The organism is Mesorhizobium sp. ES1-1 (assembly GCF_020164785.1).
Lineage (GTDB): Bacteria > Pseudomonadota > Alphaproteobacteria > Rhizobiales > Rhizobiaceae > Mesorhizobium.
In genome coordinates, this window is the sequence record NZ_JAIUGX010000005.1 from 285,671 (window position 1) to 338,997 (window position 53,327).

Sequence of the window (53,327 nt, forward strand, 5' to 3'; positions counted from 1 at the left end):
GTGCCGTTTGGCGGCTACAAGATGAGCGGCTACGGCCGCGAGGGCGGCGCCGAGCATCTCGACGAATATCTCAACACCAAGGGCGTTTGGATCCGCACGGATTGATTGCACTGTCCTATTCCGTCATCGTATGGTTGTGGCTACATTCGCATGCTCGCGATGGCCGCAAAACTGGCCGCCATCGTTAGGAGTCAGCCAATGCGAGGGGGTGGGAAATGGCTATAAAACGTACCGTGTTCCTGATCGGTGGAGGCACCGGCGGAGACGAGGAGGCCGTATTTACTCTGCACGCCGACGATACCGTCTGCAGCCTGACATGCAGCTATCGAGGCAAGATGATCAAGGCCGAAGAAGAGGATTTTTTTGAAGCCTTGTTTCAGATCCGCCAGGATTTGGAGGTCGATGGTTTGCTGCCATTTTGCTACGGAGCGAGTGCGTATGTGTTTCCCGAAAATACAGTGATCACCGAGAGCCGCGGATTGATGGCCGTGAAGGTCAAGATGGGGGAACATCCTCAAAGGGGCGATGTGATCGACATATTCGACGAAGGCCCCGACGTCGTTCCGGTTTTTGTCCACATGCAGCAACAATTCTGGGAAGCCTGGCTGGCGTCACTTCCTTCATAGCACATGGCGCTCACTCGATGCCGCCGGTGACCGTGTAGGCGCCGGCGGTGCGGCCATCGGCCAGCCTCACCACGGCGATGACGATCGAGCCGTAGGAGCCGCGCCAGGTGCTGTGCAGAGGCCGGTGTTCGGCGGCGGGGACGAGCACCCGGCCGGTGAAGCGGACGCCGCTTCGGCTCAGCGCGACGGTCTCGTCGTTCACATGCACCTGGACGCCGGCCCGTTCGATTTCGATGGCGTCGCCAGAGAGGTCGACGGTGACGGCAATCTCGTCCTGATCGCCGGATGGGCGCGTTTCGGCGGCAAGGGTGATGCGAGGCGCCGGCCTGTCGCGGTTCCCGGCAGGCGCTGGACGGTTGGAGAAGAAATCGCCGGGCTGCGGCGGCGTGCGCGGCGGCGCGGTGCGGCGTTGCGTGGCGCGTTCATAGTCGCCGGCCATGCGCAGCAACCTTTCGTCATCATAGGCCTTGCCGGCGAAGGTCAGGCCGACCGGCATGCCGATGTCTGTCATCGTCCCCATCGGCACGGTGACGGTCGGGATGCCGAAATGGCGCCAGACGAGATTGCCGTTGGCGACCCAGGTGCCATTGCGCCAGGCAAGTGCTGCGGACGTCTCGTTGATGTCGGCGTCGGCGGGACCGACATCGGCCACGGCGGGCAGCACCACGGCGTCGATGCCTCGCGCGTCCAGCCAGTCCTCGAAATCGATCCGCCTTGTCGCCTCCAGCCCTTGCAGGCCGGCTTCCAGCGCCGGAATATCGGCCAAGGGCGTCACGCCGCGCCTGGCGTGCTCGACATATTCCGCCAGGTCGAAGCCACCCTCATAGCGATCGGGCAGCGCGCCCGGCGGCTGGGGGAAAATCTTCGGACCATCGACCGAGGCAAGGTCGGGCAGAGCCGGGTCGGCATTGGCGCGCAGGAAGTCATCCCAGCCCCAGACGCAAAGGTCCCAGATCTCGCGCTCGGCGAATTCTGCCGGCACCAAGCCGCGCTCAACCATGGTGCGCGCGCCGGGGCGGTCGCGCTCATAGTTGGAGACGACGGGGAAATCGACTTCCACCACCTCGGCGCCAAGCATGGCCAGATCCGCCGCCCCCTGTTCCCAAAGGGCAAGCACCGAAGCGCGGGTTTCGATCGGCTTGTCGGCCCCGCCGTCGCGTCCGATATACATGGTCGGCACGCCGAGGCGCATGCCTTTCAGCGAGCCGGCCAGCGCCAGATCGGTGTAGCGCGGCGGCCGCAGTTGCGAACTCTTCGGCAGCTTGACCCAGGGCTGGGCGCGCCAGAAATCGCCCCGCGTCTGGGGGTCGTCGGCGACGATGACATCGAGCAGTTCAAGCATGTCGGGCACGCTGCGCGTGTGCGGCACCACCACATCCATGGTCGGCACGAGGGGCCAGTTGCCGCGCACCGAGATGACGCCGCGCGAGGGCGTGTAGGCGACCAGCGCATTGTTGGAGGCCGGCGCGCGGCCGGACGACCAGGTTTCCTCGCCGAGCCCGAAGGCGGCGAAGCTGGCCGCGGTGGCGGTGCCGGAACCATTGGACGAACCGGACGCGAAGGCAGCGGTCAGAAAGTCGCCATTATAGGGGCTCTCGGCGCGGCCATAGACGCCGCGCTGCATGCCGCCATTGGCCATTGGCGGCATGTTGGTGAGGCCGATCAGCACCGCGCCTCCGGCCCTGAGCCGGGAGATGGTGAAGGCATCCTCGTTGGCGACGAGATGCTCGAAGGCGGGCGAACCGGCGGCGACCGTCAGGCCTGAGACTTTGTAGCTGTCCTTGGCCGTGTAGGGGATGCCGTCCAATGGTCCGAGCACGGCGCCGTCGCGGCGCCGCCGGTCCGAGGCGGCGGCCTCCTCGAACATAAGCGGGTTGAGCACGGGAATGGAATTCAGCGTGATGCCATGCCGATCGTAACGGGCGATGCGCCTGAGATAGGCCCCGACCAACTCGACGCTGGTCACCGTGCCTTCCTCGAGCGCATGGCGCAATTGCTCGATCGTCGCTTCGACGATGTGAAGGCTGGCGTCGGTCATCATGGCTCCCGAGTTGCGGTCGATTCAAGGGATGAGCGAGGATGCCGTCTTCGGCAAGAGCCAATCGAGCCTGCGGGTGAACATGGGCTGTTGCCGTTCGTCCGACAGGTCCGCGAAACCATATGGAGGGAACTTTTGTCCGGCGGGCGGTTTTGCATATATTGTGCGATTCCGGATGCCAGAAAGGTGCTGCAATGAAGACAAACCGCCTCGCGATCCTCACCATCGCTCTTGCCCTCGGCGCTTGTGCCTCGGCCCTTGCCGGAGACAGGCATCAGCATCACAAGGTCCAGCCGGAACGCTACGTTCCCGCCGACAACGACCTCATCAACTTCCTGTTCGGTGGCCCGCGCTATTACGACCAGCAGATGTTCACCACTGGAGCCGGACCCTGCTCCTACGATCGCGTCGGCCCGGACGCCAACGCACTCAACAAGATCAACGATCACCACTGCGGCAAGTAGCAGGCCTGACGTCTGGATTGCTGCTCCGGATCAGCCGAGCAGGCCGTTGATTGTCGCGGCGACGGCTTCCGGGGCATAGGGCTTGGGCAGGAAAACGCCGCCGCTGGGCATCGCCTCCCGCGCCGGCTGCCGCTTGCCCGAGGTGATGATGATCTTCACCGGCGGCCAGCGGTCGCGCACGGCGACCGACAGGCGCAGCCCATCCATCGAACCGGGCATGTCGATGTCGGTGAAAAGGATGGCGATATCCTGCCGGCGCTCCAGCACCGCGATCGCCTGGTCGGCATTGCTGGCTTCCAGCACCTCGAAGCCCATCTCCCGCAGCTCGTCGGCGATCGCGAACAACAGGAACGCTTCGTCTTCGACGACAAGGACAGTGGTGGAGGGCTGCATGGTCATGTTACGCTCTATCTAGTCGGTAGCGGCTGTGAAGTCAGTAGGGACCGGTCGGCAACTGGGGTGCCGGTGCGTTCAACTCGCATTCAACGCCGTCGGGATGGTAATCGATCCGTACCGACCCTCCGAAATCGGTGCCCAGCACGCGTTCGATCAGGAAGCGGCCGAAGCCGCGACGGCTGGGCGGGACAACCGGTGGGCCGCCCTGTTCGCGCCAGCGCCAGACCAGCCGTGCCTGTCCGTCCATTTCGGCCGACGGTTGCAGCGACCATTCGATCGATACCTGGCCTTCGGGTACCGACAGCGCGCCATATTTCAGCGCGTTGGTGGCAAGCTCATTGACGGCCAGGGCCAAGGTCAGCGCCATCTTCGGGTTGATTGGCAGCGCGGGGCCCGAAATGAGGATCTGCTCGGCCGGGAAGGAGGCAATGGTGTTGTCGACCACCTCGCGGATCGAGGCGCTGGTCCAGCGTGTCTTGTTGAGGATGTCATGCGCATTGGCCAGCGCGCGCAGCCGTTCGTTGAAGATAGCGCTGGCGGTGACGATGTCGGTGTTGCGCAAGGTCTGCGAGGCGATGGCCGCGACCATCGCCAAAATGTTCTTGATGCGATGCTCCAGTTCGTGGGTGAGCAGTTCCTGCCTCGCCTGAGCCTCGCGCCGGTCGGTGACGTCCTGCATGACGCCAAACATCTTGATCGGCTTGCCGGTCTCGTCATGGACGAAGTCGACATGGCGCGAAAGCCAGCGCAGCGCGCCATTGTCGGGCCGCCGGATGCGGTATTCGACATGCGGCGCCGCCGATCCCTGCTCGCGGCTCTCTTGGTTGGAGCGGACGTCCTTGTCCTCGGGGATGACGATGTTCTCAAGCACGCTGATATGCACGCTGTCGCGCGGCGACAGTCCCCAGAGGTCCCAGAAACCTTCGGAACCGACGACGATCCCGCTGGCGATGTCGAGTTCGAGTGACGCTATGCCGGCGGCGTTCTGCGACAGCTGCAGGCGGCGCTCGCTCTGCAGCAGGGCCTGCGCCGCCTGCTTCTGGTCGTCAATGTCGGTGTTGGTGCCGATCCAGCGCAGGATAACGCCATCGGTGTCGCGGATCGGAACGGCGCGCGAAATGAACCAGCGATAGACTCCGTCACTCCGCCGCAGCCGGAACTCGGTCTCATAGAAGACGGCCTCGGCGAGCGCCTGCCGCCATTTTTCGCCGGCCGGCTCAAGATCGTCGGGGTGGACGATGGTGGACCAGCCCTGACCGTCGAGGTCTCCGACTGCTGCTCCGGAATACTCGTAGACGCGCGGGTTGAACCAGTCGAGCAGGCCCTCGGGCGTCGCCGTCCAGACATGGTTCGGCATGGATTCGGCGAAGGTGCGGAACTGCGTCTCGCTGCGGCGCAGGGCCTGTTCGGCCGCAAGCCGGTCGGTCACGTCGACGCCCTGCACGAAGATGCCGATCACTTCGCCGGAAGGCGCGCGCACCGGCTGGTAGACCAGGTCGATGAAACGGTCTTCCTCGGGCGCATCGGGGCTTTGCCGCAGCTCCGCTTTCATGGCATGGCCGATGAAGGCCTCGCCGCTGGTGAAAACATGATCCAGCAGTTCCACGAAGCCCTGACCCGCCACCTCCGGCAAGGCCTCGCGCAAGGGTTTGCCGATAACGTCGCGGTGGCCGACCAGCTGCCTGTAGGCGGCGTTCGTCAGCTCGAAGACATGGTCGGGCCCCGACAGCATGGCCATGAAACCGGGCGCTTGTTCGAACATCTGGCGTTGACGGTCGCGCTCGCTCGCCCGCCAGCGTTCCGCCGCGACCTTTGCGGTCGTCTCGATGACGATGGCGATGACGCCGGCCGGTTCGCCGCTCTCGTCGAGCACCGGCGAATAGTCGAGGTCGAGCCAGACCTGCTCGGGTTCGCCCGTGCGGTTGAGCGTCAGCATCTGGTCGCGATAGGCAAGCGTGCCGCCGGCCAGGCAGACCTTCATGATATTGTCGTTGAAGTCGGCCACTTCCGGCCAGCCTTCGCGCACCCTGGAGCCGAGCAGTCGCGGATGGCGCCCGCCGGCAAAGACCGAATAGGCATCGTTGTAGATCATGACGCCGTCTTCGCCCCACAGCATGACGATCGGCACCTTGGAGCGCAAAATGAGCGATGTCGCCGTCCTCAGGCTCTGCGGCCAGCCGCTGATCGGACCGATCGATGTCGAGGCCCAGTCGAAAGCAGCGATCAGGTTACCGAGCTGGCCACCGCCGGCGAGGAAGGCATGGCCGCGGTCGCTCGCGGTGTTGATGTCAACTGCTGGCATGCTGTCTCGTGGTCAGGTCGGGACGATTGTCGAGATGGTAGTCGTGGCCAAAAGGGCCTCTTGTCAAGTCTACCGGCGACTAGCCGGCCCGAACGGGCTTCATGCTCGGTGGCGGTGAGGCCACGGCCTTGTCATGTGCGTCCGTGGGCGCCTTCACATGAAGTCTGCATATCCATGAACCCCGAACGCCCAAACACGGAGAGGGTGCATTCGGTTCCGGCCGGACGGCGATTTTCCCAGCGTGGCGTCCGGCTCCTCGACCAATTCTTTGTCGGCCATTCGATCCATTTTCTTTGCAAGTCGTTAATTCGGCCATGCGTAAGTCAGGATCTGCTAATGGATGGGCGTGCCTGGAGGATGGAATGACCAAGAATCTCGGCAACGCGCGCTACGTCCCGCCGAAGGAGACAAAAGTCTCATTGTTCAGCAAGGCAGCGCCCTTGCTGTTCCCGCTGGTCGTCACGGCGCTTGGACTGCTGATCGGTCGCCTGTTCTTCGGCTTTTAGGATACGCTCGGGTGCCGCTCAGCCGCCGCGCTGTCGGCGTCCCGTGGCTGGTCCCGTGGGAGAGACGGAAGCGTCGGCCGGCGGCGGCTCCCAGCCGAAGACGGAGCGGCCGCCCAATTCGTGCGACTGGTCGAGCTCGCCGGCGACGATCTCCTTGAGGCTCGGACCGGTGACGTAGCGCTCCAGGCGGCGCGCCTGTCCGTCCAGCCGCTGCAAGGCGCCAAGCTCTTCCTCGTTGCCGAGTTTCGCCTTGCGGACCGCCGACTTCATCACCGCTATGGTCTCGTCATAGACCTTGAGCGGTACCGGAAACGGATGCCGGTCCTTGCCGCCATGGGCGAGCGAGAACCGCGCCGGATCGGAGAAGCGGCAGGGCGCGCCGTGCACGACCTCCGCCACCATGGCCAGCGCCCGCACGGTACGGGCGCCGACGCCCGGAACCAGCAGCAATTCGGGGAAATCCGCCGGGCCGCTTTCGATCGCCGCCGAGATATTGCCGTGCAGGCGGCGCATGACGATGTCGCTTTCGCGGACATCATGGTGGGCGGGCATGATCAGATTGGGCAGCATGGGCTGCGCGGCGGGCGGAGCCTTCGACGGTTCGATTTCGGCGAATTCGCGCACGATGCGATCGGGGCCGAGTTGGCGCAGCAGGTCGAGCTGGGCGCCACGCGACCGCTCGGCGCGGCGGTCGGTGAGGTTGACGATCTCGCCTTGCCGCTTGCCCTCGATCGCCGCATGCGGCTCGTCGACGAAGCTGCCGAGGCCCTCCGACAGCCAGTGGTAGCGGCGCGCCAGTTTGCTGTCGCCGTTCATGCCTTGCTGGACAACCACCCAGCGGCTGTCGTCGGTGACGATGAAGCCGTGCAGGTAGAGGTCGAAACCGTCCTGGACGGCGGCGCTGTCGACTTTGGCGACCAGCCGGCTTGCCGTGGCCAGGGCCCCGCCGTCGATACCGACGCGCTCGCCGATCCGTTCGAGTTCATGCGGCGTCTTGCGCGAATGCGCGCCGCGGCCGCCGCAGACATGGATGCCGAGTTCACCCGACAGCGGCGTCAGCCCGCGCTTCAATGCGCCGATGACGCTGGTGGTGATGCCGGAGGAGTGCCAGTCCATGCCCATCACCGCGCCGAAGGACTGGAACCAGAAGGGATGCGCCAGCCGGCGCAGCAACTCGTCGCGGCCGTAATGATGGATGATGGCCTCGCACAGCACCGCGCCAAGGCGCGTCATGCGATCGCCGAGCCATTTCGGGACCCGCCCGCCATGCAGCGGCAGGTCGGCGCTGCCGCTTCGCTGCGTCAAAAGTCCAACGTCTCCGGCCGGTGAGTCGGGCACCGGTTGCCCGGACTAGAAATGGCACCCGAAGGGCGATTTGCAAGCCCGGCGACGGCGCGCTCCCGCTCCTAGCGCTGCCGAGACGTCGGCGCCGTGATGTTCGCTTGCTGGACGAAGGCCGGCTCCTGGCATCGGACATCATCGCATCGGACATCATCGCCCGACTGGAGCAATTGCTGGCGCATGGCTGCCTGTCCCGATCAAAACCGGGATCGGCGTTGAGCGGCAGTCACTGCACAGATCAGCCAAAATCGGCCGCGGTCAGCACATACACGCTCTTGCGGGTGCGATCGTAGGCCCTGGCCGCGACGTCGCGGATGGCGCTGCTCTGCGTGTCGAACGTGGCCAGATAGCCGGCTTCATTGGCTGCTGCCGCCGGCTGCATCTTCGCCATCGCATCGGCGGCGACGGAAAAGGAGATCTGGAACATGCCGTCATGCCCCACGAACCGGATGCGCTTGCCGGCCTCGTCATAGCTGCGGCTGCGATTGGGGAAGGTCAGGCTCACGTCTTGGCCTCTGTCGCCGCGGCGGCCTTCTTGGTCACCCGCTTCTTTTTCGGCGTCGGGTTCAGGGCCTCCGCGGCGCGGTCGGCCTCTTCCTTGGCGAGCCGCAAGGATCGGAGCTTCGCGGTCTTGATCTCGCGGGCCTTGGCCTCGGACATGTACTCGGCGGTAGCCTTGTTGCGCTCGGCCGTCTTTTTCTGCTTGTCGACAAAGCGGGCTTCAGCTTTTTCCATGATCGTCTGATTGCCTTCAGCCATCGAAGAAATCTCCCTTGTCCCTGAAATCGTGAAAGTGAACTCGTCCGATAAATAGGCGTTGAATCGGCAAAATTCAATCTTTTGAAATATTTGGCCCCGGACGCATATCACGAAAAGGCCGGCCAAAATAATACTTTGAATATTTAATCGGGTCAGCGAATAATTTTTGGCACTCCTATCTATCGAGTGCCAAAGCGCCTATATGGGAGACGCGGCCGCCTATGCCGGCCCCAGAAAGTAGTTCTCATGAAGTTTCGGCCACTCCACGATCGCGTCGTCATCCGGCGCGCCGAAGGCGATATCAAATCCAAGGGCGGCATCATCATTCCCGACAATGCCAAGGAGAAGCCCCAGGAAGGGCAAGTCATCGCCGTCGGGCCCGGCGCACGCGACGAAAATGGCGCGCTCGTGCCGCTCGACGTCAAGGCCGGCGATTTCATACTGTTCGGCAAATGGTCGGGCACCGAAGTCAAGATCGACGGCGAAGAGCTTCTGATCATGAAGGAAACCGACATTATGGGTGTCATCGACAAGGGCATCGAAGCCAAGCAGGCCGCCTGACGATCGCCGCGTATCCTTCGGGACGCGCAGGCAGCACTTCAGGACTTCAAGAAAGCAGGTCGCTCTACGAGGCGACTGCTCCCCTCCAGATTCGAACGGAATAAACAATGTCTGCCAAGGAAATCAAATTCTCCACTGAAGCGCGCGATCGCATGCTGCGCGGCGTCGAGATCCTCACCAATGCGGTGAAGGTCACGCTCGGCCCGAAGGGCCGCAACGTCATCATCGACAAGGCCTATGGCGCGCCGCGCATCACCAAGGACGGCGTCTCCGTCGCCAAGGAAATCGAGCTTGCCGACAAGTTCGAGAACATGGGCGCACAGATGGTGCGCGAAGTGGCCTCGAAGACCAATGATCTCGCCGGTGACGGCACCACCACCGCCACGGTGCTGGCCGCCTCGATCCTGCGCGAAGGCGCCAAGCTGGTCGCTGCCGGCATGAACCCGATGGATTTGAAGCGCGGCATCGACCAGGCGGTCGCCGCCGTCGTTGTCGAGATCAAGGCGAAGGCCACGAAGGTCAAGTCGTCGTCCGAGATCGCCCAGGTCGGCACCATCGCCGCCAATGGCGATGCCAGCGTCGGCGAGATGATCGCCAAGGCGATGGACAAGGTCGGCAATGACGGCGTCATCACCGTCGAGGAAGCCAAGACCGCCGAGACCGAGCTCGACGTCGTCGAGGGCATGCAGTTCGACCGCGGCTATCTCTCGCCCTATTTCGTCACCAATGCCGACAAGATGCGGGTCGAGCTGGAAGAGCCCTACATCCTCATCCACGAGAAGAAGCTCGGCAATCTTCAGGCTATGCTGCCGATCCTGGAGGCAGTGGTGCAGGGCGGCAGACCGCTCCTGATCATCTCAGAGGACGTCGAGGGCGAGGCCCTGGCCACGCTGGTCGTCAACAAGCTGCGCGGCGGCCTCAAGGTCGCGGCCGTCAAGGCACCGGGCTTCGGCGATCGCCGCAAGGCGATGCTTGAAGACATCGCGGTGCTGACGGCAGGGCAGATGATCTCCGAGGATCTCGGCATCAAGCTCGAAAACGTCACCATCGACATGCTCGGCCGCGCCAAGCGCGTGCTGATCGAGAAGGACACCACCACGATCATCGACGGCGCCGGCACCAAGGACACCATCCAGGCGCGCGTCGGCCAGATCAAGGGTCAGATCGAGGAGACGACCTCCGACTACGACAAGGAAAAGCTGCAGGAGCGGCTGGCCAAGCTGTCGGGCGGCGTTGCCGTCATCCGCGTCGGCGGCGTCACCGAATCGGAAGTGAAGGAAAAGAAGGACCGGATCGACGACGCGCTGAACGCAACGCGCGCGGCCGTCGAGGAAGGCATCGTGCCCGGCGGCGGCGTCGCCCTGCTGCGCGCACGCTCCGTGCTTGCCGGCCTCAACGGCGCCAATGCCGATGTCACTGCGGGAATTTCCATCGTGCTTCGCGCGCTTGAAGCGCCGATCCGCCAGATCGCCGAGAATTCCGGCGTCGAAGGCTCGATCGTCGTCGGCAAGCTCACCGACAGCACGGACCACAATCAGGGCTTCGACGCCCAGAACGAGGTCTATGTCGACATGATCGAGGCCGGCATCGTCGACCCGGCCAAAGTGGTGCGCACCGCACTGCAGGACGCCGGCTCGATCGCCGCGCTTTTGATCACCGCGGAAGCGATGATCACCGACATGCCGGCCAAGGACGCCGCACCCGCGGGCGGCGGCGGCATGGGCGGCATGGGCGGCTACTAACGATCGGTTCGGGCTGTCGCCAGGCTTCTGCGAGGCATCTCAGGCCCGACCGAGCGCGATCAAACATCCCGGCTCCTTAGGGGAGCCGGGTTACCACCGGGAGCATCCCTCCCGGTGAAGGCCTCTAGCCCAGGAGACGGATCCATGATCACGTTCGCGCGGAAGCCACAGACGGTCGTCTCGACCGAAGCCACCGCGGAAAGCCGCTTCGATCGCATCCGCAGGATCGCGGCCGACAAGCACAAGAAATCAGACTCCGATTTGGCAACGCCGCAAAAGGGTGAGCCCAAGCGCCCGATGTAGGACGGCGTTCCTTGGCGGCAAACGTCCGGGCAGCCCTCCACACCGCGCGCCGGCGGCATGCCGGGCCTGGCGACTATCGCCGGGGAGGTGATTGACCTAATGTGGTGGCGCGGTGCTTGGCTTGCGCCGGGCGCAACGAGACTTTCGCCAGGGAGATACAGTCATGTTCGTGGCCAAGGCCATCCAGACGTCGGATAAGGCGGCCTTCTACCGCGACCTCGCCGCGCAGTTGAAGGGCCTGCTGGAAGGCGAAAGCGATCCGATTGCCAATGCCGCCAACACCGCCGCGCTGATCTTCCAGATGGTGCCGGACCTCAACTGGGCCGGGTTCTATTTCCTCGCATCCGACGAGGAACTGGTGCTCGGGCCGTTCCAGGGCAAGCCGGCCTGCGTGCGCATCGCCGTCGGCAAGGGCGTGTGCGGAACGGCGGTCGAGCTTGGCATGTCGATGCTGATCGAGGACGTGCACGACTTTCCCGGCCACATCGCCTGCGATGCCGACTCGCGCTCGGAACTGGTGGTGCTGCTGGAGGACAATGATGGTGTCTTCGGCGTGCTGGACCTCGACAGCCCGACCCCCGGCCGCTTCGACAGCGCCGACCAGGCCGGCATCGAGACGCTGGCGGCAATCTACGCGGCGGCAAGTTCGTTCGAGGACTGACGGAGGGGGCACAGGGGTTGGGGTCGAGCCCTACGGCGCCCCCCTCTGTCCTGCCGGACATCTCCCCCACACGGGGGGAGATCGGCTGTCATCTCGGACTTCGCCAGTCTCCAACTTCGCAGGGATGCGCGGGGCGCCAAAGGGGCCAATCTCCCCACCCGTGGGGAGATGTCCGGCAGGACTGAGGGTGGCGCCGTAGAGCTCTACCTTGCAAGCTGCCCTTGCAAGCCACCGTCCCCGCTTGCAATCCCCGATTGGAGCCATCCCCTCAGGGGGGCTTGACAGATACATAGCTCGTTGGTTATACGTCAATCAATAACCAACGAGTTATCGATTGGCATGACCACCGCCCAAGACCTGCTGTTCAAGACGCTTTCCGATCCGACGCGGCGGGCGATCTTCGAGCGTTTGTGCCGGGACGGCGAGCAGACGGTTGGTGCGCTGACGGCGCAGTCGGGGGTGTCGCAACCGGCGGTGTCGAAGCATCTGGGTGTCCTGAGGCTTGCCGGCCTGGTGCGCGACCGCCAGGCGGGGCGGCAGACGCATTACAGCGCCCAGCTCGACGCGCTGGCGCCGCTGACCGACTGGGCCACACAGATGAAGGCGTTCTGGGAAGCGCGCTTCGACGATCTCGAGGATCTGCTGCGGAGAATGGACCAATGACCGGAGCCGCGGCCGAAACGCGCTCCGTCATCGTCGAGCGCGACATGCCTTATCCGCCGGAGAAGATCTGGCGGGCGCTGACCCAGCCGCATCTGATCGAGGAATGGCTGATGAAGAATGATTTCAGCCCGGTGGCGGGTCATCGTTTCACCCTGCGCAACACGCCGCGGCCCGACATCAGCATCGTCATCGACTGCCGCGTCACCGCCATCGAGCCGAACAGGACCCTGTCCTACACATGGGACGCGCTTGGCCTGGAAAGCGTCGTCACCTGGACCCTGACGCCAACCGGCACGGGAACGCGCCTGCGCATGGAGCAGAGAGGCTTCCGGCCGGACCAGGAGCAGGCCTACCGGGGCGCCACCAGCGGCTGGCGGCGTTTCGTTACCCAATTGGAGCAGGTGCTGGAGCGCATCGATTGAGATGAAGGAGGAATGGCGATGAAGATCAAGCTGACCAAGATCTATGTGGACGATCAGGAGAAGGCGCTGCGCTTCTACAGCGATGTGCTGGGCCTGGCCAAGAAGGCCGACTTCTCGAACGGGTCATATCGCTGGCTGGCCGTGGCCTCGGCGGACGAGCCCGACGGGACCGAGCTGCAGCTGGAGCTCAACGACAATCCGGCCGCCAGGGCCTATCAGGAAGCCATGTTCACGCAGGCCCAGCCCGCCATCATGTTCTTCGCCGACGACCTCAAGGGAGACCATGAGCGCATCAGGGCCAGGGGTGCGATGTTCACCATGCCGCTGACGGAGACGACGGGTTCGACCATCGCGCAGCTCGACGATGGCTGCGGCAACCTCGTGCAGATCACCCAACTGGCGCGTTGGTGAGGCCGATGAGCCCATCGCAGCAGATCGACGCCCTGATCGCAGGCCTGACGGATTGGCGCGGCACGACGCTGGCCGGCGTCCGCAAGGCCATACTGGACGCCGATGACGGGATCGTCGAGGAGTGGAAATGGATGGGAAGCCCGGTGTGGTCGCTGGACGGCATCATCGCCGTCGGCAACGCTCACAAGGACAAGGTCAAGCTCACCTTTTCCCATGGCGCCAGCCTGCCGGACCCGCAAGGCCTGTTCAACAATGGCTTCGGCGGCAAGGTCTGGCGGGCGATCGATCTGTTCGAGGACGACAAGATCAATGAGGAGGGGCTCAAGGATTTGGTCCGTGCCGCCATCGCCCACAACCGGGCCAAGCGGAAAAAAGCTCCGGCGCGTCGGGCAAAGCCGGCTGAATAAGATCGCTTGCGTCAGCCGAGCTGGGCTTCGATGGCTGCCTTGTCGATCACCGACCAGACGTGCCTGATCCGGTCGTCGAGATATTCATAGAAGACATTCTCGCTGAAGGAGACTTTCCGGCCGTTGATGGGCAGGTTGAAGAAGGTGCCCTTCGGCGTGCAGTTGAATTGCAGGCGGCTGGCGATGAAGGGCGGGTCGGAGACCAGCAGCTGGATGTCGAAATAGAGGTCCGGGATTTCTCGGAAATCGCGTTCCAGCATTTTCTGGTAGCCCGACAGCCCGACGCGGTCGCCATTATAATGCACCTCGTCATGGACGAAGCGGTGCAGGCGAGCCCAGTCCTGATTGTTGAGGCAGTCTATATAGGCTCGATAGAGGTCGGTCTCGGTCATGGCGATGGCTCCGGTGCGGTCGGCACGGCGCAAAAGATAGAACGATCGGGACGACAGTCCAGACGTTCCGGCGCCGCCGCGACCGGCGAGAGGCCGCGTCGAGTGGCTGCGGACGGGATCCCGGCAAAGGCGCGGGGTCGGCAGCGCGATCTTGCCAATTGTCTCGCGGACCCCACATGCCGGATGTAGCATCGGACCGTGACAAGGGTCGATGGTCGAGCCCATAGTCGCGCGGCGAGCCCGGCATTCGAGAAGGACAAGACATGGATATCAAGCGAAGCGGTTCCCAGGCTTCCGGCAAGGGTCCGGCGGACTGGTTCACCGGCACGGTGCGCATCGATCCGCTCTTTGCGGCGATCGCGCCGGCTCGTGCCGCCGGCAATGCCGTCACCTTCGAGCCCGGCGCGCGCACCGCCTGGCACACCCATCCGCTCGGGCAGGTGCTGATCGTCACCGCCGGTTGCGGACGCGCGCAGCGCGAGGGCGGACCCGTGGAGGAAATCCGGCCCGGGGACGTGGTCCGCTTCGAGCCGGGCGAAAAGCACTGGCATGGCGCGGCTTCGACCACCGCCATGACCCACATCGCCATCCAGGAAGCGCTCGACGGCAAGGCCGTCGACTGGATGGAGCATGTCAGCGACGCGCAGTACCAGGGCTGAGCAAAGGGGACGATGATGCAGAAGCGCACACTGGGAACAAAAGGCCTCGAAGTCTCGGCCATCGGCCTGGGCTGCATGGGGCTTAGCTCTGGCTATGGCCCGGCAACCGACAGGACGCAGGCCGTCGACCTGATCCGCGCGGCGGTGGATGACGGCGTCACGCTGTTCGACACCGCGGAGGCCTATGGCCCGTTCGTCAACGAGGAATTGCTGGGCGAGGCGCTGGCGCCGGTGCGCGACAAGGTGGTCATCGCGACGAAATTCGGCTTTCCGGGCGGCCAGCCGTCGCGCGGCCTGGACAGCCGCCCCGAAAACATCCGTGCTGTCGCCGAGGCGGCGCTGAAGCGGCTGAGGACGGACCGCATCGACCTTTTCTACCAGCATCGCGTCGACCCCGACGTGCCGATCGAGGATGTCGCCGGCACGGTCAAGGACTTGATCGCGCAGGGCAAGGTCGGCCATTTCGGCCTGTCGGAAGCAGGTGCGGGCACCATCCGCCGCGCCCATGCGGTTCAAAAGGTGACGGCGCTGCAGAGTGAGTATTCGCTGTGGTGGCGCGAGCCTGAGATGGAGATTCTGCCGACACTCGAAGAGCTCGGCATCGGCTTCGTGCCGTTCAGCCCGCTCGGCAGGGGATTCCTGACCGGCGCGATCAGCGGGACCACCACCTTCGCCAGCGATGATTTCCGCAACGGCTTGCCGCGCTTCTCGGCCGAGGCGCGCACGGCCAACCAGGGACTGGTCGAAGCGCTCGGAGCCATCGCCGCCGCCAGAAACGCGACGCCGGCCCAGATCGCGCTCGCCTGGCTGCTGGCGCGCAAACCCTGGATCGTGCCGATCCCCGGCACCACTAGGCTCGGCCGGCTTAAGGAAAACATCGGCGCGGCCAGCCTCGTGCTCGACGTCGGCGATCTCGCCGGCATCGAGACGGCATTGTCGGCCATCACAGTGCAGGGCGACCGTTATCCAGCCCATCTTCAGGCGCGCATCAACCGATAGAGTTCGTTTCCAGCCCCGCCCGTGACAACAGCCGGCGGGGTTTTCCATGCCTGGAGCTTATTCATGACCAAGAATTCTTCCATCCGGTTTCGGCCGGCCGAGGCGGCGGATGCCGCCGCGATCCGCGATATCGTCCGCGCCGCCTATGCCAAATGGGTGCCGCTGATCGGCCGCGAGCCGCTGCCGATGCGCGCCGATTACGACAGGGCCGTCGCCGAACATCCGTTCGATCTCGCCATCGAGGAGGGCCGCATAGTCGGCCTGATTGAAACCATGCTCGCCGACGACCATGTCTGGATCGAGAATCTCTGCGTCCTGCCGCAGGCGCAGGGCAGGGGGATCGGCCGCTTGTTGCTGGAGCGGGCCGAAAACAAGGCGCTCGAAGCGGGGCGATCCGAGTTGCGCCTGCTGACCAATGGCGCCTTCGAGGCCAATGTGTTGCTGTATAAACGGTTGGGCTATGGGATCGATCGGGAGGAGCCGTTCATGGGCGGGATGACGGTTTATATGAGCAAGACATTGGCGGGGTGAGGCGGACGGGTTCGATTTGCCCCCTGGATAGGGACAAACTCGCGCTCTACGGCGCCCCCCTCTGTCCTGCCGGACATCTCCCCCACGGGTGGGGAGATCAGCTCTCATCACCGTTTTCGCCAATCTCCAACGGTGCAGGATGAAAGCCGGCGCCAAATCTGCCAATCTCCCCACCCGTGGGGGAGATGTCCGGCAGGACAGAGGGGGCGCCGTAGAGCGCGGCTTTGGTTGGCGGCCGCTCTTGAAGTGGTCGGTTGAACGTCGGTTCTTGCCATTTGGCAAACACATGCTATATCTCTGCCAATAGCAGAGGTGAGCAGTGCAGCTTCAATCCATCGTCACCACACCCGTCACCGTCGGTCCGGCCATATCGGATGAAGAGGCCGGCGCGCTGGCGCGCACCACGGTCAATATGTTCAAGGCGTGGAACCTTACCGATAGCGAGGCCTGCATCCTGCTCGGCGGCATGTCGGCGCGCACCTGGGCACGTTGGAAGACGGGGGCACGGTGGCAGGAAGGCGGCATCGGGCGGATCGACCGCGACCTGCGCACCCGCATGGCGCATCTGATGGGCATCCACAAAGGCCTGCGCTATCTCTTCACCGAGCCGGCGCGCGGCTATGCCTGGATCCGCAAGCCCAATGCGACATTCGGCGGCCAATCCGCGCTCGACCTGATGCTGCGCGGCGAGATCTCCGACCTTGCCACGATGCGCGAATGGCTGGATGCGGAGCGAGGCGCGTGGTGAGTGGGCTCGCGGTCCGGCGCCGCGTCCACTGGCACCAGACCTTCCGCATCATTCGTTCCATCCATCCGCCGATCGACCTGTTCGAAGACATTGCCGATCCGCGCGACTGGGACGCGCTGGCTTCGGTCGAAGAGAAGACCAACCCGCGCATCCGGCTCGAGATCGGCGACCTCGGCAAGGTGCCGGCCGCAAGGCGGGTGTCCGGCCCCGGCGCCAGCTTCGTCATGGCGCCCTTCGTGCATTGTTCGACCTTGCGGCCCGGCCGCTTTTCGGATGGCAGCTACGGTCTCTATTATGCCGGCGACAGGGAGGATGTGGCGCTGGCCGAGACCATCCATCACCACCAGAATTTCATGCGCGCCACCGCTGAGGAACCAGGCTGGACGGCGGACTTCCGCGTGCTGATCGGCAGCGTCGACTGCGATCTCGATGACGTCAACGCCGTGCCCGGCGTGCTCGACCCCGGCGATTACACCGCCTCGCAGGCGGAGGGGCGGGCGCTGCGGGCGCAAGGCAGCGACGGGCTGGTGTGGAACAGCGTGCGCATGCCCGGCGGCCAATGCATCGGCATCTTCTGGCCCGACGTCATCACCATCCCCGTGCAGGGCCGGCACTACAGCTACCATTGGGATGGCCGGCGCGTGGATTTCGTGCGCCAGCACGACACCGGCAAGGTGCTGGCGGTGACGTGACGGCGAGCCTGCGCCCCTTCACAGGCACAGCCGAACGCCGGTCATGAAACCCTGCTACGCGCCGCTCTTTTGGGGGATGCTCCTTGGCCTCGGGGGGGGGGTGATCGAAACATACCGGAGGCTGGCGGGCCAGCGCCCCCCTCTGTTCTGCCGGACATCTCCCCCACAAGGAGGGAGATTGGCTGCCATCCGCGCTTTCGTCAATCTGCAGCGTGGGAATACGGTCTGCGCGCCGAAGCTGCCGATCTCCCCACAAGTGGGGGAGATGTCCGGCAGGACAGAGGGGGCGCCGTAGGGCGCTGCTTTGGAGATAGCTCGCGGCCCTACGGGAAACGCATTCTCCGATAGCGGCCAAGAATAGCACCGAGTTTCTGGATATCGCCTCTGCCCGATCTATATATCGGGTGAGATCGATGCAGGGTTAGCATGGACCGAGACATCATACTAAAGGCGCTGGCGCACCCGTTTCGGCGCGATGTGCTGGCCTGGTTGAAGGAGCCCGAACGGCACTTTGCCGCGCAGGCGCACCCGCTCGAGATGGGCGTCTGCGCCAGCCAGTTCGACAATCGCGGCCTGGCGCAATCCAGCGTCTCGGCGCATCTGGCGACGCTGGCGTCGGCCGACCTCGTCACCACGCGGCGCGTTGGCCAATGGGTGTTCTACAAGCGCAATGAAGAAACCATCGCGGCCTTCCAGGCCGCCCTGTCCGATCTCTGACGACCCTCCCAATCCCCCGTGAAAGGCTTTCCAATGACCACACTCTTTGATCCGCTGCAGGCGGGTGACCTCGCGCTTGCGAACCGCATCGTGATGGCGCCGCTGACGCGTAATCGTTCGCCCAATGCAGTCCCCGGCGATCTCTCAGTCACCTATTATTCGCAGCGCGCCACGGCCGGTCTGATCGTGACAGAAGCCACCGCCATCAGCCATCAGGGCCAGGGCTATGCGAACGTGCCGGGCCTTTACGGCGCGGACCAGCTTGCCGGCTGGAAGCGCGTCACCGACGCCGTTCACAAGGGTGGCGGCAAGATCGTGGTGCAGCTCTGGCATGTCGGACGCATCTCCCACAACTCACTGCAGCCCGGCGGCGGCAAGCCTGTGGCGCCCTCGGCGATCACGGCAAAGTCCAAGACGTTCCTGGTCAAGCCGGATGGCAGCGGCGAGTTCGCCGAGACCTCCGAGCCGCGCGCGCTGGACGCGTCCGAGATCCCCGGCATCGTCGATGATTACCGCCGCGCCGCCAAGGCGGCGATCGAGGTGGCGGGGTTCGACGGCGTCGAGATCCACGGCGCCAATGGCTATCTCGTCGACCAGTTCCTGCGCTCGGGCACCAACCACCGCACCGACAACTATGGCGGCTCGATCGAGAACCGCACGCGCTTCCTGTTCGAGGTGGTCGACGCGGTCGCGGGCGCGGTTGGCCCCGGCCGGACCGGAATCAGGCTGTCGCCGGTCACGCCCGCCAATGACGCTTCGGATACCGATCCGCAGCCGCTGTTCAACCATGTGGTGGAGGGTCTCGGCCGTCGCGGCCTTGCCTATGTCCATATCGTCGAGGGCGCGACCGGCGGGGATCGGAACTTCAGCCAGGGCGGCAAGCCTTTCGACTATTCGGAACTCAAGGCCACCTACCGCAATGCCGGCGGCAGCGGCGCCTGGCTGGCGAACAATGGCTACGACAAGGAACTGGCCGAAAAGGCCGTTGCCGAGGGCAGGGCCGACCTTGTCGCGTTCGGCAAGCTGTTCATCGCCAATCCGGACCTTGTCGACCGGCTGAAGCGCAACGCCGGCCTCAACACGCCTGACAAGGCGACGTTCTATGGCGGCGGCGCCAAGGGCTATATCGACTATCCGACGGCGGCCTGAGCGAGACGACTTGCTCGTCTGCTGAGCGGAGGGCAGGACAGTGAAGGGGAGCGCCGAGAGGCGCTCCCGACAATTCAATGCCTCAAGATCTTGCTCAGGAAGGCGCGGCTGCGGTCGGTCCTGGGGTGTGAGAAGAACTCGTCCGGGGTGCCGCTCTCGACGATGGCGCCGGCGTCCATGAAAACCACGCGCTGGGCGACCTTGCGGGCGAAGCCCATCTCATGCGTCACCACCATCATGGTCATGCCTTCCTCGGCGACCGCCACCATGACGTCCAGCACTTCGGAGATCATCTCGGGGTCGAGCGCCGAAGTCGGCTCGTCGAACAGCATGATCTTGGGCCGCATGCCGAGGCAGCGGGCGATCGCCACGCGCTGCTGCTGGCCGCCGGAGAGCTGCGCCGGGTAGGCGCCGACCTTGTCGGCGAGGCCGACCTTGGCCAGCAACTCGCGTCCGGCCTGCTCGGCCTCGGCGCGCGGGATCTTGCGGACATGGATCGGCGCCAGGGTAACGTTCTCCAGCGCGGTCTTGTGCGGATAGAGGTTGAACGACTGGAAGACGAAGCCGATCTCGGTGCGCAGCCGCGTCATGTTGGTGGCGGGGTCGCCCAGGCGCTGGCCGTCGACGATGAGATCGCCGTCCTTGATCGTCTCCAGCCCGTTGATGCAGCGGATCAGCGTGCTCTTGCCCGAGCCGCTCGGGCCGCAGACGACAACCACTTCGCGCGGCTGCACGCTCAGCGTGATGTCCTTGAGCACGTTGAGCGGGCCGAACCATTTGTTGACGCCGCGAAAGTCGATCATGCCTGTCGTGGTCATGCTTGCCGGACCTTTGGGGTTCGATGTCATAGCTGCACCTCGCCATGGGCCGCGCCCAGGCGGCTTTCGAGCCGGCGGGCGAGCAGGATCAGCGGATAGCAGACGATGAAATAGCCGACGCCGACGAGGAAGAACACCAGCAGGCCATTGGGCACGCGCTGCACCACCAGCCAGCCGACGCGAGTGAGGTCGGTCAGCCCGATGGCCGAGACGACCGAGGAATCCTTGATCAGCAGCACATATTGCCCGACCAGCGGCGGCAGCACTATGCGCATCGCCTGCGGCAGCACCACCTGGCGCATGCGCTGCAAGCGCGACAGGCCGGACGCCAGCGCTGCCTCAACCTGGCCAGTCGGCACGGAGCGGATGCCGGCGGCGACAATCTCGCAGATGAAGCAGGCGGCGAGATTGGTCAGCGCGATGATGCCGGCGGTAAAGGCGTCGAGCTCGATGCCGAATTCCGGCAGGATGAAGAAGATCAGGAAGATCTGCACCAGGAAGGGCGTGCCGCGGATCAGGTCGACCCAGGCGCCGATGACGCCCGCCATCAGCCGGTTGCCGCCGGTGCGCACTATGCCGAGGGCGAAGCCGATCAGGGTGCCCAGCACCAGGCTGATCACTGACAGCATCACGGTCATGCCCAGCCCGCGTAGGGCGAGGGGATAGGAGCCGGCAAGGCTGACGAATTGCTGCCAGATCATAGGCGCGCCCCGGCCGTGCCGAGCCAGCGGGCGGAGAGCGCGGCCAGCCCCTTGAGGCAATAATAGAGCAGGAGGTAGAAGGCCGCGATGGTGAGGAAGCCTTCTGCCGGCATGAAGCGGTCGGAAGCGAGAAGCTGGCCGGCGCGCGTCAGCTCGGCAACCGAGATCAGCGACAGCAGCGCCGAATCCTTGACCAGCACGATCGCCTGGCCGAGCAGCGGCGGGATGGTCACCTTGAAGGCCTGCGGCAGGATGACGAGGCGCATGCGCTGGACATAGGTCATGCCGGAGGCGACGCTCGCCTCGACCTGGCCACGCGCAATCGACAGGATGCCGGCGCGAATGATTTCAGCGACATAGGCGCCGCTGTTGAGCGACAGCGCAAGGATGCCGACGACCAGTTCGGGCAGAACCAGGCCGAGCCGCGGCAGGCCGAAATAGAGAAAATAGAGCTGCGCCAGAAGCGGCGTGGCGCGCACGGCGTCGATATAGGCCTTGGCGGGGACACGAAACAGCCAGCCGCGCTGCAAATTCATGGCGCACAGCACGATGCCCACCGCAAGCGCGCCGAGAAAGGACAGAGCCGACAGCCACACGGTCGTGACCAGGCCTTGCCCGAACAGCGGCAGATATTCGACGATGGTGCGGAAGCTGAAGTTTTCGAGCATGAGCGCCGGAGGAGTGAGTAGTGAGTACGGGAGTTGGGAAGTAGAGAGCTGCTGAAGCGGGCCGTACCCGCCACCCAGCGCCCTCTACTTCCTACTCCCTAATTCCTACTTCCTAATTTCCTCAGTGATCCTTCTTCCAGGCGTCGGAATTCACCCAGTAGTCCAGGTTCTTCTGCAGGCGGCCGTCTATGGTCACCTGGTTGAGGAACAGGTTCATCCAGATCAAGAGATCGGGCTCGTCATAGCGCGTGGCGAAGGCGAGCGGCTCCTTGGACAGGAGGTCGGGCATGATGGTGAAGGTGCCGGCCGGATAGGCCGTCGACTGGCCCTTGACCGCGGAGACGTCGTTGACGCCGCAATCGGCCTGGCCGTTGTTGACGGCGTCGAGCAGCAGCGGACCGCCGCCCTTGTAGCTCTTGATGTCGGCGTCCGGGAAGGCGTTCTTGGCTTCCTTTTCGCCGGTGGCGCCGAGCAGCACGGCGATCTTGGTGCCCTTGGCCTTGCAGTCCTCGGTGGTCTTGAACTTGCTGTCGGCCTTGGTGAAGACGGTGCTGCCGGTGTACATGTATGGCGTCGTGAACGCGACCTTCATGCCGCGCGCCAGCGTCGGCGTCATGTCGGCGACCAGCAGGTCGGCCTTGCCCGAGAGCAGCGCCGGGATCAGCCCGTCCCAATCGAAGTCGAGAAACTTGATCTTGACGCCCATCTCCTTGGCCATCAGCTCGGCCAGCTCGACCGAGCTGCCGGTGCGCTCGCCATTGGCGCCGACGAGCGAGAAGGGGGGGCCCTGCGTCTGCACGGCCACGCGCAGCTCGCCGCGCTTGGCGATGTCGTCGAGCGCTCCGGCGCTGGCCGATGCGGCCAGTCCGGCAAGAGCAAGTCCGGCGATGAACAGTCTGGTGGTAAATCTGGCAATCTTCATGTGGCATTCCTCCCAGTTGGTTGCTTGCCCGCGGAGACCCGTGGGCTCTTTTTTGAGCGGCGGCGCCATTGCCGGCGGCGTCCACCGTTCGAAAATCCTCAGTCCCAGGCCACCGTCTCGGCGACCTTGATGCCGCGCGTGGCCAGCGCGTCGAAGAACGGGCAATGGGGCACATGCGTAAGCGGGTTCAAAAGGCCTGGCGTGGTGATCTCGCCCCGCGCCAGCATCTGCGCCACGATGCTGGCGGGATAGCCGACGCCGAGGCTCATGCCGAACAGGCCCGAGGCCAGGTCGCGCTCGATGATCAGGTCCGATGTCACCGTCTTGCGGCGGCCGCCCTCGAGGCCGGAAAAGACATTGCGCATCACGCACAGATCCTTCTCGTCGGCGCCGTATTGCAGCTGCGGCCCGAGCAGGCGGGCAAGGAATTCGCGCGGGCTGATACCGGTGCCGGCCAGCGTGTCGCCGGAGAGGAGGCCGAGCTGCTTGAGCGGCGCCCAGAAGGCCGACCATCCGGGCCAGCGCAGCGTATAGCGGCCGGAGCGGCGCAGGCCGCGCGCGGCGGGGAGCATCTCGACATAGTGCAGCGCATCGCCGTTGGGGAAGGCCTCCAGCCTGCCGAGGCCGGCGACCTCGATCTCGTGGATGAACCGGTTGTCGTGCTGGTCGGCGGCCGGCACCGGCACATGCTTTCCGTCCTCGATCATCACGCTGTCGCGGTTCTGGCTGACCAGGACCATGTCGAAGTTCCAGCTCACCTTGTAGCGGAGCGGCTCGACCGCCGCCTTGGGTTCGGGAAGGCCGCCGCAATAGGAATCGATTGCTGTGATGGCGTCGAACTGCCTGGCGGTGCGCGCGTAGAGCACCAGGTCGATGCCGGGGTCGAGCCCGCATTCGGGCATGATCGAAACGCCGGCCTGTTCGGCGGCCGGCGCCAGATCGGCGATGGCCTTGCCGTAATTGGTGGTGACCAGCGGGGTGCGCGTCGCGATCGCGGCTTCGACCGCCTGGCGCATCAGCGGCTGCGGCAAAAGGTCGATGACGGCGTCGACACCGGCAAGCACGCCGGCCAGCGCCGGGCCGATCGCACCCTCGGGAACGACGAAGCGGACGCGGGCAAGGTCGGTCAGCCCGCCCAGCCGCGCCGCACCATCGGGGGCCGTATCGACGCAGACCACTTCATCGACACCGCTGGCGACGAGATCGGCGATTGCCGCCCGGCCTTGCAGGCCGAGGCCGCCGAGAACCGCGATCTTCATGCACTCTCCTTGCGGACGACGTCATCCGACCAGCAGCCTTCGGGCAGGCTGACCCATTTGTTGGATGACGCCATGACGACGAAGGTCTCGCTGCGCACGACCTCGCCGGGGTCGCCGGCGCCTGGGATCAGTTCGCTGGTGACGCGGTAGAGGTCGGCGACGTCGCCGGCCACCGTCACATCGACGATGATGTCGAAGCGCCCGGTGACCACCGAGGCAGAGTTGACGAAAGGCAGTTCGGAAATGCGCCGCGCCAGTTCGCGGGCCCGGCCGCGACCCTGGGCATTGATGCCGACAATGGCCGAGATCAGTTCGGGGCGCTCGCTCAGGTTCAGCAGGCCGACGATCTTGAGCAGGTTGCGGTCGATCAGATTGCGAAGCCGGCCGCGCACCGTCGGCACAGAAATCGCCAGCGACTCGGCAAGGCGATTGATGCCCGGCTGCGCATCCTGCGACAAGAGCTTCACCAGCCGCCGATCGCTCAGGTCGAGATGTTCGCGCAAGCGCTCCGTCTTTCACAAAGAGAAAAAATACCGCGGATTTTTTTGCCTATATGTAAACAGGCTACGTCACGAACCGGTGATATGCAAGGAGCGATTTGGGCCTGTCGCGTTCCCCGGCGGCCTCATGCGAAGGCGCAACGGCGGCGGGCAGGCACCTGCGGCTCGCGCGAGGCGACTGCCCATCGGGGCTTTGGGCGCGGCAGACCTACCGAACGACGAGAACCGGGATTTCGGTGAAGGACAGCACTTCGGCGGTCTGGCTTCCCAGCAGCAGCCGTCCCAGGCCCCGGCGCCCGTGCGAGGCCATGACGATGAGGTCGCAGGCCAGCGACCGCGACAGGTCCAGGATCGCCTCGGCGGGTTTGCGGTCCTCGACATGCAGGGTCTTGGCGCTGACGCCGGCCGCTTCCGCCGAAGCCTTGCATGTGTCGAGCGCCTGCCTGGCGAAGCGCCCCGCCTCTTCCTTGTAGATCGCCAGTTCGTCGCCGGCGGCATAGCCGGCCATGGCGCCGCCCCAGGCAAACAGCGGGAAGGGCTCGGTGACGTTGACGAAGGTGATGGCGGCGCCGAGGCGAGCGGCCAGCGCGATGCCCTGGGCAACGCCCTTTCCGGCCAGTTCGGATCCGTCGGTAGCAATGAGCAGATGCTTGTACATGAAAATTATTACCTCTTCCGCGGGGCAGCGTTGGGTGTCGGGAGCCCGATCAGGTTCGTCTTGATATAGCTTCGCTACCCGGTCCATCTCTATGTCACCTTGATATGGGTCAAGGCCGGGCGAGGGCGAGCTCCCCGGGGGCTCGATGGCTGACTTTTCGCATCAGCCGAATTCCCCTTTGCCGTACCCTCCTCTAAGGTACGACGACTTCGAGGGGCACCGACATGAGCGCGTATCCGCAGATCCATCTGGTCCGGCATGGCGAAACGGCATGGAGCCTTTCGGGGCAGCATACCGGCCGCACCGACATGCCGCTGACGCCGGCCGGCGAGGCGGCCGCACGGGGGCTGGCGGAGCGGCTGAAAGGCCTGTCGTTTTCGGCGGTATGGTCGAGCCCATCGCGCCGCGCCTACGACACCAGCCTGCTTGCCGGCTTCGGCGCGCAAAGCATGAAGAAGGACGACCTGCAGGAGTGGGACTATGGCGCCTATGAAGGCCTGACCACCAGGCAGATCCAGGCCGAACGGCCCGGCTGGACGGTGTTTCGCGACGGCTGCCCGCAAGGCGAGACAGCGGCCGATGTCGGCGCCCGGGCCGACGCGATCATCGCCGGGTTGCGCGCGGCCAATGCCGACATGCTGATATTTTCCAGCGCGCATTTCCTGCGCGTGCTGGCGGCGCGCTGGATCGGACTGCCACCGGAAGGCGGCGCGCTGTTCGTGCTGGATACGGCCAGCATCAGCGTGCTCGGCTACGAGCATGATCTCGGCGAGCCGGTCATGCGCCGGTGGAACGAGAAGTAGGGCGGGCCAGCGGGCTCCGGGTGGGCACGGAACGCTGTCGCTTCGTCCGCACGACGCCGCTCCGCGACTGCTTCGCCCTAGGATGACGAAGCAGCCTACTTATCGAACTTGCTGATCGCCTCGGCGCTTACCGGGGTGAAGAAATTCACGAGGTTGCCATCGGGGTCGCGAAACAGGAGCGAGCGGTTGCCCCAGGGCATGGTGGTCGGCTTCTGCACCAAGGCATCCCCAAGCATGTCCGACAGCCTGGCGAATTCGGCATCGACGTCGCCGACGCGGAACTCGATGATGGCGCTTTGGTTGTCGGCCGGCCGTGCAATGTCGCCGCCGAACAGCTGCAGCGTGCGCGTGCCGGCGATCGCCAGCGTGCAGGCGGGCGTCGCCAATTCCGCGAAGTCCTCGGTGTAGCTTGTTACCGGCATGCCGGTAATCTCGCCGTAAAAGCGGACGAGGCGCTGGACGTCCGAGGTGATGATGCGGACAGAGACGAAATTCATCGGCTTGGCTCCTGAGCTCCGAAGCCGATCGGCCCCTGAAGCGATCCATACGCCAACGCTCCTGCCAGCTTCCTGTCAGGAGCGTTGAGGGTGGCAATTAAAGTCGTGCGGCTCCCGCCAGGTCGGCGGCAGGCCAAAGGCTGAGAACAGTCCAGGGCCGAGCGGGCCAACGTAGACGGCCAGCGATACTATACCACCATCGGCGAGCTCCATGATATGCAGCGATTGAGCCAGCCATTCCGGTTGGTGAGTGCGGCGAGCATAAATCGCTACAGCGTTCTGGCCGTTTGCTCTGGTCGCCACCGCTCGGTAGCCATCGAAATTTCTCCATACGGTCTCGAAGAATGCGTGGATCGCCGCGCGACCTCGATACCAGTCCCGCCAGGGCGGCATGTGGTAGGTTGCGTCCTCGCGCAGCAGCTCGATGAAACCGCTCAGGTTGGCAGCCTGCCAGGCCTGCATGTAACGTTCGAGCAGCCTGCCTTCCTCAGGATCGGGCTGGATCCGCTGCAGCGGACGCCCCGAAGGGTAGCGCAGCGCCAGGGATCTGCGTGCCCGCTGCAGCGCGCCGTTGACCGAGGCGACTGAGCCGCCAAGCAGGTGCGCGGTTTCCAGCGCTGACCAGCCGAGCACGTCGCACAACAAGAGCGCCGCGCGCTGGCGTGGCGGCAGGTGCTGGATGGCGGCAACGAAGGCAAGCCGGACGGCTTCGCGGCTTTCATAGCGCGCTTCGGGTCCAGGTTCGCCTTCGATGAGGTCGGGCAGTTCGGAGTCGGGGTAGGGCTCGAGCCAGGCGAGTTCCGGGGCCGGCCCGGCCGCGGCACGGCCTTCGGTCGGCGGCCGGTTCGCAGCCACCAGAATTCGATTTGCCGAGGATCGCGACTTGACGGCGTTCAGGCAGGCGTTGGTGGCGATCCTGTAGAGCCAGCTGCGCGGCGAGCCGCGTCCATCGAACTGCGAGCGGCTGCGCCACGCCTTGAGGAACGTCTCCTGGACGAGATCGTCGGCCTCGTTCAGGGAGCCCATCATCCTGTAGCAATGCAGCTTCAGCTCACGGCGGTGAGTTAGGGTGAGGCGCTCGAAGGTCGACCGATCAAGGATCGGCCGGCCTGTCGCGCCCGGCAGTCCGGAAGAGCCGGGATCATCGTTCATGACGGTACAACCACGATGGCGTTGGCCGGCGCCCTGCGGGCCTCATTGCGTTGCCGCAAGTCCGCTGGCGCTGACGGTAAACGCGGTACCTTGGTGCCTGCCGGCGGCAAGCGCGACCACCGCCTCGGCAACATCGCACGGCGTCTGCACATCGTCGAGGCTGGCCAGGAAGTCGGCCGGGCTGATGCCGAGGTAGGCGGCAATCCCCGCGATGCCGTGATCGCCGACACCCGTGCCGGCCATGATGCGCATCGGCGCCAGCGCCATGAAGCGCAGTCCCAGCCCGAGCCGGTCGGCCTCCTTCTGGGCGTGCGCCGCCAGGAACATCTGCATCTGCTTGGCTCCGGAATAGCCGCCGGAGTTCGGCGGGCCGCCGGTGAATGCCGCGCCGCTGGATAGCAGCAAAACGCGACCGCCAGGTTTCAGCCGGCCCTGGAGGGCCGCCCTGCAGAACAGGAACGATGCCTTGACGTCCGTTTCCCAATTCACGGAGAAGCGATCCCAGGCTTGGTCCTGCAGGGGTGCCGACGGCGCCAGGGCTCCGGCGCAGAGCACCAGAATGTCGGGCGCCAGCGCGGCGAACACATGATCCGGCGCCGATTCCTGCGTGGCATCGGCGGCAAGTGTCTTGAGGCCCGAAGCCTCCCAGGAGAGTTCTTGCAAATCCGCCGCGCCACGGGCAACGGCGAGCACTGCCGCGCCTTCCGCGAATGCGGCTTTGGCGATGCAGCGGCCGACACCCCGGCTGCCTCCAACGACGACGACATTCTGTCCCTGCAACGATCCCATTTGTCCACCTTGCTCCAGTTGGCCCGGAACAGCCCGGCACCTACGGGTTAAGACAGCGCGGGGCAGGAGAAATGATCGCCCGCAGTGCGATTTTTTCCAGAGCACGGATTTGTCTCTTCAGACGGTGTCGAGCGACACCCGCCGCCGATTGATTCTACGGGCAACTTCTTCAATCGGCCAGCAGCGCAAGCTCCTCTGGCGTCAGGTGCCTTGCCGAACCCTTGGCGAGGTCGCCGAGCGGCAGGCGGCCGATGGCGATGCGGATGAGGCGCAGCACGTCGATGCCGTGCGCCGCCAGCAGCCGGCGGATGTGGCGATTGCGGCCTTCGTCCAGGACGATTTCCAGCCAGGCTGTGCGGCCGCCGCTGCGCAGGAGTTCGATGCGGTTCGCCGTCAGCGTTTCGCCGTCGACGGTCGCTCCGGCGCGCAGTGTCTGCAGCGTCGCCTCGTCGGGCCCCGTGCCGATCTGCACATGATAGGTCTTGGGCAGATGCGAGGCGGGGTCCAGCAGCCGGTTGGCGAAACGGGTGTCGTTGGTCATCAGCAGCAGGCCCTCGCTCGCCTTGTCGAGCCGGCCGACCGGCGAGACGAAGGGCAGGTCGAGCCCCTCCAGGCAGGCATAGACGGTGCCGCGCTGCTGCGGGTCGTCGCGGGTCGTGACCAGGCCGCGCGGCTTGTTGAGCATTAAATAGACCCTGCGCTCGGCAACCACCGGCATGTCGTCGACGGTGATGCGGTCACGCTCGAGATCGACGCGGACAGAAGCGTCGCGCACCACCTTGCCGCCGACGCGCACGCGCCCCTCGGCGATCAGCAACTCGCCCTGCGTGCGCGAGCAGAGGCCGAGCTTCGACAGGGCGCGGTTGAGGCTGACGCCCGGCGGCTTGCTGCTGGCCCGTGTGCCTTTGTGTGGTTGTCTGGCCATGCTGCCGCGAACTGGTTCCTTGCCTGAAGTCCGAACCACAAATTCCGGGTTGTATTCCGCAAGAACGGGTTAAGATGCAACCGACCTTTGAGAAAATTGGCGTTTAGCCGGACACGATTTAAGCCAGAATCCAGTTGCCTTTGACAATGGGGCCCATGATCTCTTCAGCGCTTCCTTTCAAATTGATTTTTGTCACAGGCTGCATGCGCAGCGGGACTTCGTTGTTGCATCGGCTTATCCTGACGTCGCCCGATACCGGCGATCGCGTGGCGCCAGCGCGCTACATTGCTGATTTCCTGCTGCTGTCCCGGACCTACATGAACAGCGATAGCGCTTTTGCGGCAGACTATTTCAAATCGCGGGATCATCTCCTGGCGGCCACGAGCCAGTTCGTGAGGGAGCGTCTGACCGATGCCTGGCTCAACTCGGGCAAGCCCGCCTGTCTTGTGGTTCGAACGGTCGAAATATCCCCGATGATACCTGTGGTGGCGACATTGCTGCCGGATGCCAATTTCGCTGTGTCGGTCCGCGAGCCCAAGGACGTGATCGCCTCGATTCTCAAGGTCGGCGAAAAGCAGCTCAAGCTCGGCCGCGATTCGCCCGCGACGCGGCGCGACGTTTCGAGGCTGGCCAAGACCTATAATCGATCCTACCTGGCCGTCTTCCGTGCTCAGCTTCGCGACGAGCACCTCAGGCAGCGAATCGTCTTCGTGCGCTACGAGGAAGCCGCAGCCAACCCGCAGAAGGCGCTCGAGGCCGTCTGGACGCGCTTCGACCTGGCGCCGGGCTCCGGCGTCCTCGCCGATGATCCTGCGGTCAGGGCAAGCATAAAGGAGATCCTTGTTCACCGCGTATGGCGTTCCTACCGCACCGAACTGTCCGAGGCGCCGGCTTCAACGCGCAGTGTCGGCAGCCACAAGAAAGCGTTGAAAACGTCTGAAATCTGGACGGTGAACTGGCGGTGCCGCGCCCTTCGCCGCATCTTCGGCTATTCAGGCGCGGAGGCCGGGATATAAGGCTCCTGATCAGCTTGACAGATTGCGACCCAAACTGGCGACGAACAAATATAGTGAGGATGAAGCGGCTGGTGCAACCTGCAACGCAAGAAGCCGACGGTGTGCAATCCACCATAATGCCGGTCCACAACGTCGACAGGCGCGACCGCGACGAGATGTTTTCGCTTCACCAACGCTATTACGACGCGACCACTCGCGAGATGTTCGAAAGGGATCTGTCGGAAAAAGACGCGGTCGTCATCATCCGTCACGAGGGCAGGATCATAGGCTTCTCGACCTACCTTGTCCGTCAGATGACGGTCGGCGCGGAGACGGTCCACTACCTCTTCTCCGGCGACACCGTCCTTCATTCCGCTCGCTGGGGCGATCCGGTATTGCTGCGAGGCTTTTTCAGGGCGGCGGGCAAAGCCAAAGCCGGCATCGAGGGCCGCCTCTTCTGGTTCTCCATCATTGGCGGACACAGGACGTTCCGCATCCTGCCCAACTTCTTTCGGAAGTTCGTTCCCGCCATCGACGACCATGCTGGTTCGAGCGGGCTTATGACGATCCGCGACGCGATAGCCGCAGCCCGCTACGGTCGCTTTTTCGACGCGGCAACGGGCCTGGTCGATTTCGGACCGTCACAGGGGCACCTGCGACAAGAATGGGCCGATGTTGCCGAGACCGCTTCCCGCAACAAGTTTGCCGCGTTCTTCCTCAGAGCCAACCCTGACTATTTCAGGGGTGTCGAACTGGCCTGCCTGGCTGAATTCGACAGCGGCAACCTGAAACGCTACGGCGCCGTCAGCTTTGCGGAGGGGCTTGCAGATGAACCTTGATGGACGCCGAAAATGCGCGGGATCAAGGCACCAGGCGAAGCGTCAGCGTCTTCAACCCTCGAATCGAGGAGTTGTCCGCCCAGATCGCGGCAACCGGCTCGATGCTCGTCCAGCGATCGAGAGCCGCATTCAGCACCATCGTGCCTTCCATTTCGGCCAGAGCCCGCCCAATGCAGACATGGGCGCCGCGGCCAAAGGCAAGGCTCTGCCTGCCCGGACGCTGGAGGTCGAACCGGGACGGATCGGCAAACTGGTCCGGATCGCGATTGGCTGCGCCGACATGCAACACGATCGATTCGTTCCTTTCGAACCGGCAATCGCCGATGGACATCGGTTCGAGCGGCCAACGGCAGATTTTCTGGACCGGGCTCTCCAGACGCAAGGTTTCGGCCACCGCCGCCGGCACGAGCCGGCGATCGGCGCGCAGGGCCGACCACAAGGCCGGGTGGCGGGCGAGATGAAACAGCATGTTGCCGATCAGATGGACCGTGGTTTCGTGGCCGGCGAACGCAAGCAGGGCGATGTTACGCCCGGCTGTCGTCAACCCCAGCGTTTCAGCCAGCGCCGGCAATCCTCCAAGCAGGGGCGGCATGCGCCCATGCGCAAGCAGACCACGCAAATGATCGACGAAGTAGGCGGACATCTCGTCGATCGCGTTTGGCTGTTTGCCGAATGCATCGTCGAAGCCGCTGTCGAGGATGGTGCTGACAGACGCCGACCAGTGACGCAGCAAAGGCATGTCCTTGTCGGGCACGCCGATGAGACCGCAAATGATGCGCTCCGGTATGGCGCGCGTAAAAGCGGCGACTACATCGACGGTGCCGGACAGATCCGGTGCGACGACCAGGTCTTCGACGGCCAGAGCGGCCACGGCGCGAAGCGCAGCCATGCCGTTGTCCATGAAAGGTTGCTGCAGGGCGCGGCGAAGGGCGCCATGGACGCTGCCTTCCCGGTAGATCAGCCAATCGAGCAGCGCGGAATCCGCCAGCCCAACGTCGCCGCCCGGCGGCACATGCGACAGTCTGCGATCCGCCAGGCAATCGGACACCAGGTCGTATTTGGTGACGTAGACATCGCCCCACGGGGACTTCCAGACGGGACGCTCGCTGCGCATTTCATCAAGCATTGCATGGATATCGGCATTGCCGCTGAATGCTCCGGCACGCACGCTGTTCCAGGCGCTGTCGCGCACCTCGCCGGCAGAAGAAGTTTGCATCGTCCTGCAACCGTTTCGCGTTCGAAAGCCGGGCAATCGTCCGGCGCTAAAACCAATTGATCATGGCGAAAACGATCAGCCCAGGACCCGTCTATTATCTCTGCCGTCGCCAGCACGCATACACGATCGGCGTGCTGCTTGGCTACTACGACAATGGCCTCGGCGATCTCGTACGGATCATACCCTATGAGCGGCTCGGCGACCTCGGCGTCATCGCGCCCGGTACCTTTATCTTCACCGATCTGGATAGACTGGCACCGGCCGAGTTGCAGACGGCAGCCGCACTGCACAAGACCATTGCGTCGCAGGATGCCAATGTGTTGCTGCTTAACGACCCAGCGTCGGTGCCGCGTCGTTTCGACCTGTTAAGGCGGCTAAAGGCGGCAGGCTGCAATGACTTCGACGTCCATCGGCTGGGGGACCGCCAGGCGATCCGCCGCTTTCCGGTTTTCGTGCGCTGGGAGAGCCGCCATGATCCGCCACTGACGGGCTTGCTGGACAATGCCGATGCACTGGAGAGGGCGATCGCCGGCATGCCCAAGCGCGTGCGAACCGATCCAGATCTGATGATCGTCGAGTATGGCACGGCGCCGTCGCCCGACGGCCGGTTTCGCAAATATTCCGCATTCAAGGTCGGCCGTGTGATCTATCCTCAGCACTGCTTCTCGAGCCATGGCTGGTACATCAAGTTTTCCGAAGCAATCCTGGGCGACGCCGAGCGTGCGGAAAACCGAGCCTATGTCGAGGAGAATCCGCATGCAGTGCAGCTGCAGCGCATTTTCGAGCTGGCCGACATCGACTACGGCCGCATCGACTACGGACTTGTCGACGGGCGGGTCCAGACCTTCGAAATCAACACCAATCCAACGGTCATGTCGCGTCCGCCCGGCTGGGACGGGGGCGTCGACTACAGCCGGTATGCCGAATTGCATGCCGATGCGCTGCGCACCATCATGCGACCCGCCTCCAGTCAGCCCTTGCGGCTCGGCTCCGGTACGATGAGCGCCGACGCCATCCACGCGGAGGCGATGCGCGGCGTGCGGCAGCGGATCGATAGGTTTTCACGCAGCCGCCGCCTGCGGTCGCTCAGACAGCGTCTGGCCCGCGCCTTGGGCCTTGGCTAACGCCAAACGCCACACCGCGCGACAGGCCATGGTTCAGGCTTCTTTCCGGCTAAGATTTCGCGCAAGGATCCGGATATGCTCCGCGACCGTGCCGTCGACGGGGTTGTAGACAACCATGGTCAGGTCGGGGCGGCCGTCGACCGCGAAGGACGAGTATTCCAGCTCGACATCGCCCAGTTCGGGGTGTTTCAGGCGCTTTGTCCCGTCGCCATGGCTTAGCACATGGTTTTCCTTCCACAGCGCGGCAAATTCCGGGCTGGCGTCGCAGAGTTCGTCCACGAGCCGCGTAACCTCGGAGACCGCGCCGGCGCGCGCCGCGTCGGCCCGGAACGCGCCCACGACGAAACGCGCGAGATTTTCCCAATCATGCTGTTTGGCGCGGATGACAGGGCTGCGGAACATGAAGCGCAATATGTTGCGCTGGCCCGCGGGCAGGGTGCTGTAGTCGGTCAGCACGACCCGCGCTGCATCGTTCCAGGCTACGACGTCCCAGGTGGCCGTCTTGACCAGAGCGGGGCTGGCATCGAGCGTGTCGAGCAGGCGCTGCAGCCTGGGGCTGACGCCTTCGGCGCCGATGTAGCGGACCTCCGGCGGGCGCCCCAGCCCGAGCATGAACAGATGCTCCCGCTCGGGCTCGGTGAGCAGCAGGCCCTTGGCGATCCGGTTCAGCACGTCGGCCGAGGGCGCGCCGCCGCGCCCCTGTTCCAGCCATGTGTACCAGGTCGGGCTGATGTTGGCCCGCTGCGCCACCTCCTCGCGGCGCAGTCCAGGTGTGCGCCGGCGTCCGGAAAGGCCGAACGAGGCGGGATCGAGGCGGGTGCGCCGGTCCTTCAGGAAAGAAGCGAGCGTGCCGGCGGAGCTGGGTTGTGTCCTGTTAGCCATTATACCATGATAAGATCACTACTTTAATGGAATAATAGACCAGCGATAGTGCGCAGGCAATCGTCAGGAGATTTTGCATGCGTATCTTTCTCACCGGTGCGACCGGCTTCATCGGCTCGGCTCTCGTCACCGAACTCATCAATGCGGGCCACCAGGTTGTCGGCGTCACCCGCTCCGATGCCGGCGCCGATGCGCTCCTTGCGGCGGGCGCCGAGGTCCACCGTGGAACGCTCGAGGAGCCAGAGGGCCTGCGCGACGGCGCGGCCAAGGCCGAGGCGGTCATCCACACGGCGTTCGACCATGATTTCTCGCGCTTTGCCGAGAATTGCGAGAAGGACAGGCGGGTCATCGCCGCGCTCGGCCAGGCACTGGCCGGCTCCGATCGGCCGCTGCTGATCACGTCCGGGGTCGGGATCGGCAGCCCCGGACATGGCGAGCCCGCCAGCGAGGATGTGTTCAATCCCGACCATCCCAATCCGCGCATTGCCTCGGAAGAGGCCGCCAACGCGTTGCTCGACGCCGGCGTCAATGTGTCGGTGGTGCGTCTGCCGCAGGTCCATAACCCGCTCAAGCAGGGCCTCATCACCCCGCTTATCGAGATCGCGCGCCAGAAGGGCGTCTCGGCCTATGTCGGGGAGGGCCGCAACCGATACGCCGCAGGGCATCTGCTGGACGGGGCGAGGCTCTACCGGCTCGCCGTCGAAAAACAGCAACCCGGCGCGCGCTATCACGCGGTCGGCGAGGAAGGCGTAGAGGTGCGCGCCATCGCCGAGGCGCTTGGGCGCGGCCTGAAACTGCCGGTCGTTTCGATCGCGCCGGAACAGGTGGCCGAGCATTTCGGCTGGATGGCGCTGTTCGCCCCGATGGACCTGCCTGCTTCCAGCGCGCTGACGCAGGAGCGGCTCGGCTGGCACCCGACCGGCCCGACGCTGATCGCCGATCTCGAGGCGATGCGATATCCTGTTTGATCGACCGAAGCATCCGCGCCGAAAAGGCCTCCAACCGAGATCGCCGGATTGGAGGCTTTTTTGTACCGAGAACTAACTCAAGGGATAAGGCGCGCAATTTTCTCAGTTTGAATGCGATGAAGTCAGTTGCTTGCCCACTCGTCGCCTGGCACGTGTATGTAGATTTCCCGTTGACACCACACGGCACCGCCGCCAGTACAATTAGAGCTGTTGTTGGGGCGAGTCATGGCAGAATTGGACGGCTACTTGTGGATGGGAGGCCTCCTTATATTATTTGGTGGCTTATACTGGGCCGCGACGTCGGGCGCGAGGCGTCGATTTAGAGAGTTCACTAGTCGATCGGACGCAGCGATAAAGAGGACCGACGCGTTGTTGAAGGCAAATGAAGCGTCGATCGAGGCGTCTCTGAGCAACACCAAGGCCATCGAAGAAAACACGATTGCAATCCGCGATCTGATCAGCAAGATGCGAGCAGAGCAGAAGTAGGTTGTGACAACATCGGTTAGGCGGCGCGCTTTAGGCCTCTGTTTTCATGCAAACTGTTCTCCAAAGTCGATGGTCACTATTGGGCGATATGCTTTAGGCGTCGAACGCCGATCGCAATTCCCTGAATTGCAAACTGAGACACTACCGGGCACGGCCTTCACTGGGCATTAACGGCGTAGCGCAGGTGGACGAGGCCATGCTCCAGCGTTTCGCAGCTTTTGAGCGTCAAGTGCATCCTGCCCGCCAGGCCGCTCTCGCCGAACTCGACGAAGCCCTGGTTGCCCGCCCGCCCATCGATGGCGGAGCAACGAGAAGGCTTAGCTCATCGACAAGGCCGGCGGCGAAGAAGGAGCCGTTGATGCCCGCGCCGCCTTCGAGCAGCAGGCGGCCTATGTCGAGTTCGCGGCCAAGCACGTCGAGCATGGCGGCAAGGTCGATCTCCGCCGTCTCGGACACGATGTAGGAGACGCCGTCGGCGGCAAGCTCGGCCAAATGGCTGTCGGCGACATCGCGGCCGAGCAGCACCACAACGTGATCGCCGCCAATGTCCGGTTTGGAAAAGTGGACTTTGCCGGAACCATCGAGCGCTATGGCATAGGAGCCCGCATCGCGCCGCGCGAAATGATGCGGGCGTTGGACCGTGCCGGCCTGGGCCGGCTCGTGTGCCGCGGCCTTGCTCATCTCGGCCATGGTGACGCGGCCGACGATCCAGGCGTCGCCCTCCAGCTCGCCATGGACCCGCTCATAGACGCTCGACCACTCGGCCTTGCCGCCTTCAGGGCTGGCGGTAAAGCGGCTGGGATGCAGGCCGCCATCGAGCGAGGCGAGCATATGGCAGATGACTTTTGGCTTCATGGAACTCTTCCCTTGAGAACGAAATCAGCTGTCCAAGCTAGGGCCGGGCCGCGAGCTGGGAAGTGAAAATCATGCGCGCGCTGCAGCGGGGATCAAGAACCGCGGCGCATTTTGTATGAAACGAACAATTGAAGTCGGCCCCGTAACGCTTTGTTTTCTTGCCTGCAGCTATCCCGAAGGACCGCGTCGAATGGTCGGCGCATGATGGACGCGTGCAGCATGGGTTCGCCCTGGTCCGAGCTTCTGGCAAATGTCGCTGTCGTGGCGATGTTCGTCTCTGTCTGGATCCATACACATGTGTGGTTGGACCGGCGCGCCGCCGTGACGCGGGCAACGGCGTTCGGCCTGCTCATGGGTATGGGTGCGGTCATCGTGATGATGACGCCCATGAAATTGCAGCCCGGCATCCTGATCGACCTGCGCAGCACCATGATCGTGCTTGGCGGGTTCTTCGGCGGCCCGGTCGCGGGCATCCTGGCAGGGCTCTCGGCGGTCGCGTATCGTCTCCATGAAGGCGGCATCGGGGCGTTCGCGGGCGCGGTAGGGATCGGCATCGCGACCACCATCGGGATCGTCGGTCATCTGGCGCTGAAAGGCCGCGCCCCCGAACGGCTCGACATCTTGAACCTGGCGGCGGCGGCGGGCGCCGGTTCGTTGCTAGGGCTGCTGGCGCTGCCGAGGGATGTCATGCAGGCGGTCCTGCCGCGCGTCGCGTTGCCGTCGCCGCTGTTGATCTTCCTGTCGATCATGCTGGCCGGGCTGACCTTGTACCAGGAGCGGCGCCGCATCGAGGCCCTGCAGTCGCGCCGCATCTACAAAGCGGTGGTCGAGGCGCTGCCCGACTGCCTCAACGTCAAGGATCTTGAAGGGCGCTTCATCGCCGCCAATCCGGCAACGGCCGAGCTGATGCGCGCCCGCGACGCCAAGGCCTTGATCGGCAGGACGGACTTCGATTTCTATCCGCGCGCGATAGCCAGCAAGTTCAGGCAGGACGAGCTTTCGATCCTCAAGGCCGGCGTGCCTTCCACGATCGAACAAAGGCTCGAACATGAAGGCGGCGGCTCCGGCTGGCTTGCGACGCTGAAGGCGCCGCTGACCGACAGGGCCGGCAACATCATCGGCCTGATCACGCATAACCGCGACATCACCGCGCGCCGGCAGCTCGAAGCCGAACTGGCCGAAAGCCGGATCCGGTTGACCGAGGCCCTGACCCACATGGCCGACGGGTTGGTGATGTTCGATGCCGAGGGCAAGCTTACGCTTTGCAATGACCAATATCGTCACATGTTTCCCCGCACCGCCGACCTTCGGGTCCCTGGCGCCGACTATCGCGACATATTGCGCCAGTCGGTCGAACGCGGCGAGGAGAACGTGCCGGCAGAGGAGGTCGAGGCCTGGATCGATCGGATCGTCGGCTCGCGCACGACCGCGAGCAATTTGGAGATCAGGCTGACCGACGGGCGCTGGCTCGACATCCGAACCAGGCCGACCGCAGATGGCGGCAGCCTCAGCGTGCTTTCCGACATTACCGCCGCCAAAAAGGTGCAGGAAGAACTGCTGGCCGCCAATGCGGCGCTGAACCTTCTGGCGCATAGCGATGGACTGACGGGATTGCTGACCCGGCGCGCCTTCGACGAAGCGCTGGCGCGCGAGTTCTTGCGCAGCCAGCGCTCCGGCAAACCGCTCGCCCTGCTGCTGATCGATGTCGACTGGTTCAAGCGGTTCAACGACCATTACGGCCATCCGGAAGGCGACGAATGCCTGCGCGCCGTCAGCCGATGCATCCAGGCCACGGCCCGCCGGCCGGCCGATGCGGCGGCCCGCTACGGTGGCGAGGAGTTCGCGGTCATCCTGCCCGAAACCGATGCGCGCGGCGCCTTCGTCATCGCGGAAAATCTCAGGCGCAAGGTGCACGAGCTTGGGCTGCCGCATGGGGGAAGCGAGAAAGGCATCGTCACCGTCAGCATCGGAGCGGCGACTTTCGATCCGGGCGCGGCGACCATCGAGATCGCCGATCTGCTTCGGCGCGCCGACGAAGCGCTCTACGGCGCCAAGGCGGCGGGCCGCGACCGGGTGCATGGCTGGCGGCCCTATGGCGTGCCGCGGCAGACGCCGGCGACGCCGCCCAAACGCCAGGGCAAATGAGCCGCTCGGCGCGGCCGAGGGACGTGCCAAAACCCGGACAATTCCGATAATTCGCCGGCGCGCTCCATTGAATGTTGCGCAGACGGCTGACCGTGGGTTAGCATCGCGACGCTGATGGCGGCGGGAGGCAATTTTTGCAACTGACATCAGCTGGAGCGGCGCGCCCATCCGGGCGATGGAGGGTGCTCCAACACTTTGAACCGGCGCATGATCCTTTCCCAAGGCCGATCCCGCCCTGGGGATCATGCGTCCCTGTGGAGGAGGATCCTATGAACAGACGTGAATTCCTGATGTCATCCGCGGCGTTCGGAGCCATGATGCTGGCCGCGCCATCGGTGTTTGCGCAGGACAAGCTGACCATCCTTGGCTCGGTGCCCAATCTCGGCTTTCCGTTCTTCGTGCACATGCTGAACGAGATCAAGGCGGAAGCGGCCACGCAAGGCGTCAACCTGACCGAGAGCGACGGCCAGAACTCGGCCACCAAGCAGACCGCCGACATCGAGGCGGCCCTGGTGCAGAAGGTCAATGCCATCGTCATCTCGCCGCTCGACGTCAACGCGCTGGCGCCGGCGATCGAGGAAGCGGTCAAGGCCGGCGTGCCCGTGGTGACGATCGATCGCCGGGTCGACAATGTCGAGGGCATCCTGGCCCATGTCGGCGCCGACAACGTCAAGGGCGGCGAGGCGGAGGCCCAGGCCGTGGTGGCGGCTTTCCCCAACGGGGCCAAGCTGTTCCATCTGCAGGGCCAGCCAGGCGCCGGTCCGGCCATCGACCGCAACAAGGGCGTGCACAATGTGCTCGATCCGCTGAAGGACAAGTACCAGATCGTCTTCGAGCAGACCGCCAACTTCGCCCGCGCCGAGGCGCTGTCGGTGACGGAGGCCGGGCTCGCCGCCAATGGCAAGCCGGACGCCATCATCTGCGCCAATGACGACATGGCGCTGGGCGCGATGGAGGCGTGTGCCGCGCGCAACTTCACCGACGTCAAGATCTATGGGTTCGACGCGCTTCCCGAGGCGCTGGTGGCGGTTCGCGACGGCAAGCTCGCCGGCACGGTGGAGCAGTTCCCTGGCCAGCAGTCGCGCACCGCCGTGCAGATCGCCGTCGCCTACGCCAAGGACAAGACAGAGCCGAAGGAGAAGCTGGTGCTTTTGACGCCCATCGTCATCGGCAAGGACAATCTCGACAAGGCGGAGAGGCTGAGCGAGACGAAGTAGGCTGATTGGTGAGGCCGGCGGGACAGCACCGTCAGCAATATCAATCACAGAAGTTGGTGCCGCCCCTCATCCGCCTGCCGGCACCTTCTCCCCGTATAGTGACGGGGAGAAGGGACTTGGCCGCAACGCTGGCGCCCCCCTCTCCCCGTTCTTCACGGGGAGAGGGTAAGGGTGAGGGGCGGCGCCGACGTCTCGTGTCTCGGGGAGCAACCATTGCCCGCAGCTGAAGCCGCATCGCCATCGCCCGTCCTGCTTGCCGTCGAAGGCGTCACCAAGCGTTTTTCCGGCGTCACGGCGCTCAGCGACGTTTCGCTCGACATCCGCGCCGGCGAGATCCTCGGCCTGCTCGGCGAGAACGGCGCGGGGAAATCGACGCTGCTCAAGATCCTGTCGGGGGTCATGCCGCCGTCGAGCGGGCGCATCGTCTTCGACGGTGCCGATTACGCGCCTTCGAGCCCGCAGGATGCCAAGCGGCTTGGCATCGTCACCATTTACCAGGAGCTCAGCCTGATCCCGACGCTGACGGTGGCTGAGAACATCTTCATCGGCCGCGCGCCGACCGGCCCGCTCGGGCTGGTGAGCTGGAAGCGGATGGAGCGCGAGTCCCGCGACATCATCGCCCGCGTCGGCCTGTCCATCGATCCGATGACGCCGGTTTCGGCGCTGTCGGTGGCCGAGCAGCAGCTGGTCGAGATTGCCCGCGCCCTGTCGCTGAAAAGCCGTCTGATCATCATGGACGAGCCAACCTCGGCCCTGACCGAGACCGAGGTGCAGCGCCTCCTGTCGATCATGAACCGGCTGCGCCAGGACGGGGTCGCCATCATGTTCGTCACCCACCGGCTTGAGGAAGCCTCCGCGATCTGCGACCGCATGACGGTGCTGCGCGACGGCCGGCTGGCGGGACATCTCGACCGCGAGAGCGGGCCGATACAATTGCCACGGATCATCGAGAAAATGGTCGGCCGCGCCGCCTCCGAGCTCTACGCTCGGCCGGCGCAGCGCGCGGTGGCCGGCGATGTCGTCCTGTCGGTGCGGTCCTTGCGCACCGTGCGCGACCCCGAGGCGCCGCATGCCATCGTGCTCGACGGCGTCGACATCGATCTCAAGGCCGGCGAAATCCTCGGCGTCGCCGGCCTCGTCGGCTCCGGTCGAACCGAACTGGCGCGCGCTATTTTCGGCGCCGATCGCATCGCGGACGGCACGATCACGCTCGGTGGCAAGCCGATCGCGCCGGCTTCGCCCGCCGACGCCATCGCGCTGGGCATCGGCCTGGTGCCGGAGGACCGCAAGCACCAGGCGATCTTTGCCGCCCTGGGCATCCTGCCGAATTTCTCCGTTGCCTCGCTTGGCCGTTTCAGCAACGGTTTCGGCGTCATGGCGGAGGGCCGCGAGCGCGACGCGCTGTCGGGCTTCAGGAAGATGCTATCGATCCGGATGGCCTCGCCCGAACAGGCGATCGAGGGCTTGTCGGGCGGCAACCAGCAGAAGGTCATCCTGGCGCGCTGGCTGGCGCGCGATCCCAAGGTGCTGATCGTCGACGAGCCGACGCGCGGCGTCGATGTCGGTGCCAAGGCGGAAGTGCACCAGATCCTGGTGCAGCTGGCGGCGCGCGGCATCGCGGTGATGATGATCTCGTCCGAGCTGCCCGAGGTGCTGGCCGTCTCCGACCGGATCGTCACCATGCGGCGCGGCCGCATCACCGGCGAGATGCCCGGCGTCGAGGCAAACGAGGAGAAGCTGATGGAACTGATGGCGCTCGACAGGAAGCCGCAGGATGAGGGCATGGCGCAGTACGAAGGGCAGGCACGATGAGCGTGAGCGAACAGGACCAGCGCGGCGGCATCAATGTCGCGCGGCTGTTGATGAGTTTCGGGCCGCTGCTTTTCCTGGTGGCGCTGATCGTCGTCTTCACCCTGCTGAAGCCAAGCTTCATGGATCCGATCAATCTGTTCAACATCACGCGGCAGATCTCGATCACCGGGCTGATCGCGCTCGGCATGACCTTCGTCATCCTCACCGCCGGCATCGACCTCTCGGTCGGCTCGCTGCTGGCCTTTTGCGGCATGGTCGCCGCCGTCGTCGCCAAGGGGGGCGCTGCCAACACGCTGTCGCTGTCGACCGCGGGCACGCAAGGCTATGGCTGGTTCGCGGCGCTGCTGGCAGCAATGGCGGTGGGCGCCGCCGCCGGGGGCGTGCAGGGCCTTATCATCACAAGGCTGAAGGTACCGCCGTTCGTCGTCACGCTGGGCGGGCTGACGGTCTTCCGCGGCTTGACGCTGACCATCTCCAATGGCGGCCCGATCTCGGGCTTCGATGCTTCGATGCGCTGGTTCGGCACCGGGCTGATCGGCCCCGTGCCGGTCCCGGCGATCATCTTCGCCATTGCTGCCGTGCTCTGCCACATCGTTCTGCGCTACACGCGCTATGGCCGCGCGGTCTATGCGGTGGGCGGCAATGCCGAGGCGGCGCGGCTGTCCGGCCTGCGCGTCGACCGCATCCTGGTCTCCGTCTATATCATCGTCGGCTTCTTCGCCGGGCTCGCCGCCTTCGTGCTCTCGGCGCGGCTCAATTCGTCGGAAGCCGTCGCCGGCATCGGTTACGAACTCACGGTCATCTCGGCAGTCGTCATCGGCGGCACCTCGCTATTCGGCGGCATCGGCTCGGTCGGCGGCACGGTGGTGGGCGCTGCGCTCATCGGCGTGCTGCAGAACGGGCTACAGTTCAACAACGTCTCCTCCTACACGCAAAGCATCGTCATCGGCCTGATCCTCATCCTGGCGGTGGCCTTCGACCGCTGGCTGAAGTCACGGGTGAGGCGATAGGCGCTTGCCCTACGCCGCCTCGCGTGCCCACACCTGGCCGGCGTAACGGCGGAAGAAGCGCGCGACGAGGCGTTGCTGCTTGGCCCTGTGGAGGTCGGTCAGGCGCCGTTCCTGGCGCCAGCGCGGCATGTTGCGCCAGAAGGCGATGAAACGGGCGGCATCCTCGATGGCTTCCTCCTCCGACAGCGCCGGAGCGAGCGCCGCAAGGAGCAGCAGTTCCGACTGCTTCAGCATGTCGATGAGCGCCTTGCGCCTGGCATGGTCCTGCCGGGCGTGCGCGATGCCGCTATGACGGATTGCCGAGAAGGCATCGAGCAAGGCGGGGCTGTCGCCGCTGTATCCGCAGGCGCGGGCGAAATCGACGTCGTCCATCAATGCCCCTGGGCGGCGAAATCGGCACACAAGCCGATTCGTGTTTGAGTTATTGAAAGCATAACTCAAAAATTTGCATAAGAGAAACTTTTGGTGGAGTCCGGAAAGCGCGACTCGACTCTGGAGATGAAAAGCCTGAATATAAGAACAAATCAGGAACGAAAGGCAGGGACGGCGATGGTGTTGCCGGGGAAGGAACCAGTGGTCGCTCAGGTCGCCTCGATCGCGGTCGAGTGCGGCGATTGCGGTCGAAACCGGTGGTGGCGTCCCGACCAGCTGAAGCGGTTCGGGGTGACCGGCAACACGCCGCTGTCGGCCTTGTCGGGCCGCATCGTCTGCTCGGCCTGCCGCGCCGAGGGGCTGCCCGGCGCCACGATCGCGATCCAGGCAGCGTTCATCGACGACCGCCAGCGCCTGCGCAGCGAAGCGCGGATGCTGAACGATCGAGAGGTGTCCGTGGAGGGATCGAGACGAGCTTGAGGGAGGGTGGGGAGTTTAGAACTGGGAGGTCCAGCTGTCAGGATTTTGTTCTGCTTCGCTGTGCCCTTCGGCTTGGGTCGCGGCATGGATCCTAGGGTCTCCGCGACGCCGCTTTGCGGCTGCTCGCCCTAGGATGACGAAGGGTAATTCGCTTCGGCTGATCTGCGAAGTCGCGCATACCATTTGCTGCTTCTCAATGGGTTGCGCGTTATCTGGGTGGCGGTCTCAGGCCGACGGTGGCCTCAGTCTCCGTGACTTCGTCATCCTAGGGCGGAGCAGGAAGCGAAGCGACGCGGCGTAGACCCTGGATCCATGCCGCGACCCCTGAGAGATCCTGCGGCGCAAAACCAGGTACAGGTTGGTGCGCCGGACGGCAAATGCTCAGTACCCCAGCAATTCCTTCAGCGGAATCACCCGCCAGACATGCTTGATCGCGTAGCGGTCGAAGGTCAGCGTCTTGGGCGGATTGTACTGCTCGACCACCAGCTCCGCCGCCGTGCGCTTGACCAGCTTCTTGATGAAGGCCTTGCCGTTTTTCTCGTTTTCTTCCGGAAAGGTCTCGATCACCACATGATCGCCGGGCACGGCATCGCGGCCGCCGCAATAGATCAGGTCGCCGGGCTCGTAGCGCGGCACCATGGAATCCGACAGCACATGCAGCGCGAAGACCTTCGGCAGGTTGCGCACGCCGGGCGGGCGCTGGACGTAGCCCGCCGGCTCGCCGTTGAAGGTGAAGTCGCCGTCATCGCCGCCGACCGCGGCGCCCAGCACCTCGATGTCCTGGGATCCTGCGGGTAGCGGGCCTGAGTCGGTTACGATCTCGGCGTCGGCCACCGGCCCGGCATCGTCGAGGAAGACGACCTGCCCCTGGCCGAGCGCGACCGGGTCGACGCGCAGAAAGGCGGCGGTTTTCAACAGATTCTCGGTCTTGGGGAGATTGCGGCCCGTCTCCCAATTGCCGACGGCCGCGACGTCGGTGTCATTGTGCTCGGCGATATGGCGCATGACCATGCCTCGCTGCTTGCGTGCCTGGCGGATCGCCGCACCGACCCTAATTGACAGTTCCGTTCTCGCCATGGCGACCATCTGAGGGATGAAAGCGGCTCTCGTCTATGAAAGAATGACTTGCATGCGTATTTGAGTTATGCTTATATCGAGAACATGAACAAGCTGTCTACATCCAATAGCGACGACGCGCGGGCCTTGCTGGAGGCCCACAAGGCGGTCCCTGCCGCCACCAATTCCCTTCCGTCCCGGCTGTCATCCTCCCCGGCCGGGGCGAAGCCCGAGGCCCGATGCTCCACAGCATCGGCCTCGGGTCCGGTGCGCCCCTTGGCGGCGACCGGAACGGCCGGAGCCGCCGCTCCCCTCGGCTCCGGCCCCCCTTTGCATCGGGCTTCCTTATGCACGGCCGGCATGCCGCGGCGCTCATGCATTTTCACCCAGGACGGCACCGTGATCCTGCTTGACCGGATGACGGGCAGGGCGGTTTCCGCCCGCGACAGAAGATCCGCCGAGGTGTTGCTGTCCGGCAGCGTTGAACCGCCGGCGCAGCCAGAGCAGCGCCACCCACGCTGACGGGCAGCCAAGCCGGATCGAACAGACAGCACGACAGCCGGCCCCCTTGGGCCGGGTCCCGACGCTTTGCCGACGGCGCGACTTCATGCGCGGCCGAAGGCGGACCCATGGAAGGAGGCCGCAGATGCCAAGCTATACCGACGTCGAATTGCAGGAGATCGCACGCTGGCTGAGGGAGGGGCTTTCCGCCTCGAGGATCGCCGCGAAGTTCAGCGTGTTGCGCGGCGGTCCTGTCTCGCGCAATGCCATCATCGGCATCGTTCACCGCAACGCCATGCTGGGCGAGATCGGCTTTGCCAATGGCCGGGCGACGCCCTCCATCGCCATGCACGCTGCAGGCGACCGGGCGAGGCGGGAGCCGGCCAAGGCTCTAGCGCATGGTCGTGCGGGCAAAGGCAAGGCAGATTTTGCCACGGGCGCCCCGGCGTCCAAACTGAACGGCGCAGAGAAGCGGCAGCCGGTGCAGGCGCGGCAGCCACGGCGCCTGCCGGTCCGCGAGGCGGGCGTGCTGATCGCCGATGGGCTGGTCTATCGCCTGCGGGTGCCGCCGCCGCGCCGCGAGCCCATCGGCCGCCAGCCACATGGCGTGGCTATGCGATTCATCGACTGTCTTTTCGGCCGCTGCCGCGCCCCGCTCTACCTGACGATGGAAGACGAGCGGGAGACGCACGAACCAGGCGGGCGTCCGGGCGCCGACATGCTGTGCTGCGGCATGCGGACACGTTCGCTGAAAAGCTATTGCGCCTACCATCAGGCTCGCTTCCAGCGCCGTGTGTTCGAAGCCAAGCCCGGCTGAGCGCTGTTAGTCCTCGCCCCCAGCGCGAGGGGTGGCAGCAGGGGAAGTCCCCCGTGCATAGGCAAAAGCGCGACGAGCCGAGAGGATCCGACATGAACAAAGCGCGAGACAAGCGAGGCGGAGCGCTATTTCGGCAGATGACGCACCGGATTGGGCATGCGGCCGTGTACCGGCCCTGCTTCGGGCATCGCCGGGCCGCCTTCCGCCAGCAGAATGCCGGTGACGCGGGCGAAGCCGGTGAAGGCTTTCATCGCGTCGGATTCGGAAATCTGTGCCGTGATCGCCGCGCTGCAGGCATTGAGCGCGCTGCGGTAGACGTGGCCGCGCCGCTCGACGGGCCAGCGCTGCAGAAAATCGGCGGCATCGCTGACGCCCTCGATCTCCTCGACCTGTTCGTCCAATTTTACCTTGACAGGCATTCCGATCTTCATCGTACCCATGGCGTTTACCTCCGCTGCCGCCTTGCGGGCAGCTTTCGATCCAACGCTAAACGCACCGTGGCGGCGGGTGGTTGCAGCCTTCCTTCAGCCGGCTTGCCACAGTCAGGGACTGGCGACCGCGTCCAGCCACTCATGGGCGCGGCTTCTCGGCTTGGCGAGCAGGATGTTCTGCTGTCCCGCCGCCTTTTTCAGCGCGTCGAAGGCGATGCGCTGGGTGCAGGTGCCGTCGACTGCAAGCGATACCAGCCGCGCCGCTTCGACATAATCCGGGGCTGTCTTGTCGGGCCATTGATGACCCAGCGCCTTCGCGGCCTCGGCCACCGAGCTGACCAGCATGGTCCGGTTGTCGCAAAAGCGCAGCGTAATCGGCATGAAAGCTGTCATCGGCAGATCTCTCCTTGGCAGGGACGCGTAAAAACGTCGAAATTCGGCGCTGGTTCCATTCAAAACGGTTCCTTCCGGGCGGCGTGCGATGAGTGAGCGGCCGTTCATGCAGCTCTATGTTTCCGATTTCATCGGCGACACGCTGCAACTCTCAACCGAACAGATCGGCGCCTACATGCTGCTGCTGATGGCCATGTGGAACGCCGGCGGGCGGCTGCCCGACGACGATGCCAGGCTGGCGCGCGTGGCACGGTTGTCGCCGAAGAAGTGGCGCGTCATCGGCGGCGACCTCATGACCTTCTTCGATCGCGAGGGCGGCGAGATCTGCCACAAGCGGCTGACCAGGGAACTGCGCAAGGCGAGCGGCAAAAGCGAAGCCAGAGCGGCCGCCGGCGCACGCGGCGGGGCGGCCACGGCTTTGAAAACCAAGGCCCGAGCCGCGGCAAATGCCGGCGCTTTGCCGCGGCATTTTCCAGACTCCATAAACCAGAGTGAAAAAGCTTCCGCTTTTTCCCGGGAAAAGCCCCACGGCCTGTCCGGGGAAAATGTGCGGGGTTCATCGCATCGCGGTCCGAGAAAGCCGTCCGGCTGGCACCGGCCGAAGACCCATACCGACGCCGCCAAAACCATCATCGAGGAGATCGCCAATCATGACCGCAGCCGAATTGCAGCAGGCGACGAAGGCGCTGGCGGCGATGTTCTCATGCTTCCCGCAATCGGCGCTGACTGACGTCGAGATGCAGATGCGCGGCTATCTCGGCGCCGTCCGGGATGCCGAGCTCGGCGATCTGCAGGCGGCCATCCAGCGCTTCGTGCGCGGCGAGGTGAAGAGCGGCAACGCCCAGTTCTGCCCCTCCAGCGCGCAACTCTGCATCGAAGTGCGCGAGCGGCGGGTGATGCGCGAACTCATTGCGCGACGCGCGGCCTCACAAGTCTTGGGTTCCTCGCCCCCACACAGTGGGGGAGAGGTGGCCCGGCGTAGCCGGGACGGAGAGGGGGACACTGTGCGTGATGTCATGGCCGGCTGAGGGCGATCTATCTTTCGTTTCGCCATCTCATCGATCGCGGCGCTGCCCCCGCTCCGTCTCGGGCTTCGCCCGAGCCACCTCTCCCCCGCCCAGCGGGGGCGAGGAACCCAGGTCCTGCAAGGCCACACACTCGATCCCCCCAACCAAGGAGCCACCCATGCCCAGAAAATCCAAAGCCGCCAAATCCCAGGCGCCGAAACTGCCTGAGGAGGAGGCCGAGCAGGTGCGCATCCGCCGCGAGATCGGCCATGATTTCGCGCTCCGGGAAGACGCTCTCGGACGCACGCGGCTGGCCGCGGGCACGCTCGAGGCGCGGCGTGTCTACGAGGTTTCCAATGATGGCTTCACCGCGACGGGGGGCATCGTGCGGGTGCGCAATGTCGACCCGTTGCTCGGCATCACTTCGCTGACGGGTCAGCAGCGCGAGGCGGGGTTGCGCTACCGCCAGCATTTCGAGTGCAGCCAGCAGGCCGGCGTCAAGCCGATGCGCTGGACGGAGCGCGTCGACGGCAGAAGCCATGGCGGCGGTATCGCCGACAGCGTGCTCGACGCCGGCCGCGCCCATGCCGCCGCCACCAGGGCGCTCGGCCACTGGGAGGTCGCCGCCGTGGTGCGACACGTCTGCTGCGCCGCGGAGTCGGTCAAGGCTGTCGCGGAAAAGACCGGCGAGGGCCGCGACGTGGTGACGAAACTGCTGAAGGTCGGGCTGGACCTGCTGGCGGTGCATTACGGCATGATGATGGGGCGGTGAGCAGGGTTTAGCAGCACCGATGGACGCGCAGCATTGCTTTGGCGGCAGCCGTTTTGCCGACCGGCTAACTCCGCCCGACGAGCCGTTGCGGCAAGGCTTGACAGAATCTCGCTTCTCGCGCCATGTGACTTGTCGATTTGGCTAGGGGAAATCAGATGAAAAAGACCTACGAAAAGCCGGTTCTTTCGAAGCGCGAAAAGCTCTCGACCATCGTCGCCGTCCCCGCTTCGGTGACCACGTAATCCAACGATCCGCTTATTAAAGCCCGCTGCCAGCATCAGCTGGTTGTCGGGCATTTGTCATGGCGTTTATGCCGTCGAGCAGGCTGGCGGCGTAGTGTAGACGGCCGGTTTTGCTCGAGCTTCGGCTGGAGCAGGTTGGGCGGCTGCTGCCGGGCTCGGCTCGAAAGCTCCCGCGCTGCTTCGCGCGGAACAATCAAGGCGCTACATGAACAGCAAAAGCCCCGGCACAAGACCGGGGCTCTGCTAGCACTGGAACTCAAAGTCCGCAGAAATGCTTACGGGCAGTTCTGGGCTTCCTGCTGTGTGGTCGCCGCATCGCCCGTGGTTGTTTTGCCATCGGCACCGGTCTTGCACTTGTCGGTGGCGCCCGATTGATCGGTCTGGGTCCCTGCCGCGGTGCCGCCGGCAGAGTTGCCGCTGTTGTTGTCGCCAGCCGTACCGCCGTTCGTCGTGCCCTGGCCGCTATTGCTGTTGCCGCCATCCGTGCCGGAGCTCTGCGCCATGGCGCCGCCGGCGAGGCTAAGGGTCAACATTGCTGCTGCGAGAATTTTCACCATGTCCGTTCTCCATTGTGCCGCTTGATTGCGAACCGATGAAGGAACTTGGAATTTCGGCAGTGGTTCCCAGAAAATTATATAGTTCTGACATGGAACGAGAGGTCACAGACGAAGTTGGCCTCGTTGGTTCGGCTAAAGAGATTGCGATCTCGTCTGGGACTATTTGCTCATTGCTTCGGAATGATTGTCAGACTCTCTCGGCAGGGGCTCGTCCCGGATTTTCTCGGCTCGGCAATCCAATCCGGTCTTTGCGGGAACGTCTGACGGTCAGCGCGGGGCGGTGCAGGGCAGTGTAGATCGGGCCATGAGCGCGATCGTGCGGACCCGGCGCGTCAAGGAGATCCCTAGGAGGCCCGCGCGGCCTCTTCTTCGAGCTTGGCGAGCTTCTCCTTGATCTCCTTGGGATCGGCGTGCTCGAGCCCGACCACGTCGTTCCTGGTCTGGTTGAGCCCGACGATGATCTCGTCAAGCTTGGCGTGAATGGCGGCCGTGTCACGATATCCCTGGATCAGCACGACGCCCGTGATGACGATGGCGGCGACGGAGAGAGCGTAGGTGACGACGTTGGTCATGCCGAACGGCACCAGGGCGGTGCAGACAACCATGGCAAGGACCATCACGTAGAATCCCGGCGGACGGGACAGGAAATCGGCGGCAACGAAAAGCACCTTGTTCATGCCGGCGACTTTCCTCCGAAACGGCGCGCACGTAGGACATCGATCGAGAGGTCTTCGACCGCGCCTTGCAATTGCGGCGAAAATCGATTCCGCCGATGCCAACATATTCATAAAAGCGCGCTGCTCTATAGGAACCGTGGCGCCCCTGCCGAAGTTTGCACAGGAAAGACGCTCACATGCTGTCTCGGTAAGGAGGACGCAATGCCACCCTTTCAGATCGACGAAATGAATGGTGACGGTCTATCGGCGTCGCACGTCGCTAGCGGCGACACCGCTCTTGAAGCGCTGCAGAAGATCACCGGCAAGGCGATATCGACCCGGGCCTTGCAGCCTCACTGGTTCAGGGTGGTGGACGAAAGGGAAGGTAGCGTTTTCGAATATAGCGTCTGCGAGAACCTTATTTCTCGTCGATAGGTTTTCGCGCTGTCTTTCGGCCCATGGCGGAGTGGCGACAAGCCTGCCGTCACCGAGGCGGCGGTTGTGCGGGGCGAGGCTCGTCTTCTTCGGCGTTTAAAAGTCCAAAATCCGAGGAGCGCGTGCCGGTCTTGGCTCGAAGAAAGCCTTCCGCAGCCAGGCCGCGGCGCAGAAGTTCCCGCACAGCGGCGGCTCTGCTCGGCATGCGTTTGTCGAAGCGCCATGTGTCCAGGGCGGCGAATTCGTCCTCGTTCAGCATGACCTGGAGCCGTTCGGGACGCTCAATATTGTCTGTCATCGCGAGGCTCCTTGTTGGGCAAAGGCCGTGAGCGGAATGAGTAGGACACCTACGCTGCTCACAATTGGTCACTGGCCCGTTTTGTTCCGATGCCGTCAAAAACATTTGTTGCGGTAGCTACTAACAGTGTATCGCTTTATCCATTGGCTAAAACTACTAACTGATTGATATTGCTAAATAATTTTAAGAACGGTCTTGCTTTAACCGAAGCTGCGGTGCATGCTGGACTTGAGGGCAAAACCCGGTCCAAGGACAGGAGTTGAGCATGAACCACTACCCGATCGAACTGCGGGACGATTTGAATCACACGCTCGTGAAGGCAATCCATGATTTCGGGATCATCAATGTGCCAGTCCTGGCGGCGCAGGTGGCAGCGCGTCACCGCGACCTGTGTGCAAGCGACGCCGAGCGCCTGATCCTGGGCTTCGCGGAGCTTTACAACGCACCCCTCGAGTTCGACCGAACCGGTTGCGACTGGCACTCGAGGCCGCCGGTCGGTGGAGGCAATAAGGGACTGCTCCTGGAGATCGTCCAGAATGAGTTCAGCCGGGCGGCGTGATTATCAATTGTACGTTTCCGACATTTCTCTGCCCGGCGACCGACAAGAGTTTGCCCGCTGCCGCTAACCGCGAATGAACCCCTGCAATGTCCCTGGCGGGGAGGGGTCAAGTCCCCTTGATCGGTTATCGGACCACGGAATTGAGTGCGCCGAAGAGCCTGGAATAGTCCGCTTCCGGAACACCGTAACCGCCGCTGGCAAGGGCAACCAGACCGGGGCGGTTCAGGATGACGACCTCTCCCCTTAGTGACCGGATCAGGGCAAGACCTTCCAACTCCTGCAGGGCGACGGTTACACCAGGGCGCCTTACGCCCAGCATGGTGGCAAGGAATTCATGGGTGATCGAAAACCGAATTCCCACAACGCGGTCGTCGCACATCAGCAACCATCGCGCCAGCCGGTCCGTCAATTTCAGCCGCGCGTTGACCAGCGCCGTAAATCCGGTCTGGACTTGCAGGTAATTGACGAAGCGCAGCAGGAACAGGCGCAAGGTCGGGCTGGCCGCCAGAGCGGCGTTGAAGCTGGCCGCGTCGATGCGCATGGCCTCGCCCTCGAGTTGGACGTAGCAGGCCAGCGGCGAGCGGTCGTCGGCCATCACCAGCGAATATCCAGCCATGCCTTCACAGCCGATAAAACCGATTTCCGCCTCCTGTCCGGCGGGCGTGCGCGCCACCACCGAGGCTATGCCGTGCTCGATGAAATAGACGGCTTCGATCGGGACATCGGGTGTGACGAGCGGCATTCTCAGCGGCAATGCCACCCGTAGGAAACTAGGCTTAAGCAGCGCGAGATCCGCAGCGCTCATCCTGCGCAACAGCTCGTTTCGGAAGCCGGAAATGGAGGATAGCGGATAGGCCGGCGCCGGGGCGGTGACAGTCGATGTGGCGGTTTGATCGATCAAGTATCTGACTCCCGCAGGGGGCGGGAGCACGATTGACACTCTCAAGCGCCAGTGCCCGTGAGATGGCTGGCGACAGACGCATCATACGCCTGCAGCAATGCAATAGCCAGTCCGCGCTGCCCGAAAGCGTGCCAATCGACGCTTTCGGTCGGTTCGATGCCGCTAACGCGATTGATTCAGGCCCCGGATGGCGGTAGATGCCGCGCTTGATGGCGATTTGGCCGCTGATGCTGCCTTCGCACAACCAAACCTGCCTTGATGTTTATCGGAGGAGATTAGACGCTCGGGCCAACACCGATGGGAATATCTATTGCCGAAAGACAGATTTGAATGCCTGCAGGATCCGTCCGGCCGTTGGATGGTTTGGGATCATACGACAGGCGAAGCGGCAAGGCTGGGCGGCATCGAGTTGCGAAACCAGGACAAGCACCGCAGCGAAATCGCCCGCGATATCCTCAGACGGATCTTCAAGACCGGGCTGCACGCAAAGGCCGCCAAGCGCGGCTGTTGAACGGGCGCGGGGGGCTTTGAATGCCGCCCGCGCTTCGAGCCTGATCGATTGCTTTACGAGAGCTTCACCTTGGGCTCGCGTGCCCACAGGCGCAGGTTGCCAAGGCTGGTGATGAAGCCCGAGACATCCTTGGCCGAGGCGAGCGGGATCACCGCCTCATCCTCCACGACGCCGGCCTTTGCCAGCAGAGGCGACGCCGCGTCGACGAAGCCGATGAATTTGCAGTGCGCGAAGGCATCCGCAACAAAGTCGCGGGCTGTCGATTCCTTCAGCAGGTCCGCCATGGCAGGCTCGGCCGGCAGAAGCGCTACGGCGTCGTAGAGCACGGACGGCCCGCCTGCTATCATCTGCTGCGCATCGATCCAGCTGCCGTCGCTGGCCTTGGCGCCGCCGACCTTCGGCGCGATGATCTCGAACTTGGCGCCGGCTTTCGTCAGTCCCTGCTTCAGCGCCTCGAGCAGCACCGCATCCGTTCCATCGGTGACGAGGATGCCGAGCTTGCGGCCCTCGAAGCGGCCCGGCCCGTTCTTGATGATGCTGAGCGCCTCAGATACCGGCAGGTCGGTGCGGGTGGGCATGGCGGCCTGGGCGGGTTTCGGCATGGCCTGC

The 53,327-nt window shown here is 64.5% G+C and carries 66 protein-coding genes and 1 pseudogene (2 of these 67 running past the window's edge); 37 read left to right on the top strand and 30 right to left on the bottom strand.

What is annotated here, in order from left to right; translation table 11 throughout:
- Both LB513_RS11455 and LB513_RS11460 read left to right on the top strand, forming a co-directional pair.
- Positions 1–105 carry the 3' end of an aldehyde dehydrogenase family protein gene (locus LB513_RS11455; RefSeq protein ID WP_224663604.1) on the top strand. 1,389 nt of this gene lie to the left of the window's left edge, so only the last 105 of its 1,494 coding nucleotides appear in the window; its start codon lies beyond the left edge, outside the window; its stop codon occupies positions 103–105.
- 110 nt (positions 106–215) lie between these two features.
- Entirely contained in the window at positions 216–626 is a 411-nt protein-coding gene (locus LB513_RS11460) for a hypothetical protein (RefSeq protein ID WP_224663605.1), read from the top strand.
- Between the two features lie 10 nt (positions 627–636).
- On the opposite strand, the gene LB513_RS11465 is transcribed toward LB513_RS11460, so the two are convergent.
- The gene (locus tag LB513_RS11465) at positions 637–2,664 is read right to left on the bottom strand and encodes an amidase (protein WP_224663606.1); all 2,028 of its coding nucleotides are present in this window, start codon (positions 2,662–2,664) and stop codon (positions 637–639) included.
- A 194-nt stretch (positions 2,665–2,858) separates the two neighbouring features.
- Between LB513_RS11465 and LB513_RS11470 the strand changes: the two genes are divergently transcribed.
- Complete coding sequence (locus LB513_RS11470; protein ID WP_224663607.1) at positions 2,859–3,128, top strand: hypothetical protein; 270 nt, start codon at positions 2,859–2,861, stop codon at positions 3,126–3,128.
- Positions 3,129–3,158: 30 nt separating this feature from the next.
- Here the strand turns inward: LB513_RS11470 and LB513_RS11475 are convergent, their stop codons facing one another.
- Positions 3,159–3,527: a response regulator gene (locus tag LB513_RS11475; protein WP_224663608.1), complete on the bottom strand. Its 369-nt coding sequence runs from the start codon at positions 3,525–3,527 to the stop codon at positions 3,159–3,161.
- A 34-nt stretch (positions 3,528–3,561) separates the two neighbouring features.
- Complete coding sequence (locus LB513_RS11480; RefSeq protein WP_224663609.1) at positions 3,562–5,826, bottom strand: PAS domain S-box protein; 2,265 nt, start codon at positions 5,824–5,826, stop codon at positions 3,562–3,564.
- A 362-nt stretch (positions 5,827–6,188) separates the two neighbouring features.
- Here LB513_RS11480 and LB513_RS11485 point away from each other — a divergent pair, with 362 nt between their 5' ends.
- Complete coding sequence (locus LB513_RS11485; RefSeq protein WP_224663610.1) at positions 6,189–6,332, top strand: hypothetical protein; 144 nt, start codon at positions 6,189–6,191, stop codon at positions 6,330–6,332.
- Positions 6,333–6,350: 18 nt separating this feature from the next.
- Here LB513_RS11485 and LB513_RS11490 read toward each other — a convergent pair whose 3' ends face one another.
- From LB513_RS11490 to LB513_RS11500, 3 genes are all read right to left on the bottom strand, one after another.
- Entirely contained in the window at positions 6,351–7,637 is a 1,287-nt protein-coding gene (locus LB513_RS11490; RefSeq protein WP_224663611.1) for a DUF763 domain-containing protein, read from the bottom strand.
- Positions 7,638–7,911: 274 nt separating this feature from the next.
- On the bottom strand, positions 7,912–8,178 hold the full coding sequence (locus tag LB513_RS11495; protein ID WP_224663612.1) for a DUF1488 domain-containing protein: 267 nt from the start codon (positions 8,176–8,178) through the stop codon (positions 7,912–7,914).
- Entirely contained in the window at positions 8,175–8,432 is a 258-nt protein-coding gene (locus LB513_RS11500; protein ID WP_224663613.1) for a hypothetical protein, read from the bottom strand. Before LB513_RS11500 ends, LB513_RS11495 begins: the two co-directional genes overlap by 4 nt.
- Before the next feature lie 246 nt (positions 8,433–8,678).
- On the opposite strand from LB513_RS11500, the gene groES reads away from it, so the two are divergent.
- From groES to LB513_RS11540, 8 genes are all read left to right on the top strand, one after another.
- Complete coding sequence (gene groES, locus LB513_RS11505; protein ID WP_224663614.1) at positions 8,679–8,993, top strand: co-chaperone GroES; 315 nt, start codon at positions 8,679–8,681, stop codon at positions 8,991–8,993.
- A gap of 107 nt (positions 8,994–9,100) precedes the next feature.
- On the top strand, positions 9,101–10,735 hold the full coding sequence (gene groL, locus LB513_RS11510) for a chaperonin GroEL (RefSeq protein WP_224663615.1): 1,635 nt from the start codon (positions 9,101–9,103) through the stop codon (positions 10,733–10,735).
- Positions 10,736–10,879: 144 nt separating this feature from the next.
- On the top strand, positions 10,880–11,038 hold the full coding sequence (locus LB513_RS11515) for a hypothetical protein (RefSeq protein WP_224663616.1): 159 nt from the start codon (positions 10,880–10,882) through the stop codon (positions 11,036–11,038).
- A 163-nt stretch (positions 11,039–11,201) separates the two neighbouring features.
- Positions 11,202–11,699, top strand: a complete 498-nt coding sequence (locus LB513_RS11520; protein WP_224663617.1) for a GAF domain-containing protein — start codon at positions 11,202–11,204, stop codon at positions 11,697–11,699.
- 339 nt (positions 11,700–12,038) lie between these two features.
- Positions 12,039–12,362: an ArsR/SmtB family transcription factor gene (locus LB513_RS11525; RefSeq protein WP_224663618.1), complete on the top strand. Its 324-nt coding sequence runs from the start codon at positions 12,039–12,041 to the stop codon at positions 12,360–12,362.
- Positions 12,359–12,784 (top strand): SRPBCC domain-containing protein, encoded by a 426-nt coding sequence (locus tag LB513_RS11530; protein WP_224663619.1) that lies wholly within the window; start codon positions 12,359–12,361, stop codon positions 12,782–12,784. The genes LB513_RS11525 and LB513_RS11530 overlap by 4 nt, the downstream gene beginning before the upstream one ends.
- A gap of 18 nt (positions 12,785–12,802) precedes the next feature.
- Positions 12,803–13,195, top strand: coding sequence for a VOC family protein (locus LB513_RS11535; RefSeq protein WP_224663620.1), 393 nt, complete (start codon positions 12,803–12,805; stop codon positions 13,193–13,195).
- Positions 13,196–13,200: 5 nt separating this feature from the next.
- On the top strand, positions 13,201–13,602 hold the full coding sequence (locus LB513_RS11540; RefSeq protein ID WP_224663621.1) for a DUF1801 domain-containing protein: 402 nt from the start codon (positions 13,201–13,203) through the stop codon (positions 13,600–13,602).
- Positions 13,603–13,613: 11 nt separating this feature from the next.
- Here the strand turns inward: LB513_RS11540 and LB513_RS11545 are convergent, their stop codons facing one another.
- On the bottom strand, positions 13,614–13,994 hold the full coding sequence (locus LB513_RS11545; protein WP_224663622.1) for an ester cyclase: 381 nt from the start codon (positions 13,992–13,994) through the stop codon (positions 13,614–13,616).
- Positions 13,995–14,257: 263 nt separating this feature from the next.
- Between LB513_RS11545 and LB513_RS11550 the strand changes: the two genes are divergently transcribed.
- The 7 genes from LB513_RS11550 to LB513_RS11580 all read left to right on the top strand — a co-directional run bounded on the left by LB513_RS11550 (position 14,258) and on the right by LB513_RS11580 (position 19,489).
- Positions 14,258–14,653: a cupin domain-containing protein gene (locus LB513_RS11550; RefSeq protein WP_224663623.1), complete on the top strand. Its 396-nt coding sequence runs from the start codon at positions 14,258–14,260 to the stop codon at positions 14,651–14,653.
- A 15-nt stretch (positions 14,654–14,668) separates the two neighbouring features.
- The gene (locus tag LB513_RS11555; protein ID WP_224663624.1) at positions 14,669–15,652 is read left to right on the top strand and encodes an aldo/keto reductase; all 984 of its coding nucleotides are present in this window, start codon (positions 14,669–14,671) and stop codon (positions 15,650–15,652) included.
- A 63-nt stretch (positions 15,653–15,715) separates the two neighbouring features.
- On the top strand, positions 15,716–16,183 hold the full coding sequence (locus LB513_RS11560) for a GNAT family N-acetyltransferase (RefSeq protein WP_224663625.1): 468 nt from the start codon (positions 15,716–15,718) through the stop codon (positions 16,181–16,183).
- Positions 16,184–16,502: 319 nt separating this feature from the next.
- The gene (locus LB513_RS11565) at positions 16,503–16,931 is read left to right on the top strand and encodes an antitoxin Xre/MbcA/ParS toxin-binding domain-containing protein (protein ID WP_224663626.1); all 429 of its coding nucleotides are present in this window, start codon (positions 16,503–16,505) and stop codon (positions 16,929–16,931) included.
- Positions 16,925–17,623 carry an RES family NAD+ phosphorylase gene (locus LB513_RS11570; protein ID WP_224663627.1) on the top strand — a complete coding sequence of 233 codons (699 nt, stop codon included), beginning with the start codon at positions 16,925–16,927 and terminating at the stop codon, positions 17,621–17,623. Before LB513_RS11565 ends, LB513_RS11570 begins: the two co-directional genes overlap by 7 nt.
- A 426-nt stretch (positions 17,624–18,049) precedes the next feature.
- Positions 18,050–18,340 (top strand): ArsR/SmtB family transcription factor, encoded by a 291-nt coding sequence (locus LB513_RS11575; protein ID WP_224663628.1) that lies wholly within the window; start codon positions 18,050–18,052, stop codon positions 18,338–18,340.
- 33 nt (positions 18,341–18,373) lie between these two features.
- Positions 18,374–19,489 (top strand): alkene reductase, encoded by a 1,116-nt coding sequence (locus LB513_RS11580; RefSeq protein ID WP_224663629.1) that lies wholly within the window; start codon positions 18,374–18,376, stop codon positions 19,487–19,489.
- A 74-nt stretch (positions 19,490–19,563) separates the two neighbouring features.
- On the opposite strand, the gene LB513_RS11585 is transcribed toward LB513_RS11580, so the two are convergent.
- The 7 genes from LB513_RS11585 to LB513_RS11615 form a co-directional block, all read right to left on the bottom strand.
- Positions 19,564–20,307, bottom strand: coding sequence for an amino acid ABC transporter ATP-binding protein (locus tag LB513_RS11585; RefSeq protein ID WP_318011184.1), 744 nt, complete (start codon positions 20,305–20,307; stop codon positions 19,564–19,566).
- Between the two features lie 26 nt (positions 20,308–20,333).
- Complete coding sequence (locus tag LB513_RS11590; protein WP_224663630.1) at positions 20,334–21,008, bottom strand: amino acid ABC transporter permease; 675 nt, start codon at positions 21,006–21,008, stop codon at positions 20,334–20,336.
- Complete coding sequence (locus tag LB513_RS11595; protein ID WP_224663631.1) at positions 21,005–21,676, bottom strand: amino acid ABC transporter permease; 672 nt, start codon at positions 21,674–21,676, stop codon at positions 21,005–21,007. The genes LB513_RS11590 and LB513_RS11595 overlap by 4 nt, the downstream gene beginning before the upstream one ends.
- Positions 21,677–21,797: 121 nt before the next feature.
- Positions 21,798–22,598 (bottom strand): ABC transporter substrate-binding protein, encoded by an 801-nt coding sequence (locus LB513_RS11600; RefSeq protein WP_224663632.1) that lies wholly within the window; start codon positions 22,596–22,598, stop codon positions 21,798–21,800.
- Between the two features lie 98 nt (positions 22,599–22,696).
- Positions 22,697–23,857: a saccharopine dehydrogenase family protein gene (locus LB513_RS11605; protein WP_224663633.1), complete on the bottom strand. Its 1,161-nt coding sequence runs from the start codon at positions 23,855–23,857 to the stop codon at positions 22,697–22,699.
- Positions 23,854–24,360, bottom strand: coding sequence for an Lrp/AsnC family transcriptional regulator (locus LB513_RS11610; protein WP_224663634.1), 507 nt, complete (start codon positions 24,358–24,360; stop codon positions 23,854–23,856). Before LB513_RS11610 ends, LB513_RS11605 begins: the two co-directional genes overlap by 4 nt.
- Before the next feature lie 205 nt (positions 24,361–24,565).
- On the bottom strand, positions 24,566–25,015 hold the full coding sequence (locus tag LB513_RS11615; protein WP_224663635.1) for a universal stress protein: 450 nt from the start codon (positions 25,013–25,015) through the stop codon (positions 24,566–24,568).
- A gap of 224 nt (positions 25,016–25,239) precedes the next feature.
- Here LB513_RS11615 and LB513_RS11620 point away from each other — a divergent pair, with 224 nt between their 5' ends.
- On the top strand, positions 25,240–25,818 hold the full coding sequence (locus tag LB513_RS11620) for a histidine phosphatase family protein (protein WP_224663636.1): 579 nt from the start codon (positions 25,240–25,242) through the stop codon (positions 25,816–25,818).
- A 95-nt stretch (positions 25,819–25,913) separates the two neighbouring features.
- On the opposite strand, the gene LB513_RS11625 is transcribed toward LB513_RS11620, so the two are convergent.
- The 4 genes from LB513_RS11625 to LB513_RS11640 form a co-directional block, all read right to left on the bottom strand.
- Positions 25,914–26,315 carry a VOC family protein gene (locus tag LB513_RS11625; RefSeq protein ID WP_224663637.1) on the bottom strand — a complete coding sequence of 134 codons (402 nt, stop codon included), beginning with the start codon at positions 26,313–26,315 and terminating at the stop codon, positions 25,914–25,916.
- Between the two features lie 75 nt (positions 26,316–26,390).
- Entirely contained in the window at positions 26,391–27,467 is a 1,077-nt protein-coding gene (locus tag LB513_RS11630; RefSeq protein ID WP_224663638.1) for an RNA polymerase subunit sigma-70, read from the bottom strand.
- A gap of 42 nt (positions 27,468–27,509) precedes the next feature.
- Positions 27,510–28,256: an SDR family NAD(P)-dependent oxidoreductase gene (locus tag LB513_RS11635; protein WP_224663639.1), complete on the bottom strand. Its 747-nt coding sequence runs from the start codon at positions 28,254–28,256 to the stop codon at positions 27,510–27,512.
- A 169-nt stretch (positions 28,257–28,425) separates the two neighbouring features.
- Positions 28,426–29,181, bottom strand: coding sequence for a pseudouridine synthase (locus tag LB513_RS11640; RefSeq protein ID WP_224663640.1), 756 nt, complete (start codon positions 29,179–29,181; stop codon positions 28,426–28,428).
- Between the two features lie 155 nt (positions 29,182–29,336).
- Here LB513_RS11640 and LB513_RS11645 point away from each other — a divergent pair, with 155 nt between their 5' ends.
- Together LB513_RS11645 and LB513_RS11650 are read left to right on the top strand one after the other, a co-directional pair.
- Positions 29,337–30,197, top strand: coding sequence for a sulfotransferase (locus LB513_RS11645; RefSeq protein WP_224663641.1), 861 nt, complete (start codon positions 29,337–29,339; stop codon positions 30,195–30,197).
- A 59-nt stretch (positions 30,198–30,256) separates the two neighbouring features.
- A complete protein-coding gene (locus LB513_RS11650) occupies positions 30,257–31,015 on the top strand; it encodes a hypothetical protein (RefSeq protein ID WP_224663642.1) in 759 nt (252 codons plus the stop codon).
- Positions 31,016–31,037: 22 nt separating this feature from the next.
- Here the strand turns inward: LB513_RS11650 and LB513_RS11655 are convergent, their stop codons facing one another.
- The gene (locus LB513_RS11655; protein ID WP_224663643.1) at positions 31,038–32,231 is read right to left on the bottom strand and encodes a cytochrome P450; all 1,194 of its coding nucleotides are present in this window, start codon (positions 32,229–32,231) and stop codon (positions 31,038–31,040) included.
- Between the two features lie 62 nt (positions 32,232–32,293).
- Between LB513_RS11655 and LB513_RS11660 the strand changes: the two genes are divergently transcribed.
- Positions 32,294–33,355 carry a hypothetical protein gene (locus LB513_RS11660; protein WP_224663644.1) on the top strand — a complete coding sequence of 354 codons (1,062 nt, stop codon included), beginning with the start codon at positions 32,294–32,296 and terminating at the stop codon, positions 33,353–33,355.
- Between the two features lie 33 nt (positions 33,356–33,388).
- On the opposite strand, the gene LB513_RS11665 is transcribed toward LB513_RS11660, so the two are convergent.
- Positions 33,389–34,237 carry a helix-turn-helix transcriptional regulator gene (locus LB513_RS11665; protein ID WP_224663645.1) on the bottom strand — a complete coding sequence of 283 codons (849 nt, stop codon included), beginning with the start codon at positions 34,235–34,237 and terminating at the stop codon, positions 33,389–33,391.
- Positions 34,238–34,314: 77 nt separating this feature from the next.
- Here LB513_RS11665 and LB513_RS11670 point away from each other — a divergent pair, with 77 nt between their 5' ends.
- Both LB513_RS11670 and LB513_RS11675 read left to right on the top strand, forming a co-directional pair.
- Positions 34,315–35,205 carry an SDR family oxidoreductase gene (locus LB513_RS11670; RefSeq protein ID WP_224663646.1) on the top strand — a complete coding sequence of 297 codons (891 nt, stop codon included), beginning with the start codon at positions 34,315–34,317 and terminating at the stop codon, positions 35,203–35,205.
- Positions 35,206–35,430: 225 nt separating this feature from the next.
- Positions 35,431–35,691, top strand: a complete 261-nt coding sequence (locus LB513_RS11675; RefSeq protein ID WP_224663647.1) for a hypothetical protein — start codon at positions 35,431–35,433, stop codon at positions 35,689–35,691.
- 157 nt (positions 35,692–35,848) lie between these two features.
- Here the strand turns inward: LB513_RS11675 and LB513_RS11680 are convergent.
- A pseudogene (locus LB513_RS11680) lies at positions 35,849–36,546 on the bottom strand (RibD family protein).
- 219 nt (positions 36,547–36,765) lie between these two features.
- Between LB513_RS11680 and LB513_RS11685 the strand changes: the two are divergent.
- From LB513_RS11685 to LB513_RS11700, 4 genes are all read left to right on the top strand, one after another.
- Positions 36,766–38,691 carry a diguanylate cyclase gene (locus LB513_RS11685; protein ID WP_224663648.1) on the top strand — a complete coding sequence of 642 codons (1,926 nt, stop codon included), beginning with the start codon at positions 36,766–36,768 and terminating at the stop codon, positions 38,689–38,691.
- A 269-nt stretch (positions 38,692–38,960) separates the two neighbouring features.
- A complete protein-coding gene (locus tag LB513_RS11690; protein WP_224663649.1) occupies positions 38,961–39,908 on the top strand; it encodes a substrate-binding domain-containing protein in 948 nt (315 codons plus the stop codon).
- Positions 39,909–40,121: 213 nt separating this feature from the next.
- Positions 40,122–41,720, top strand: a complete 1,599-nt coding sequence (locus LB513_RS11695) for a sugar ABC transporter ATP-binding protein (protein WP_224663650.1) — start codon at positions 40,122–40,124, stop codon at positions 41,718–41,720.
- Positions 41,717–42,730: an ABC transporter permease gene (locus tag LB513_RS11700; protein WP_224663651.1), complete on the top strand. Its 1,014-nt coding sequence runs from the start codon at positions 41,717–41,719 to the stop codon at positions 42,728–42,730. Before LB513_RS11695 ends, LB513_RS11700 begins: the two co-directional genes overlap by 4 nt.
- A gap of 9 nt (positions 42,731–42,739) precedes the next feature.
- On the opposite strand, the gene LB513_RS11705 is transcribed toward LB513_RS11700, so the two are convergent.
- Positions 42,740–43,102 (bottom strand): hypothetical protein, encoded by a 363-nt coding sequence (locus LB513_RS11705; RefSeq protein ID WP_224663652.1) that lies wholly within the window; start codon positions 43,100–43,102, stop codon positions 42,740–42,742.
- Between the two features lie 93 nt (positions 43,103–43,195).
- Here LB513_RS11705 and LB513_RS11710 point away from each other — a divergent pair, with 93 nt between their 5' ends.
- Positions 43,196–43,582: a hypothetical protein gene (locus tag LB513_RS11710; protein ID WP_224663653.1), complete on the top strand. Its 387-nt coding sequence runs from the start codon at positions 43,196–43,198 to the stop codon at positions 43,580–43,582.
- A 381-nt stretch (positions 43,583–43,963) separates the two neighbouring features.
- Here LB513_RS11710 and LB513_RS11715 read toward each other — a convergent pair whose 3' ends face one another.
- The gene (locus LB513_RS11715) at positions 43,964–44,668 is read right to left on the bottom strand and encodes an XRE family transcriptional regulator (protein ID WP_224663654.1); all 705 of its coding nucleotides are present in this window, start codon (positions 44,666–44,668) and stop codon (positions 43,964–43,966) included.
- A gap of 616 nt (positions 44,669–45,284) precedes the next feature.
- Here LB513_RS11715 and LB513_RS11720 point away from each other — a divergent pair.
- Positions 45,285–45,956, top strand: a complete 672-nt coding sequence (locus LB513_RS11720) for a GcrA family cell cycle regulator (RefSeq protein ID WP_224663655.1) — start codon at positions 45,285–45,287, stop codon at positions 45,954–45,956.
- A 125-nt stretch (positions 45,957–46,081) separates the two neighbouring features.
- On the opposite strand, the gene LB513_RS11725 is transcribed toward LB513_RS11720, so the two are convergent.
- Together LB513_RS11725 and LB513_RS11730 are read right to left on the bottom strand one after the other, a co-directional pair.
- Positions 46,082–46,396 carry a DUF982 domain-containing protein gene (locus LB513_RS11725; RefSeq protein WP_224663656.1) on the bottom strand — a complete coding sequence of 105 codons (315 nt, stop codon included), beginning with the start codon at positions 46,394–46,396 and terminating at the stop codon, positions 46,082–46,084.
- A gap of 102 nt (positions 46,397–46,498) precedes the next feature.
- A complete protein-coding gene (locus LB513_RS11730; RefSeq protein WP_224663657.1) occupies positions 46,499–46,780 on the bottom strand; it encodes a DUF982 domain-containing protein in 282 nt (93 codons plus the stop codon).
- Positions 46,781–46,868: 88 nt separating this feature from the next.
- Between LB513_RS11730 and LB513_RS11735 the strand changes: the two genes are divergently transcribed.
- From LB513_RS11735 to LB513_RS11745, 3 genes are all read left to right on the top strand, one after another.
- Positions 46,869–47,510, top strand: a complete 642-nt coding sequence (locus LB513_RS11735; protein WP_224663658.1) for a YdaU family protein — start codon at positions 46,869–46,871, stop codon at positions 47,508–47,510.
- Positions 47,431–47,808 (top strand): hypothetical protein, encoded by a 378-nt coding sequence (locus LB513_RS11740; RefSeq protein WP_224663659.1) that lies wholly within the window; start codon positions 47,431–47,433, stop codon positions 47,806–47,808. The genes LB513_RS11735 and LB513_RS11740 overlap by 80 nt, the downstream gene beginning before the upstream one ends.
- Before the next feature lie 157 nt (positions 47,809–47,965).
- The gene (locus LB513_RS11745; protein WP_224663660.1) at positions 47,966–48,559 is read left to right on the top strand and encodes a DUF6456 domain-containing protein; all 594 of its coding nucleotides are present in this window, start codon (positions 47,966–47,968) and stop codon (positions 48,557–48,559) included.
- A 517-nt stretch (positions 48,560–49,076) separates the two neighbouring features.
- Here the strand turns inward: LB513_RS11745 and LB513_RS11750 are convergent.
- Entirely contained in the window at positions 49,077–49,358 is a 282-nt protein-coding gene (locus LB513_RS11750; RefSeq protein ID WP_224663661.1) for a hypothetical protein, read from the bottom strand.
- Positions 49,359–49,702: 344 nt separating this feature from the next.
- On the bottom strand, positions 49,703–50,035 hold the full coding sequence (locus LB513_RS11755; protein WP_224663662.1) for a low affinity iron permease family protein: 333 nt from the start codon (positions 50,033–50,035) through the stop codon (positions 49,703–49,705).
- Positions 50,036–50,236: 201 nt separating this feature from the next.
- Between LB513_RS11755 and LB513_RS11760 the strand changes: the two genes are divergently transcribed.
- Positions 50,237–50,449, top strand: a complete 213-nt coding sequence (locus LB513_RS11760) for a hypothetical protein (RefSeq protein ID WP_224663663.1) — start codon at positions 50,237–50,239, stop codon at positions 50,447–50,449.
- 49 nt (positions 50,450–50,498) lie between these two features.
- Here the strand turns inward: LB513_RS11760 and LB513_RS11765 are convergent, their stop codons facing one another.
- Positions 50,499–50,747 (bottom strand): hypothetical protein, encoded by a 249-nt coding sequence (locus tag LB513_RS11765; RefSeq protein ID WP_224663664.1) that lies wholly within the window; start codon positions 50,745–50,747, stop codon positions 50,499–50,501.
- Positions 50,748–51,012: 265 nt separating this feature from the next.
- On the opposite strand from LB513_RS11765, the gene LB513_RS11770 reads away from it, so the two are divergent.
- Positions 51,013–51,306, top strand: a complete 294-nt coding sequence (locus LB513_RS11770) for a hypothetical protein (protein ID WP_224663665.1) — start codon at positions 51,013–51,015, stop codon at positions 51,304–51,306.
- Between the two features lie 124 nt (positions 51,307–51,430).
- Here LB513_RS11770 and LB513_RS11775 read toward each other — a convergent pair whose 3' ends face one another.
- Positions 51,431–52,111 (bottom strand): Crp/Fnr family transcriptional regulator, encoded by a 681-nt coding sequence (locus LB513_RS11775; protein WP_224663686.1) that lies wholly within the window; start codon positions 52,109–52,111, stop codon positions 51,431–51,433.
- 406 nt (positions 52,112–52,517) lie between these two features.
- On the opposite strand from LB513_RS11775, the gene LB513_RS11780 reads away from it, so the two are divergent.
- Positions 52,518–52,718, top strand: a complete 201-nt coding sequence (locus tag LB513_RS11780) for a hypothetical protein (protein WP_224663666.1) — start codon at positions 52,518–52,520, stop codon at positions 52,716–52,718.
- Positions 52,719–52,771: 53 nt separating this feature from the next.
- On the opposite strand, the gene LB513_RS11785 is transcribed toward LB513_RS11780, so the two are convergent.
- Positions 52,772–53,327, bottom strand: the final stretch of a protein-coding gene (locus LB513_RS11785) for a catalase (RefSeq protein ID WP_224663667.1). Its footprint extends 1,553 nt past the window's final position; the window shows 556 of its 2,109 coding nt (coding positions 1,554–2,109); the start codon falls outside the window, past its right edge — the gene reads right to left on this strand; the stop codon is at positions 52,772–52,774.

Coding starts and splice junctions, on each gene's coding strand:
- LB513_RS11460 (WP_224663605.1), top strand. CDS start 216: ATGGCTATAAAACGTACCGTGTTCCTGATCGGTGGAGGCACCGGCGGA.
- LB513_RS11465 (WP_224663606.1), bottom strand. CDS start 2,664: ATGACCGACGCCAGCCTTCACATCGTCGAAGCGACGATCGAGCAATTG.
- LB513_RS11470 (WP_224663607.1), top strand. CDS start 2,859: ATGAAGACAAACCGCCTCGCGATCCTCACCATCGCTCTTGCCCTCGGC.
- LB513_RS11475 (WP_224663608.1), bottom strand. CDS start 3,527: ATGACCATGCAGCCCTCCACCACTGTCCTTGTCGTCGAAGACGAAGCG.
- LB513_RS11480 (WP_224663609.1), bottom strand. CDS start 5,826: ATGCCAGCAGTTGACATCAACACCGCGAGCGACCGCGGCCATGCCTTC.
- LB513_RS11485 (WP_224663610.1), top strand. CDS start 6,189: ATGACCAAGAATCTCGGCAACGCGCGCTACGTCCCGCCGAAGGAGACA.
- LB513_RS11500 (WP_224663613.1), bottom strand. CDS start 8,432: ATGGCTGAAGGCAATCAGACGATCATGGAAAAAGCTGAAGCCCGCTTT.
- groES (WP_224663614.1), top strand. CDS start 8,679: ATGAAGTTTCGGCCACTCCACGATCGCGTCGTCATCCGGCGCGCCGAA.
- groL (WP_224663615.1), top strand. CDS start 9,101: ATGTCTGCCAAGGAAATCAAATTCTCCACTGAAGCGCGCGATCGCATG.
- LB513_RS11515 (WP_224663616.1), top strand. CDS start 10,880: ATGATCACGTTCGCGCGGAAGCCACAGACGGTCGTCTCGACCGAAGCC.
- LB513_RS11520 (WP_224663617.1), top strand. CDS start 11,202: ATGTTCGTGGCCAAGGCCATCCAGACGTCGGATAAGGCGGCCTTCTAC.
- LB513_RS11525 (WP_224663618.1), top strand. CDS start 12,039: ATGACCACCGCCCAAGACCTGCTGTTCAAGACGCTTTCCGATCCGACG.
- LB513_RS11530 (WP_224663619.1), top strand. CDS start 12,359: ATGACCGGAGCCGCGGCCGAAACGCGCTCCGTCATCGTCGAGCGCGAC.
- LB513_RS11535 (WP_224663620.1), top strand. CDS start 12,803: ATGAAGATCAAGCTGACCAAGATCTATGTGGACGATCAGGAGAAGGCG.
- LB513_RS11540 (WP_224663621.1), top strand. CDS start 13,201: ATGAGCCCATCGCAGCAGATCGACGCCCTGATCGCAGGCCTGACGGAT.
- LB513_RS11545 (WP_224663622.1), bottom strand. CDS start 13,994: ATGACCGAGACCGACCTCTATCGAGCCTATATAGACTGCCTCAACAAT.
- LB513_RS11550 (WP_224663623.1), top strand. CDS start 14,258: ATGGATATCAAGCGAAGCGGTTCCCAGGCTTCCGGCAAGGGTCCGGCG.
- LB513_RS11555 (WP_224663624.1), top strand. CDS start 14,669: ATGCAGAAGCGCACACTGGGAACAAAAGGCCTCGAAGTCTCGGCCATC.
- LB513_RS11560 (WP_224663625.1), top strand. CDS start 15,716: ATGACCAAGAATTCTTCCATCCGGTTTCGGCCGGCCGAGGCGGCGGAT.
- LB513_RS11575 (WP_224663628.1), top strand. CDS start 18,050: ATGGACCGAGACATCATACTAAAGGCGCTGGCGCACCCGTTTCGGCGC.
- LB513_RS11580 (WP_224663629.1), top strand. CDS start 18,374: ATGACCACACTCTTTGATCCGCTGCAGGCGGGTGACCTCGCGCTTGCG.
- LB513_RS11585 (WP_318011184.1), bottom strand. CDS start 20,307: ATGACCACGACAGGCATGATCGACTTTCGCGGCGTCAACAAATGGTTC.
- LB513_RS11590 (WP_224663630.1), bottom strand. CDS start 21,008: ATGATCTGGCAGCAATTCGTCAGCCTTGCCGGCTCCTATCCCCTCGCC.
- LB513_RS11595 (WP_224663631.1), bottom strand. CDS start 21,676: ATGCTCGAAAACTTCAGCTTCCGCACCATCGTCGAATATCTGCCGCTG.
- LB513_RS11600 (WP_224663632.1), bottom strand. CDS start 22,598: ATGAAGATTGCCAGATTTACCACCAGACTGTTCATCGCCGGACTTGCT.
- LB513_RS11605 (WP_224663633.1), bottom strand. CDS start 23,857: ATGAAGATCGCGGTTCTCGGCGGCCTCGGCCTGCAAGGCCGGGCGGCA.
- LB513_RS11615 (WP_224663635.1), bottom strand. CDS start 25,015: ATGTACAAGCATCTGCTCATTGCTACCGACGGATCCGAACTGGCCGGA.
- LB513_RS11620 (WP_224663636.1), top strand. CDS start 25,240: ATGAGCGCGTATCCGCAGATCCATCTGGTCCGGCATGGCGAAACGGCA.
- LB513_RS11625 (WP_224663637.1), bottom strand. CDS start 26,315: ATGAATTTCGTCTCTGTCCGCATCATCACCTCGGACGTCCAGCGCCTC.
- LB513_RS11630 (WP_224663638.1), bottom strand. CDS start 27,467: ATGAACGATGATCCCGGCTCTTCCGGACTGCCGGGCGCGACAGGCCGG.
- LB513_RS11635 (WP_224663639.1), bottom strand. CDS start 28,256: ATGGGATCGTTGCAGGGACAGAATGTCGTCGTCGTTGGAGGCAGCCGG.
- LB513_RS11640 (WP_224663640.1), bottom strand. CDS start 29,181: ATGGCCAGACAACCACACAAAGGCACACGGGCCAGCAGCAAGCCGCCG.
- LB513_RS11645 (WP_224663641.1), top strand. CDS start 29,337: ATGATCTCTTCAGCGCTTCCTTTCAAATTGATTTTTGTCACAGGCTGC.
- LB513_RS11650 (WP_224663642.1), top strand. CDS start 30,257: ATGAAGCGGCTGGTGCAACCTGCAACGCAAGAAGCCGACGGTGTGCAA.
- LB513_RS11655 (WP_224663643.1), bottom strand. CDS start 32,231: ATGCAAACTTCTTCTGCCGGCGAGGTGCGCGACAGCGCCTGGAACAGC.
- LB513_RS11660 (WP_224663644.1), top strand. CDS start 32,294: ATGGCGAAAACGATCAGCCCAGGACCCGTCTATTATCTCTGCCGTCGC.
- LB513_RS11665 (WP_224663645.1), bottom strand. CDS start 34,237: ATGGCTAACAGGACACAACCCAGCTCCGCCGGCACGCTCGCTTCTTTC.
- LB513_RS11670 (WP_224663646.1), top strand. CDS start 34,315: ATGCGTATCTTTCTCACCGGTGCGACCGGCTTCATCGGCTCGGCTCTC.
- LB513_RS11675 (WP_224663647.1), top strand. CDS start 35,431: ATGGCAGAATTGGACGGCTACTTGTGGATGGGAGGCCTCCTTATATTA.
- LB513_RS11685 (WP_224663648.1), top strand. CDS start 36,766: ATGGGTTCGCCCTGGTCCGAGCTTCTGGCAAATGTCGCTGTCGTGGCG.
- LB513_RS11690 (WP_224663649.1), top strand. CDS start 38,961: ATGAACAGACGTGAATTCCTGATGTCATCCGCGGCGTTCGGAGCCATG.
- LB513_RS11700 (WP_224663651.1), top strand. CDS start 41,717: ATGAGCGTGAGCGAACAGGACCAGCGCGGCGGCATCAATGTCGCGCGG.
- LB513_RS11705 (WP_224663652.1), bottom strand. CDS start 43,102: ATGGACGACGTCGATTTCGCCCGCGCCTGCGGATACAGCGGCGACAGC.
- LB513_RS11715 (WP_224663654.1), bottom strand. CDS start 44,668: ATGGTCGCCATGGCGAGAACGGAACTGTCAATTAGGGTCGGTGCGGCG.
- LB513_RS11720 (WP_224663655.1), top strand. CDS start 45,285: ATGCCAAGCTATACCGACGTCGAATTGCAGGAGATCGCACGCTGGCTG.
- LB513_RS11725 (WP_224663656.1), bottom strand. CDS start 46,396: ATGGGTACGATGAAGATCGGAATGCCTGTCAAGGTAAAATTGGACGAA.
- LB513_RS11730 (WP_224663657.1), bottom strand. CDS start 46,780: ATGACAGCTTTCATGCCGATTACGCTGCGCTTTTGCGACAACCGGACC.
- LB513_RS11735 (WP_224663658.1), top strand. CDS start 46,869: ATGAGTGAGCGGCCGTTCATGCAGCTCTATGTTTCCGATTTCATCGGC.
- LB513_RS11740 (WP_224663659.1), top strand. CDS start 47,431: ATGACCGCAGCCGAATTGCAGCAGGCGACGAAGGCGCTGGCGGCGATG.
- LB513_RS11745 (WP_224663660.1), top strand. CDS start 47,966: ATGCCCAGAAAATCCAAAGCCGCCAAATCCCAGGCGCCGAAACTGCCT.
- LB513_RS11750 (WP_224663661.1), bottom strand. CDS start 49,358: ATGGTGAAAATTCTCGCAGCAGCAATGTTGACCCTTAGCCTCGCCGGC.
- LB513_RS11755 (WP_224663662.1), bottom strand. CDS start 50,035: ATGAACAAGGTGCTTTTCGTTGCCGCCGATTTCCTGTCCCGTCCGCCG.
- LB513_RS11760 (WP_224663663.1), top strand. CDS start 50,237: ATGCCACCCTTTCAGATCGACGAAATGAATGGTGACGGTCTATCGGCG.
- LB513_RS11765 (WP_224663664.1), bottom strand. CDS start 50,747: ATGACAGACAATATTGAGCGTCCCGAACGGCTCCAGGTCATGCTGAAC.
- LB513_RS11770 (WP_224663665.1), top strand. CDS start 51,013: ATGAACCACTACCCGATCGAACTGCGGGACGATTTGAATCACACGCTC.
- LB513_RS11775 (WP_224663686.1), bottom strand. CDS start 52,111: ATGAGCGCTGCGGATCTCGCGCTGCTTAAGCCTAGTTTCCTACGGGTG.